This is a genomic window from bacterium, from assembly GCA_014360495.1.
Classification (GTDB): Bacteria; Armatimonadota; JACIXR01; order JACIXR01; family JACIXR01; genus JACIXR01.
Genome location: JACIXR010000001.1, coordinates 346,029 through 403,142 on the forward strand (window position 1 = coordinate 346,029; position 57,114 = coordinate 403,142).

General features: G+C 47.6%; 27 protein-coding genes and 2 tRNA genes (1 of these 29 cut by a window edge). 15 read left to right on the forward strand and 14 right to left on the reverse strand.

The window, feature by feature from the left end:
* The 6 genes in view from H5T88_01455 to H5T88_01480 are tightly spaced (at most 11 nt apart) and all read right to left on the reverse strand, a layout consistent with a single transcriptional unit that may run on beyond the window.
* Positions 1 to 5,352, reverse strand: the 5' portion of a protein-coding gene (locus tag H5T88_01455; protein MBC7329006.1) for a PQQ-binding-like beta-propeller repeat protein. The gene continues 2,235 nt to the left of window position 1, outside the view; the window shows 5,352 of its 7,587 coding nt (coding positions 1-5,352); the start codon lies at positions 5,350 to 5,352; its stop codon lies off the left edge, out of view.
* On the reverse strand, positions 5,352 to 9,380 hold the full coding sequence (locus H5T88_01460) for a PQQ-binding-like beta-propeller repeat protein (protein MBC7329007.1): 4,029 nt from the start codon (positions 9,378 to 9,380) through the stop codon (positions 5,352 to 5,354). The genes H5T88_01455 and H5T88_01460 overlap by 1 nt, the downstream gene beginning before the upstream one ends.
* 11 nt (positions 9,381 to 9,391) lie before the next feature.
* The gene (locus H5T88_01465) at positions 9,392 to 11,617 is read right to left on the reverse strand and encodes a hypothetical protein (protein ID MBC7329008.1); all 2,226 of its coding nucleotides are present in this window, start codon (positions 11,615 to 11,617) and stop codon (positions 9,392 to 9,394) included.
* Positions 11,618 to 11,619: 2 nt separating this feature from the next.
* On the reverse strand, positions 11,620 to 13,146 hold the full coding sequence (locus H5T88_01470; GenBank protein ID MBC7329009.1) for a prepilin-type N-terminal cleavage/methylation domain-containing protein: 1,527 nt from the start codon (positions 13,144 to 13,146) through the stop codon (positions 11,620 to 11,622).
* A gap of 4 nt (positions 13,147 to 13,150) precedes the next feature.
* A complete protein-coding gene (locus H5T88_01475) occupies positions 13,151 to 14,665 on the reverse strand; it encodes a type II secretion system protein (protein MBC7329010.1) in 1,515 nt (504 codons plus the stop codon).
* A complete protein-coding gene (locus tag H5T88_01480) occupies positions 14,662 to 15,411 on the reverse strand; it encodes a type II secretion system protein (protein ID MBC7329011.1) in 750 nt (249 codons plus the stop codon). Before H5T88_01480 ends, H5T88_01475 begins: the two co-directional genes overlap by 4 nt.
* A 131-nt stretch (positions 15,412 to 15,542) precedes the next feature.
* On the opposite strand from H5T88_01480, the gene H5T88_01485 reads away from it, so the two are divergent.
* The gene (locus H5T88_01485; protein ID MBC7329012.1) at positions 15,543 to 16,667 is read left to right on the forward strand and encodes a hypothetical protein; all 1,125 of its coding nucleotides are present in this window, start codon (positions 15,543 to 15,545) and stop codon (positions 16,665 to 16,667) included.
* 100 nt (positions 16,668 to 16,767) lie between these two features.
* Here H5T88_01485 and H5T88_01490 read toward each other — a convergent pair whose 3' ends face one another.
* The 4 genes from H5T88_01490 to H5T88_01505 form a co-directional block, all read right to left on the reverse strand.
* Positions 16,768 to 19,464, reverse strand: coding sequence for a calcium-transporting P-type ATPase, PMR1-type (locus H5T88_01490; protein ID MBC7329013.1), 2,697 nt, complete (start codon positions 19,462 to 19,464; stop codon positions 16,768 to 16,770).
* Positions 19,465 to 19,475: 11 nt separating this feature from the next.
* Positions 19,476 to 19,552: transfer RNA gene (locus H5T88_01495), tRNA-Lys, on the reverse strand.
* 8 nt (positions 19,553 to 19,560) lie between these two features.
* Positions 19,561 to 19,638, reverse strand: a tRNA-Arg gene (locus H5T88_01500).
* A 120-nt stretch (positions 19,639 to 19,758) separates the two neighbouring features.
* Positions 19,759 to 20,880: a radical SAM protein gene (locus H5T88_01505; protein ID MBC7329014.1), complete on the reverse strand. Its 1,122-nt coding sequence runs from the start codon at positions 20,878 to 20,880 to the stop codon at positions 19,759 to 19,761.
* A 204-nt stretch (positions 20,881 to 21,084) separates the two neighbouring features.
* Between H5T88_01505 and H5T88_01510 the strand changes: the two genes are divergently transcribed.
* The gene (locus H5T88_01510) at positions 21,085 to 22,680 is read left to right on the forward strand and encodes a DUF4038 domain-containing protein (protein MBC7329015.1); all 1,596 of its coding nucleotides are present in this window, start codon (positions 21,085 to 21,087) and stop codon (positions 22,678 to 22,680) included.
* Between the two features lie 8 nt (positions 22,681 to 22,688).
* Here the strand turns inward: H5T88_01510 and H5T88_01515 are convergent, their stop codons facing one another.
* The 4 genes from H5T88_01515 to H5T88_01530 form a co-directional block, all read right to left on the reverse strand.
* On the reverse strand, positions 22,689 to 24,179 hold the full coding sequence (locus H5T88_01515; GenBank protein MBC7329016.1) for a DUF4139 domain-containing protein: 1,491 nt from the start codon (positions 24,177 to 24,179) through the stop codon (positions 22,689 to 22,691).
* A gap of 218 nt (positions 24,180 to 24,397) precedes the next feature.
* Complete coding sequence (locus H5T88_01520; protein ID MBC7329017.1) at positions 24,398 to 24,637, reverse strand: hypothetical protein; 240 nt, start codon at positions 24,635 to 24,637, stop codon at positions 24,398 to 24,400.
* A gap of 28 nt (positions 24,638 to 24,665) precedes the next feature.
* Positions 24,666 to 25,508 carry a DUF1559 domain-containing protein gene (locus H5T88_01525; protein MBC7329018.1) on the reverse strand — a complete coding sequence of 281 codons (843 nt, stop codon included), beginning with the start codon at positions 25,506 to 25,508 and terminating at the stop codon, positions 24,666 to 24,668.
* A 502-nt stretch (positions 25,509 to 26,010) separates the two neighbouring features.
* Positions 26,011 to 26,250 (reverse strand): hypothetical protein, encoded by a 240-nt coding sequence (locus H5T88_01530; protein ID MBC7329019.1) that lies wholly within the window; start codon positions 26,248 to 26,250, stop codon positions 26,011 to 26,013.
* A gap of 203 nt (positions 26,251 to 26,453) precedes the next feature.
* Here H5T88_01530 and H5T88_01535 point away from each other — a divergent pair, with 203 nt between their 5' ends.
* From H5T88_01535 to H5T88_01595, 13 genes are all read left to right on the forward strand, one after another.
* Positions 26,454 to 27,290, forward strand: a complete 837-nt coding sequence (locus H5T88_01535) for a hypothetical protein (protein ID MBC7329020.1) — start codon at positions 26,454 to 26,456, stop codon at positions 27,288 to 27,290.
* Between the two features lies 1 nt (position 27,291).
* The gene (locus H5T88_01540) at positions 27,292 to 28,734 is read left to right on the forward strand and encodes a TldD/PmbA family protein (protein ID MBC7329021.1); all 1,443 of its coding nucleotides are present in this window, start codon (positions 27,292 to 27,294) and stop codon (positions 28,732 to 28,734) included.
* Positions 28,731 to 30,017, forward strand: coding sequence for a TldD/PmbA family protein (locus H5T88_01545; protein ID MBC7329022.1), 1,287 nt, complete (start codon positions 28,731 to 28,733; stop codon positions 30,015 to 30,017). Before H5T88_01540 ends, H5T88_01545 begins: the two co-directional genes overlap by 4 nt.
* Positions 30,018 to 30,022: 5 nt before the next feature.
* The gene (locus H5T88_01550; protein MBC7329023.1) at positions 30,023 to 33,919 is read left to right on the forward strand and encodes a beta-galactosidase; all 3,897 of its coding nucleotides are present in this window, start codon (positions 30,023 to 30,025) and stop codon (positions 33,917 to 33,919) included.
* Positions 33,920 to 34,151: 232 nt separating this feature from the next.
* Positions 34,152 to 37,928 (forward strand): hypothetical protein, encoded by a 3,777-nt coding sequence (locus H5T88_01555; GenBank protein ID MBC7329024.1) that lies wholly within the window; start codon positions 34,152 to 34,154, stop codon positions 37,926 to 37,928.
* Between the two features lie 248 nt (positions 37,929 to 38,176).
* Positions 38,177 to 38,686 (forward strand): hypothetical protein, encoded by a 510-nt coding sequence (locus H5T88_01560; GenBank protein MBC7329025.1) that lies wholly within the window; start codon positions 38,177 to 38,179, stop codon positions 38,684 to 38,686.
* Positions 38,683 to 38,865: a hypothetical protein gene (locus H5T88_01565; GenBank protein MBC7329026.1), complete on the forward strand. Its 183-nt coding sequence runs from the start codon at positions 38,683 to 38,685 to the stop codon at positions 38,863 to 38,865. The genes H5T88_01560 and H5T88_01565 overlap by 4 nt, the downstream gene beginning before the upstream one ends.
* 316 nt (positions 38,866 to 39,181) lie before the next feature.
* Positions 39,182 to 39,682, forward strand: a complete 501-nt coding sequence (locus H5T88_01570; protein ID MBC7329027.1) for a hypothetical protein — start codon at positions 39,182 to 39,184, stop codon at positions 39,680 to 39,682.
* 140 nt (positions 39,683 to 39,822) lie between these two features.
* Positions 39,823 to 48,105, forward strand: a complete 8,283-nt coding sequence (locus tag H5T88_01575) for a fibronectin type III domain-containing protein (protein ID MBC7329028.1) — start codon at positions 39,823 to 39,825, stop codon at positions 48,103 to 48,105.
* Positions 48,106 to 48,124: 19 nt separating this feature from the next.
* Positions 48,125 to 50,110 (forward strand): hypothetical protein, encoded by a 1,986-nt coding sequence (locus tag H5T88_01580; protein MBC7329029.1) that lies wholly within the window; start codon positions 48,125 to 48,127, stop codon positions 50,108 to 50,110.
* On the forward strand, positions 50,107 to 51,909 hold the full coding sequence (locus H5T88_01585; protein MBC7329030.1) for a hypothetical protein: 1,803 nt from the start codon (positions 50,107 to 50,109) through the stop codon (positions 51,907 to 51,909). Before H5T88_01580 ends, H5T88_01585 begins: the two co-directional genes overlap by 4 nt.
* 9 nt (positions 51,910 to 51,918) lie before the next feature.
* The gene (locus H5T88_01590) at positions 51,919 to 53,568 is read left to right on the forward strand and encodes a tetratricopeptide repeat protein (GenBank protein ID MBC7329031.1); all 1,650 of its coding nucleotides are present in this window, start codon (positions 51,919 to 51,921) and stop codon (positions 53,566 to 53,568) included.
* 611 nt (positions 53,569 to 54,179) lie between these two features.
* Positions 54,180 to 56,825, forward strand: a complete 2,646-nt coding sequence (locus H5T88_01595) for a carbohydrate binding domain-containing protein (protein MBC7329032.1) — start codon at positions 54,180 to 54,182, stop codon at positions 56,823 to 56,825.
* The last annotated feature ends 289 nt before the right edge of the window (positions 56,826 to 57,114 follow it).

Below are 57,114 nucleotides of genomic sequence, written 5' to 3' on the forward strand. Positions count from 1 at the left end.
GAAAGTTCCGTGAGGAAGCTTGCCGAAATCTATCACCGATTCATCAACTGTTAGGCTTGGGGTTGGAGGAACGACGACTCTCAGGACTAGATTCCTATAAGCTTCTTCTTGGAAGTTTACGGGTGTTCCTGAGTTGGGGTCCCACACATAGGGAGCTCCCCAATATGGGCTTGAGAAGCTGCAGACGCCTGTGTTCCTTTGACCGCGGTAATTATCCCAGAAAATTCTCAACATAAATGTTCTATCTATAAGACTGGCGTTTTCTTGATGGTCTCGGTTCCATGTGCGGTAGCCAAGGGGTGGGTTGGGATTGGGGACCCAAAATCCGTTTTGGGCGTCCCAGACATAGCCGTCAGCGGGAGGTTGATAAATCGGTATATGGACATAGATATCAATATCACGATATTGCCCAGCGGGAATGCTGATATCGCCCTGCGTGAGGTCAACTCCGTCTCCCGTTACCGCTCTCACCCTGCTTCCCGGGATATCCGGATAATCTGCGTCCGTCTCATCGGGAAGGGAATGTGGAATAATCGTTATATTCCCATTCATCCTCTTTATATCGGGCGATTCAACACGGATATGATTTAGCTCTATCTTGGAATCATTGTAGATGCGAACGGTGATGCGCGCGGATGTTTGATTATGCTGGACATCGCCGAAATCGCAGAAGAAGGCTGGTATCCAGTGGCTCGGATTAGCCATATCAGGATTCTGTGTATTATAAACCCAGTTGCCATTTCCGGATGGCAATTCGGAATTAACTGCTGGTGTTGTTCCTACAATTTCCACCCTTATAGGATTATTTATTATGAAGTGAGACCTTTGCCCCATAGCATTTTGAGAGTATATCAACATCCTGTTAGCGGCATTCCCTCCAATTGTAATTCTCGCTGTGGCTGACCAGAGAAATTCAAGCCTTGCTCTCCATCCTGTCCCTTCAGCGCCGAGCGGAGTTCCATAGGGGAAGAAAGGCGCCGCTGTGGGGGTATTACTCCTCGGTCTCAAATGTATATGCCCTGTTGCTCGCTTATAGCCGGGATGGTCTGGGTCGTCCTCTATGGTAAGCTGGTGAACAGCATTGAAGTAGCCAGCGGGGAGGCTATTTTGAAGGGAAAATTCAACGCCAGTTGTATCAGATGGAAGATAGATGACCTTCAAGAAAACCCTGTCTCCCCATTCATAGCGCTGATTAAGCAAATTCACCGTCTCGGTAGAGTTATCCACCTTATAAGCGGTTAAGGGGGAGGTGGGCAAAGGATTGAAGTTGGAATCCGTAATATATAGGGTCGGGCTTATTGGCATCATTACGACCTCAACCGCAGTCTGATTGCTCGGTATATCCCATAGATAGGCAGTGTTATAAATCCAAGTCCCTATTTGAGTTCCTGGAATGACCCTCACAGTTAAGGTAAGATAGAGGAATTGCCCTGGTTCTAAAACGGGGAGATACCAGAGAAGCGCATTGCCAGCAGTAGATACGGGGAGAGGTGTAACGCTTACATAGGTTGTGTGGGGGTCAATTGGGTCATAGACCCAAAGGTCGTAAAGGGGAATTGAGCCTTGATTGCCAACCACGATTGTATAAGTTATCGTCCCATTAGGCAAAACTTGGTTTCTATCGGCATATTTTTCTATAAGGGGAGCATAACCGCCAATCGTTGTTAATATGGCATATAGATAGTTATCTTTGGAACCAACATATACCGTCATATCTGAGCCTAGCGCTGGGGAGGAAATTACCTCGTTTTGAGGAGCGGTGAATGACCATTGCTGTGCTCCGCTCTGCACCCAATAGGCGTTGACTTTGTTGTCCTTCGTCCCCACATAGATTAAACCATTAGCACCTATCGCGGGTGAGGAGATTATCGGCGTTCCCGCTGAGACAGTTGCTTGCCAAAGGAGAGTCCCGTCGCTCTTTATCGCATACAGATTTCCGTTGTCGGCACCCACTATTATTATGCGGTCATCAGGAGAAGGAGGATTTTGGGGAGTTGACGAAGGATACCAAACTGCGGGCGAAGAATTTATAGGGCTTCCTATGGGATAAGCCCAATTCTGCGACCCATCTGGATTAAGCTCGTAGATATTTCCGTCCCGGGAAGCAACATAGATGAAGTAAGTTGCTGGGTCGGGAGCTTGGGAAGGATTGAGGACGCTTGGCCAGAAGATGGCGGGAGTTGTCGTGATTGGCAGAGGAGGAGTCTGAGCTGCACCTTGAGTAGCGAATATCCATTTCAGCGTCCCATCGGGATTGATGGCGTGGAGATTTCCATCGCCTGCTCCTATCAAAATCGTTCCATCGGGGGCGACAGCGGGAGATGGAAGTATCTCGGCATCTGGAGGGACCGCTACGCCGGTTGAATATTGCCAAGCGAGGCTACCATTTGGATAGAAGGCATAAACATTGCCGTTATCAGCTGAGACAACGACTACCCCCTTACCGAAAACTGGCGAAGACCATTGCACGGGAGCACCCAAGCTGTATTGCCAAGATAAAGTAGGAGGTTGAGGATTCATTGGGGTATAATTATCCTTCAAGCAGTAGAAGTTTCCATTTGAATCGCCGAAGTAAATGTTCCCTTGGTCGTCAACTGCGGGGCTGGAGACTATTTGAGAGGGGTTATTGGGGTCAGCTATCCATCTCCATCTCAAATTGCCATTCCAATCTAAAGAATAGAGATAGCCATCGTTTGAGCCAACATAAATGACATCCACCCAGGCGGTATATGTTTCTCCCGTCTCTTCATCGGTTGCCTCTATCTGCTGCCTTCTAATCGCTGGGGAGGAATTTACCTGTCCACCGGTTTGGTAAGACCATTTGAGGCTGGCGGAATCGGAGCCCTGATACCTGCTCCTTCCCGTCCTTGTTCCCTCGTAATGGAACATTGGCCAGACATCGCCAGGATTGATAATGCTTATCACCGCTTTAACGCTATCAACCTTCGTTGCATTATCTATATCTCGTGCATTCAAAATCACTTCATAAATTCCTGTTTGAACCCCGGTGGGGACACTGACCTGAAGGGTGTAATTCGCAGAACCTCCCCTTGGGATAGGAAACATAGGAGTCCAAGGCAAAGTATTGCCATCAAGGCTTACAATCCACCCAGTTGGCGCAGTGGCGGTGAATTGGAAGAAATCAAATGAAGGCCCCGGGAATTGAGGAATATCTTCGTTTTGCAAAACGATGTTGAATTGAAGAACTGCGCCTCCCTCAGCTCCTACAGTTTTGCTACCACCTTCCCCTGTTCCGAGCAATCCATAGATATTATCCCCATTGTCATCAATTATAAGGTCTGCATGGACTATTCCCGGAACATAGACCTGAGCGGTTATGCTATCTACCTTATAACTTTTTTGAGGGTCGGTTGATATAGCATCCAGGATGACATTGTAAACTCCTGCCGGTGTCCCCGCGGGAACGGAGACCTCTAGTGTATAATTAGCCGAACTTCCCGCAGGAACGGTTGGTGTTGTCCAAGGGAGTGTATGTGAATTTGCTCCGTCATTCAGTGTTATAGTCCAGCCAGGTGGAGCAGAGGCTAACGATATCTGGAAAGCTTCGTCCGTAGTATCCTCGTTCTGCAAAGTTATGGCGAAGGCAGCGGTTGTGCCCGGGTCAGCTTGTTTATTAGCCGTCCCTCCTGCTCCGGAACCGGCTGCCCCGTAAACATCTTCCCCATTACCCTCTATTATCAAATCAACACGGGGAACAACGATATTTGCCTTCACGCTATCAACTTTTATATCTGGTAGCCTCTGTGATTGGGCATCTATTATTATGCTCGTTGTTCCACCTTTCGCATCAGCGGGAATATCAACTTGCAGTGTATAAGTAGCTGAGCCATTGCCGGGTATTTGAGGTGTAGTATAGGGAGAGCTATTGCCGTCCAATCTCGCTGACCATCCGCTTGGCGTATTCCAAGTGATTTGGAATGTATCGGGCTCGTTATCCTCGTTTTGCAGTGTTATCTGGAACTGAAGGGAAGTCCCTGGCGCACCCTCCTTCGTTGCCTCACCGCCCGCTCCCGTTCCCAGCGCTCCATAAACATCCTCGCCGTTATTTTCAATCAGTAGGTCGCATTTAGCGGTTATGACATTTATTGTCGCTGTCACGCTATCGCCGTGTTGGGTGTCGTGAACAGGCTCTAATGAATTGGCAAGCAATTTGACACTATAAGTGCCAGCGGTTGCCGATGTCGGCACAAAGACTTTCAATGTATAGTCTGCTGAGCCGTTCGCGGGAATGGTTGGCGTAGTCCAGGTGCCAGTAGGAGGATAAAGCTGATGGTCTGTTCCATCATTTATATAGACTTGCCAATCAGTGCTGGGCGGGAAGCCGGAAAGTGAGAATTGGAAGTTCGCATCGGTTGATGACTCATTTTGCAGAGTTATGTTGAAAGAGACATAAACTCCCGGCGAGCCATTCCTCTGTGAAGAGCCTCCCTGCCCTCCACCACTGGGGTCATATATGTTATCTCCATCGTTGTCTATCACAAGGTCGGTTTGTATGTTTGTGACTTGGAAAGTTATTTTTATGCTATCTACTTTCTCCGTATTAGTTAGAGATTGGCAATCCATTATAACTTCATAGCTACCAACTGAGGCATCATTTGGAACTTCCACTTGTATGTAGTAATTTGCCGAGCCACCTGCGGGAACTTGAGGGGTGGGCTGCCAAGGGGAATCATTCCCCTCAACCGTAATATCCCAACCCTGGGGAGTGTTCCAGGAAATGCGGAAGGAATCAGCATTTGCATCCTCATTTTGCAGGACAAGACCGAGGGAAATCCTATCGCCCGGAGCGACCATCCTCGTTATGCTTCCACCGGCTCCTGAACCAAGAGAACCATAAATGTTATCCCCATCGCCTTCTATGATTAAATCCAAATGTGGCGCAACCGTGATATCCACCCGCACGCTATCCACTTTATCTGGTCTATTGATATTCTGCGATTGAGCGTCAATGATTATGCTCGTGGTTCCTTGCGAGGCGGTTAATGGTATACTAACCTCCAAAGTATAAGTTGCCGAACCATTTGGCGGGATAAACTCCGTTGAGAATGGTGAACTGTTTCCATTTATTGTAACAGTCCAGTCAGTTGGGGTATTCCAGCTGAGAGTGAACCTATCCCCCATAAAGTCCTCGTTTTGCAGAAGGATTGTGAACTGCAGCATGGAACCTGGACCAGCCTCCGCGCTTGCTTGTCCACCTGCTCCTGAACCAAGTGAACCATAGACATTGTCTCCGTCATTATTTATTATCAAATCCACATGATATTGTTGGGCTAATCCAGGTAAACTACAGAAGGCAATGAATAGGAATAATAAGATGTATTTTCTCATCATCACATCACCCCTCCTTTGAGGGTATCTATGAAGATTGGTTGGCGAAGCCGATAATATCTGCGAATAGCTTCAAATCCCGCTGTGCGCTGCTTCTCCTGCGGCTCAGCCATTTCAACCAGAGCCCAACGCATTGTGCGGTCTTCCCTGACCATTATCACCTCGCTTGCCGAGGGATGGGCAAGGGCGATTACATATTCTCCCGTCGCCAGCATCTTAGCATCTGTGGGGAGGAAGAAGCGTTCATCTATCGGAACGAAGCTCGTATGCCTCTGAGCTGGTGCCGTCAGCAGCCAATCTCCGGCGAGATAGCACCAGCGAAGCTCAAGGGGAGTATCGGGTGGAATGGGAGGTGAAGCGGGGTCAAATACAGCGTTTGGCAAAGCTAACTTGAAGACCCCAACAATGGGAGGAAGAGGTTCCTGCCCAGCTGGAGTTATCGGTATTAAAGTCCCAGTGACAAGGAGCTCTTCAGTCCCTATAAAAGGATGATAAGCTATTGTTAGAGAATTTATGGCGGAAAACTTGTAGAGTTTATTGGGCAAACTGGGAGTGGTTGGAAGGAGATTGAATGTGTCCTGGACTTTCGTGAAGGAGTAGACTATACCCATTGAGGAGGGATATGGCTCATTTTCGTAGGCTCTATTGAGCATAACGATTGAAGCTCCGGGCTCCTCCTTCACTATCTTATGCACTTGGCTAACCGGGTCGAACTCCACCTGTAGGGCGTGATTTGATAAGACAGCCCAAGCTCGCCAAATTGCTCCCGCCTGAGGATGGTTGGGGTCCTGTATAGTCTCTATTGGATATAGCTTCGTGAACCTGTATTTCTTTCCCTCCCTCTGCGTCCTCGTTGCCCAGACAATTGAGCGGTTTATCCACTGTCTGCTATTGGCATCCCATTCCTCTAATAGATTAATAATGCGGAAGTTATCGGGGTCAGCAACGAGGGTGAAGTAGCGAGTTATCGTTGTGTTAAGTGTCGTTATTACATATGTCCAGCGGTAGGCGTCGGAGACCAGCCCGAACTTACTGCTCTCCCAAGGCGCGAGCATATTATAGCTATCCTGGAAATTAGCCCATCCGAAATCCGCCACTTCCCAATCTACCCTTCCTCCTCTGCCCGTTATTATCAAGCGATTGTTCCCGCTATCACCTATGAGGAAGGAATTGGCTCCCAGCTGCCTTATGAACTGAGGGAAACTGAGAGGCTGTTTAGTTTCAATTCCCTGCTGGGTCGTCCAGACAACGGAATCAAGCGACCAATGGAGCTCACCGCTTGCCCTTCCCGCGGAATCAACCTTCCCGAAATCAACCTCCGTCTCAGCCACGCCTTTCCCATCCGCCACGAGGAAGAGGGGTTGTTGAAGGGCGAGGATGGCATTGTAGAAGGTTAAAAGAAGAACCCTGTTCGCCCCGCTGATGTTTGTGATAGTCCCTATCTGCTGGGAGGCGAGAATCCCTCCTGGGAAGGGTTTTTGAACATAAATAACGGGTGGGTTGGGCGGAGGAATTTGCAGTGCTTCCTCATCAAAGGCAAAGGAGTTGATTGTCTCATAGGTACTGCCATCCGCTATATCAGTCACGGGAATTCTGACTCCTATCCTCCCTATCCTTGAATCTGCTTGGAGGGCGTAGAGCTTGCTTGCCCCTCCAACATAAAGGGCTTCGCTGAAGAGAGTGGGAGCTGAATTATTAGTAAGAGGGGTAGCCCCATCCAGGTCCACTTTTCTCCACCAAACGAGATTGGAGGGAACGACGAAGCAGTTCGGCGAACCCGCATATCCATTCACCCATCCTCCTCCCGCCTGTATCGGATAGGTATCGCTTATCAGCCAATATTCGCTTATCCTGTTTCTATTTATATCGCTGTATTCTATTTTCAATAGGTAAGCCGTTCCCGTATCCTGGGCAATCATTGCTATATTGCTGTTGAAGAAGAGTTCACCTGTGCGGGCGTTGAAATCATAGCGAGGTGGGAAGGGAGTTGGAGGCAAGGCTATATTAATCCCGAGCCTGGTTGCGATTTGCTGAGCTCCGGAGTCCGTTATATCAACATATCTTGCGAAGGGGAGCGAGCCCTCCAATATCTGGTTATGAATCCGAGCTCGGAAAGTTGGATGGAGCGAGAAGGCGAAGACTGCATCGGGAACAGCCACATATACGAGGTCGTGTTCATAGGAAACGGCAGGGCTGAACTGTGATGGTAGAGGATTGCGTCCCGTGTTGTAGCGCCAGGAGGGGAAGGTTGAGCGCCAATATGTTGAGTAAACCCACCCTTCGCTCGTCGTGAATATAACCTGATTGTCGGGAGTGAAGATTATGGAGGAATTTGGGATTCCCTGCGTCAACATTTGTCCTCTTGACTCAAACTGTCCAGTTTGCCTATTCCAAACGAGATATTGGATGCTTCCCTGGTCCGATGGGCTCCTTGTCCCAACCACAATCCTTTCTTTATTGGGGTCCTCCGCAGCTGCTACGGTCACCGCAGTTGTTATTGATGTTACATTTGCAAGCTGTAAGGGAACACCTATATTGTTTCCCGTGCTTGGGTCCAGGCAATAAATCTCGGCACCGGCGGGAACGAATAGCAATCCTCTTGCCAGCGCGGGCGAGCCAGAAATAGGACTTGCAAGCGCCCTTGTCCAGATTGGCGTGGGATTATAGGGATTTGCTGGATAAAGAGGGAGGCAAAAGAGGCGATTTCCCATGGGCACTATGGCAACTTCTATCGTCTGCGCCCCATCCCAAATTGTTGTAATAAGGGGAGACTTTGGACCCACCATGGCGGGGATATTCGTTGAATATTGCCACAGCAAATCATAAGGAAGGATGGGATTGAAATTATTCTGCACTCCATCATCGTAATTGCCATCGTTATCAATATCCCTATATGGGTCAGCGTCAAAGGCATAAACGACTCCACCATCGGAAACCGCCACAACTATCCCATTCCAAATCACGGGAGAATAGACGGTAAAGTTATCCTGAGCGAACTCCCATTTCGCATCAAGGGGAGGATTTATCTCCTCATAGGAAATAGCGCCTCGCCTATTGTCCTTTCTAAATGAAGACCAGTTATTTGCCAATAGTATCATATTCCATACGAACTTTATGTCCTCTGAATGGGCATTCTGGATGTTCTCCCCCGCATAGGGACCGCTGTTCTGCCCTGAGGATGTTGACCTTCCACCGCAGGGGTCGTTTATATCGCATCCCGTATCGCCGGAGGTCGCGATTATCAATCCCGCACCAAACTGCCCCGCCGCAATATACGGCTTATCCATTCTTCCGCTCGCGTAATTCAGAACGACTGGCTGAAGGGTGCCAGGGTCATAAACGGAGATATAGTAATTACCCACATTCTTATCCCCCAAATGAGAGATTTCGTCATAAGTTAATTGGAAAGGATAGCTGAGCAAGGGATGATAGGGGTCAACGACGACAGCGGTTCCAGCTGGTCCATCGTTGGCGAACTGCAGAGGAGTGATGAAGTTATTATCCGCAATGCGGAAGCCGGAGCAATCATCTATCCATAGGCGTCCGCCAGAATCAACGAACCTCCTCAGCTTCTCCAAATCCTGCGGGGTGAAAGTCGTGAAGCGGTGGTTCGTTATGAAGACGAGGTCGAATTGGAGAAGGTCCTCAACGCTAACCTCTGATAACAGAACTTCCCAATAGCAAGCCATATTCTTTGTCACCGGCTGACCAACATAGTAGGGATTCAATGGGTCCCTTCTATCTCTATAATTCCATCTATAGGCTATCTCGGGGGAAACAGTCTTTGGAGCGAGAGGATTGATAAGCTCCCAGCCATAGGGCTTCAAATCCTCCCTTTGGTCCAAAACATAGAAAACATAGGGGTCGCTATTCTCAGGCGGGCTATTGGGGTCGTTGGGATTGTATTTAGCGGAATCAACGAGGAGATTACATACCTTGAATACCCTTTTTGTCGCGGAGTAAGTGAATTGCCCAGCTATTGCGGGAAGTAGAAAAGCGATAAGAGAAATAAGGATTGCTATTTTACGCATATTTCATCACCTCACCTTGGGACCTCGCCTGCGTAGAAATAAGAGGGACTGACGGGGAGGTGGGGGAGATTGGGAAGATTTTCCTCCCCTGGGCGTGGCGAATTCATAACAAGGGCGGGGTCCCAGCGGATTGTAACTATGCCCGGATTCATTTTGCTCGTCCACTCGGTTACATCGTAAGTCCCCGCTGGCCAGTTCTCCGCTATCGCTCCGTTTATCAAAATAGTCCAATTGAGTGGGGTTCCTGTCTCAAGCTTCCATTCCCCGGGAGGCGGTATGACGAAGAAGGGACCATTTTGGGCATAGAGGAGGGCGGAGATATTGAGTGTAAGGGGCTCTACCCAATTGCCGCCTATCCAAGCATCATAAGTAGATAAGGGATTGAGCTGAAGCCAGATTCCCCCGATTGCTGTGGGGAGATTGGGAGGAGCAGTCCAATAAAGGTTGTTAAGGCTTACAATCTCATAATTGGGTGCGACGGTGCGAGGGCTAAATGTGCCTGCGAATTGCCAATTCCTCATCTGAGTATTGTAAACCCAGACATCTACGAAGCAATAGCCCGGTATGCCCCCGGTAGCGGTGGTGATGCGAAGATAGATTGAATCGGGTGAAAAACCAGTCGTTGTTGGTGGATTATAGGATGTATAAATTCCCGAATAGAAGGAAGTGAGGAAGTATTCTCCGTGATGAAGATGCCAGTGGAAGGGTGGTTGACCATTGAGGTTATCAGATTCCACAGCAGCGGTCGTCGTCAAGGAGGGAAGACCAGCGGGAATCTGGCTTGTATTCACGCAAATTGCGTCCGCTGCGAGAAGCGCTATAGCGCTTCCATCATTAGCTCTCTCATCCCAAGGCGTGCCCAACATCCCCTCAATGTAAATCGTTCCATTTGAGACAACAGTCAATGCCTCGTTGGGGGCAAGCCTTCCTTTTATCCTTATATTCCCCTCCGCAAATATCACCGGCCTATAATCCCTTAACCAGTATATTCTCGTATAAGTGCCATCTGGGAAAGCCCTATCGTGGCGAACAACGGTTATGCAGGTCGTTATGGGATTCGCTTGATTATCCTGATAAGGGCGGGGCTCAAGGAATATCTCCACTCCCGGCGGCACATAGACGCTTCCCGCCCAAGAGGAAGGGCTCTGCCTCCTCAGCCAATCCAAACGAAGGTTCTCAATGTTATGCCTGTATTGGATATCAGAGAAGTTGTTTATATATATTCCACCCCCATCCCTCGTGAGAGACACATATCTCTGCCTATCTATTGAAGGTGCCTCCGCATAGGTGATAGCTCTCGGCAACCCATTCACATCCGGCCTATCAAATATTCCATCCCGATAAAAACCACCAAGAGTGGAGAAGTTGGGGTCATTGCTTGGAAGGACGAACTGGGGAGGTTGCGTTCCTATCTGCAATTGAACCTGCGCGGGAATTTCAGCAGGGCTTTCTTGATGGATTATCTCCCCAGCTATCTCCACCCTCTCAAGCTGATGCACAAAGCCATCCCATTTCTGCTGAAGCAAAGCTATATAGACATCAACAATGTTTGTGTCATCATCCCCTACCCAGCGGAGGTTTCCATTTATCCTCACACCTCCCTCTATATACATTCGCCAATTCGGAGCCCCCAAGCGGATATACTCTTCCCTCCTGCTCCTATTCGTCACGAAGCGAGCGTAATCGGTTATATATATTGGCTTATAGGCAATTAAAACCCTCTTATAAGGGGTATAGACGGCTGGGTCTATAGAGGTTGGGTCGAAATTAGGGTCCTCCCATCTTATCCCCTCCGCATTCCCCGGTCTCCCTATACTCTCTATCTTTATGAAGGAGGAAAGAGGGTCATCTGACCGATATTTATAGGTTACCCTAAGGAGAAATCGTCCGTCTCCCATATTGAAGCGAACGAAAGCCCCCTTCCCATCGGGACCGCCCAGTTTGAGATAATCAAAGTCGGGGTCGTATTGCTGATAAATTAGGTATCGCGGGTCGTTCGGGTCAAAGGGATAGGGAGGGGCGGAGCGAGGACGCCACCAAGAGCCTTCCTCGCTTTGGGTGAGCATCTTATTAGCATATTCTATTCCAGCTTGGGCGAGGGCATAAGCCTTCGCCGTGCTTTCCTCATACCTCGTTCTCATGAAGAGCCTGTTAATGATGCCTATATAGACGGCAGCGAACATCGTCAGAATGAAGAGAACGCCAATAGCTATTATCAAAGCTTGTCCTTTCCTCATCGCTATCGCCTCACATTCTCCACCTTGATTGTATGGACAATCCAGAAAGGATACTTCCTTTCAGGAGTGAAAGCCTTCTCGCTTCCTATCGCCACCATTATCTCCTGACAAGAGGGATAATGAACCCACACCAAATCTCCCCTCTGCAGAGTCGTCCAATAATAAGTTACCTCTATCACATCCCCTTGAAGAGGAGGGTTTTGAGGATTGAAAGTGATTATTGCTTTATCATAATCAATTGTATACTCATAAAGCCTATTCCCTGAAACATCAACATAAGTTTGCGGATTTACATCCACCCTCTTGCAGGTCACCCCATTTACTTTCACGACCTCGGAACGAAGGAGGAGATAAGCATTGGGAATGGGTTGATTGGAGACGGGGTCAGAGGGAGCGGGGATGGAATAGGTATAGCTTATTCCATCCGCTGGTATGGTCCTCTGCGCCCAGAAAGCGAAGTTCACCATTCCTCTGCGGGAATCCCAGGTGAGATATCTCTGCAGGACATCAGCCCAAGGAGAGGCGGGATTGGATGGGTCAGTTATCCAGGAATCGTAATCGTATATCCAGGTTCCGCTTCCTCCATCCCAATGCATAACAACTACATGAGGCCAATCTGAATAGGGATTGGGATAAATCTGCTTCAATAATTGCGTGTTGTCGTTTTGTATTCCCGCCCAAAGTCCGAGGCTGGCGATATAAGTATAGGAGCCTGAGGGAGCGGAGAGGACTTCTTGAACGAAGCGAGGGAGGAAGGATAGGAGGGGAGTGAAATGATAAACGCCGTTCGCATCCTGCCAGACATCAACCACATCCAAGTCGGGTGGAGTAAGGGAAACGGCGTTTTTCTTCCAATGATACATATATGTCTTCCCGTCGGGGGCAGTGTTTAAATCATAAAAGAAGTCCTGGTTTCTCCAATTAGCGAACCTCGGGTCATTGGGATTGAATTCTACCTTGTAGAGAGTGAAGAGATTGTAGGCTGAGCCAATCCGAAGCTCCACATTCTCATACGGTCTGACAGCTGTATAATCCTTTAGATTATCATCCCATACCCCCGGCTCTCTCAATCCGATGAAGAAGCGAGTAATCGTTGATTTCGAAGTGAGGGGACGATGGAGGCGGAGATGGAGAGTTGATTGGTCGCTGTTCCCGCAATTGGGACAGGTATAAGGAGGAGACGGCTCAAAAGTTGGATAAGGGGTAACGCTTCCACAAATTTCGCAATAAAGTTCTTTCATTGGTAAAACAAGGTCAAGCTTCGCATACGGTGCCCAGATGTAGTTCCCCTGTGGGTCTATGCCAATAACTATGGGGGAGGAAGGGTCAAAGGCATTGATAGCCGTGGGAACTTCCTTTTTAAATCTCTCTGCTAAATCCTTCGCCGCATCCTGCAGGGCAACGTACATATTTGCCTCTCTTATTGACCTCAAAGAAGATGATACGGGAATGAAGAGAATGCCCAAGAGCACGACGAAGATGGCAATCGCGGTTAGAAGCTCTATCAAGGTAAAGCCCTTCTTCCTCATCTTCTCACCTCCCCGATGTAAGGACCGTATCCAAATCTAGCTTTCGCCAGCGCTCCGCCGGCGTCTTCCAAGCCACCCGCACCTTCAAAGATGCCCCCACAACCTTTATAACGCTCAAAACCGGTTGTCCCTTCAATTCCACTATGTAATCGTAGGCAGGGTCTTGGTCATCTATCCCCGCCCCAGTTTCGGGAACCCTCGTTATCGTTCCCCACTCACCGACCACCTTTTGGGGATTATTGGGGTCGCCAAACCAGTAATCCACAAGGACTGTCTTCCCCTTCTCGCAGGGAGTGAAATATAAGCACCATCGTCCTGTTTGTGGGTTTAGGGTCAATTGATATTCCCGCCAACTTATAGAGAGATTGGGTGCCAATCTATAATTTGTTGCGGCTTTTTGGATGGAGAGAGGAAAATCCTTGCTTGGACGATAGAATATCTTCACCCTCTTGCCCGCATCGTTGGGATAATTGAAAGTTAGAACGCCATCCTTGCCAACCACAACTCTATCAGGAGGATTGCAAGGAGGATTCGCTCTCTCATCAAATATAACCTCACCAGTTGTCGCATCAAGGATAAGAATACCCGGGTAGGTTGGGTCTAATTCGTGGAGGTTGGCGAAAGTGAGGCGTGTATCCGCGGGAAGTGTGAAGGGCAACTGCCTCGTTTCCCTCAATATTCGCCAATCCATGACTTGATAGTCCACCCTTGCACTCCTAATGAACCTGCGAGAGAGGGGATTGAGTGCAACCAATCCCCTGTAAAAATCCAAAATCTTGAACTCATAGGGGTTATCGCTGAAGTTATTCGCTCCGATGTTCAACAATGTAATCGCCACCGTCTCGCTGAACCAATCAACGGGATGTCCAAGGAGGCATCCCTGGGGATGGTCAGTAGCGTAGGGAGAATTAGCGGGCACATAAAGGATTTCATCTACTACATCGTGAGCCTTTCCCTGAGCATCCCTATATGTGTAATCAACTTTAAACCAGCGGTCAAAGGGCTGAGGGGCGAAGGCGATCAAGCCTGTGTCGTAATCTATAAGATATTGATTAGCTTGAAGGTATGCTATGTCGTCGGGGAGGCTTGGGTCTCCCTCCGCCCTTTCCAAGGGGGTGGAATAGACAACGATTCCCCAGTTGGGGTCAGCGGGAGCGAAGCGAAGGAGGTAATAAGAAGCCCAGCCTGCCTCTCCACCCGTTGGAGCAGGAATGGAGAAAGGCTCACCGTAGATGAGGCGGAAAAGGTCTGGGTCGGCGTCGTCGGGATTGGCTGTAAGGAGAATTTCGCCGGGAACCTGGGGGTTGGTAGCCGCTATAGCGTCAGGCAGGTCTCCCGGATTGGCTATCAAGGAGGAAAGTTGGGTTTTAGCTAAGGAGGAAGCCAAAGTGACTTGCTCTCCGTATCTTATCCCCTTCATACCTCCGGGGAAGACTCGCAGGACATAGACCATCCCCACAACAAAAACCGCTATGGCAACGAGCATCTCAAGTAAGGTAACGCCCTTTCTTCTCATCATCTCCTCCTCGGTTCAATGAGCCAGGGGGCATATAGCCCCGTTGACTGGTCAACTATCATCAGCTCGCTCGTCTCCCTCACCTCGGTATGACCATCCAAGAAGAGAACGATATCCTTGCTTCCCGGGCGAGGCAATCCGTTGTCATCCAAATCCCTATGAGAATAACACCAAGTTATGACCGTGGAATTCAAAGGCTCCTTTGCGTAGAGCTGTTTGTTGAAGTTAGTGTCATTGGAATCTTGCGTCCGCACTCTCATATAAGTGGAAACGCCCAAAAGAGGGTCAATTGAGACATAATCAAAATAATAGGGGTCAAGGTAATAAGCCCCGTTGTTCTCAACGATGGGTTTATCGTGCTGGATATTCGCCGGGCAGTGAAACTCGCTTGCAAAGATTGGATATCTTCCCTTTCGCGAGATAATCCTTCTCGCCTCATCTGGGTCGTTTAAGGGTAATCCAGAATAACCGTAAGCAACCAAATTCACCAACTCGTCGCTGTGTAAAGCCAAGAGTCCCAAATCAACAACCTGACCACTCTGCAGAGTAATTTTAGCCTCGGGATATGTGCCAGTATCAAGATAAAACATCCTCAAGGCATGGTAAATCTTTTGCAGATTCGCCACGCATTGTTGTTTATACACGGATTCCCTAAGCCCTTTAAAAACGGGCAGAAGAATGGCGCTGAGCAAGGCGATTATGCCCAGCACAACAAGCATCTCAACGAGAGTAAACCCTCTCTTTTTCATCTTCGTTCCTCCATATATTTTGACATAATTATCCCTCAAAATGTTCCCAAACGCAATATCTTGCTACTTCTTTTTTATTTTACATTGCCTAACTTTACATTCTCTTTAAAAATTTTATAGGAGGTGTTCTTATGAACGCAAGAGAAAGATTTTTGAGGACTATAGCCTTCCAACCAGTCGACCGCTATCCTTATTTTGAGCTGGGCATCTGGGGACAGACCTATGAGAGATGGCTTCAAGAGGGCTTGAAGGAGGAGGAATTGGCTGGTGATTGGTTCAGGGGTGAGCCCAAGTTCGCTATGCTTGATAAAAGGGACTTCATTCCTTTGGATATGGGTCCTATCCCCGGCTTCGACCAAATCATTGAAGAAGATGAAAGATATATAATCTTCATTGATAGATGGGGACAGAAGCATAGAGCTTTGAAGGAGGGAACGGTTAGAGGAACTCGCCTCTGTATGGATACCTATATGGATTTCTTCGTGAAAAAGAGGGAAGATTTCCTGGAATTCAAAAAGCGTTTCAACCCCAAGGACCCCAACCGCTACCCAAGGAATTGGGAGGAATTGAAGAGGAAATGGCAAAATAGGGACTATCCCCTATATCTCACCGAGAATTGCGGATTCGCTGGGCTTTATTGGAATTTGCGCCAGATGATGGGAACGGAAAATCTTTCCTATGCCTTTTATGACCAGCCCAATCTAATCCACGAAATTCTTGATTGGATGGTTGAGTTCTTCATCCAAACAACGGAGAAGGCGTTGACCGAATTGGAGATAGATGCCTTCACCTTCAACGAAGACTTCGCCTTCAAAAACGGACCCCTGATTTCCCCAAGGATTTACAAGGAGTTCTTCCTTCCCCGACATAAAGCAATATCCGAATATCTGAGGAAACATGGTGTTAAAGTGATCGAGTTGGACAGCGATGGGAACACTGAGCCCCTGATTCCCCTTTTGATAGAGGCGGGGATAAATTGTCATTGGCCTTTGGAGTCAGCTGCTGGTATGGACCCAGTGAAATTGAGGAAGGAATATGGGAAGGATTTAGCCTTTATGGGAGGAATTGATAAGAGGGAATTGGCAAAGGATAAAAGGGCTATAGAAGAAGAGCTGAGGAGGAAGGTGTTGCCCATTTTAGAAAGCGGAGGCTATGTACCGACGGTTGACCACACTGTTCCTCCAGAGGTTCCCTTGGAGAATTTTCTCTATTATCTTGAGCTGAAGAGAAGGATAGCCGAGAAGGGAGCGATTTAGAAAAACTAATAGGTCGCAATGACAGAGATGGCTTCGTCCCTTTGCTCCTCTCTGTGCCAAAAGGCTTCGCTTTTCGCATTAAAAAGCTTATATCTGTCTTCTAAACTTGCCTTCTCTTCTCCCTAATCCTTCCTATTAACTTATCAAGCTCTATCAAGAAGAAAATAGTGGAGGAAACAACTACGCATAGGAGAAGTTGATTTAAATCAAGTGGAAGGGTTTTGAAGAATTTCTGCAATATGGGAATATAAATTACGCTGAGTTGTAAAATCACTGTTGATAAAACAGCGAGTATCAATGAAGGATTGGAGAAAAAGCCGATTGTGAAAACGGAATGTTTTTCCGACCTTATAGCCAAGACATTTGCCATCTGGAAAAATGCGAGTGTGGTGAAGGCAATCGTTCTCGCAAGCTCAAGGCTTTCCCTTGAGAAATAATGGAATAGAAGAAGCGTGCAGACGCTCATCCACAATCCACCAAGGAATATATGGCGTGCCATTCCACCGGAGAAGATGCTCTCCTTCGGGTCTCTTGGCGGGCGCTTCATCACCTCGGGCTCGGGCGGCTCAACCCCCAATGCTATCGCCGGCAAGCCATCAGTTAGGAGGTTTATCCAAAGGATTTGGATTGGCAAAACGGGAAGTGGGAAATTCAATATAATGGAGAAAAAGAGGGTGAGGACTTCTCCGAAATTGGTGGTTAAGATATAGCGAATGAACTTCCTTATGTTATCATAAATCATCCTTCCTTCCTTTACAGCGGACACTATTGTTGCGAAGTTATCGTCCAATAAAATCATATCCGCTGTTTCCTTTGCAACATCTGTTCCCGTTATCCCCATCGCCACCCCTATATCAGCCTCCTTTAAAGCAGGAGCATCGTTCACGCCGTCGCCAGTTGTTGCGGTTATATAGCCATCTTCCTTCAAAAGCCTCACTATCCTCAGCTTCTCCTCGGGGGAAACTCTCGCGAAGACCTTCGTTGAGAGGAGCCGTTCCTTCAGTTCCTCATCGCTCATCTTCTCCAAATCTCTGCCGGTTAACACATCGGAGCCGTTTTGTTGCAAGCCTATCCCCTTAGCTATTGCCGAAGCGGTTGCTGGCTGGTCTCCCGTTATCATTATCGGCTCTATACCCGCTTCTCTGCAAATCCTTATCGCCTCGGGTGCCTCGGGACGAGCTGGGTCAACTATCCCCACAAAGCCCAAATATATCAGCTCTTTCTCTATCTCCTCAGCGCTAAATGAGGGAAGCTCGCCTTCTTTTATCTCCTTGTAGGCAACGCCCAAAATCCTTATTCCCTTACTTGCGAATTCCTCGCTTAACTTCAGTATCTCCTGCCTTTTCTCCTCGTTAAGCTCAACAATCTTTCCCTGCTCATAAATCCTGTTAGAAATGGAGAGTATCCCTTCCAAAGCTCCCTTGACGAAAACTATATAGCCCTCGGGTGTCTTATGGATTGTGCTCATCCTTTTACGCCGTGAATCAAAGGAGATTTCCCCTATTCTGGGAAGCTGTTTCTCCAAATCCTCCTTCAAAAACCCTCCCTTCCCAGAAGCGGAAAGCAACGCTCCCTCAGTTGGGTCGCCTATCACCCGCCACCCATCTTTATTCTTCACTAAATGGGCATCGTTGCAGAGAGCGATTGCCTTCAAAAGAAGCTGTAGATGCTCATCGGAAGAAGGGGAGATTTCCTCGCCATTTAGAAGAAACTTTCCTTCAGGGGCATATCCGGTTCCGGTCACCTTAACTATCTTATCATTAATATGGATGATCTCAAGGAACATTTTGTTTTGGGTAAGAGTGCCAGTTTTATCCGAGCAGATGTGGGTGACGCAACCGAGGGTTTCTACAGCGCTCAATTTTCTCACAAGTGCATTTCTCCTCGCCATCCTCCTCGCGCCCAGGGCAAGGGAGATTGTTATAACTATAGGCAATCCCTCTGGAATAGCGGCAACTGCGAGGCTAACAGCGGTGAGAAACATAAGGCGAGGTGGTTTTCCCTCCAAGACGCCCAAGATGAGGATGAGGGCACAGATAGAGAGAGCTCCGATAGCGAGCCATTTCCCCACTTGCTCCATTTTCTCCTGAAGGGGTGTTTTCCTCTCCTCGCTCTCTTGGATAAGCTTGGTTATCTTCCCCATTTCGGTCTGCATTCCTGTATTGAAAACCACCGCCTTCCCATGCCCCGATGTGATTATCGTTCCGCTGAAAACTAGGTTGGAGCGTTCGGTTAGGGGAACACTTTCATCTGGAATCGGCTCGGCGTTTTTCTCAACTGGCAGGGATTCACCTGAGAGGGAGGATTCGTCAACTTGGAGATTGATTGCTTCTATCAATCTAGCATCTGCGGGAACTATCATTCCTGTTTCAAGGAGGATGATGTCGCCGGGGACGATTTGTGTTGAAGGGATTTCCTTTATTTGTCCATCCCTGAGCACCCTCGCAAAGGGAGTAGCCATTCTCTTTAAGGCTTGGACGGCTTTCTCCGCCCTATACTCTTGGATGAAGCCCATCAGGGCGTTGAGGATGAGGACAGCCATTATGACGGTGAAATCGGTTATTTCACCTGTCGCGAGGGAGATTACAGCGGCGGCGAGGAGGACTATAATGAGCAGGTCGGCGAATTGGCGGAGGAAAATCAAAAGGGGATGGCGATGTCTCTCCTCCTTTAGCTCATTTGGACCATAAAGGAGGAGTCTTCTTTGCGCTTCCCCCTCCGTTAGCCCCGCCTCTTCGTCAGTTTGCAATAGATTGAGGACTTCCTCTTTTGAGAGTTGATAAATCTCTTTTTGCATTTGGGATTAGGTGGTGGGCCGAGCAGGATTCGAACCCGCGACCAAGGGATTAAGAGTCCCCTGCTCTACCGGACTGAGCTATCGGCCCGAACCGAATGGCGCGCCCAGCAGGATTCGAACCCGCAACCCGCTGCTTAGAAGGCAGCCGCTCTATCCTGGTTGAGCTATGGGCGCTTCCGCTAAACTTATTATAACTTTCCTTCCTCTAATAGTCAACCAAAGTTGTATAATTCCCTGACATTTTAGCTCCTTGTAAGACTTCCCATATTGATTGACTACCAACTCGGTCGGGAATTATTTATAATCCAATGGAGATAAAATATGGATATTACCTACTCGGACATTAGTCAAGCCCGTTGCCCTTGCTTTTTCCAAACATCTCTCAGCGTGCTGGCGGGAAGTTGTGGGAAGGTCCCTCATCTGAAAACAGGGATAGAAAGCGAGAAGGGCGAAGGGTATGTTTCTATCCAATGAAGCGATAAATCTCGCTATGCCCTCAACCTCCTCCTCATCCACATATCCCGGAACGAGAAGAGTGCTGGCAACGAGGAAGGGAGGGTCGGGACGCCTCTTGATATATCTTGCAAGAAAGGCGAAATTCTCAAATACCCTATCCCTCGCCTGTGTGCCGGTTAGGGCGAAATAGACTTCATCTGTCCAAGCCTTTATATCTATCTTTATACATCCTCCGCTCATTAGTGATAGCTCTGCCATCTCCTCCAGCTTTTCTTTTGACATACTCCCGTTCGTCTCCCAACAGATTCTCAAGATTTTCCCCTTCCTTTCCCTCAACGCTAATTCCGAGGATTTTATCGCGAATTCAAGCTGGGGTGTGGGGTCACCACCGAAGAAGCAAATGCAGGATACCCTTTCCTTTACATCCTCAACGAGTTCCTCAGCGCGTCTCTTTCTATCAAGTGTTCTATAATGCCAATTTTGGCAGAAAAGACAATTGAAACTACAGGCGCCGAAGAATACAGCGAGATTGTAGTAGCCAATCTCCGCCTTCGGCGAATAAGAATAGCGAGGATAGCCGCTTCCACTACATCCGGGACAAACCCAATCCGCAACGCAATTTGTGGGAAGAGGGTCCTTATACCACTCAACGATTGCTTCATCGCCAGCCAAAGGAACGACCTTTTCATCTCTTGCTATTCTCGCTCCGCAAACTCCCATTTCTCCTTCCTTTAAATAACATTTATTCGCACACAATCCGCAAGCGATATTGCCTTCTTTCCGAGGAAAAGGTGGGATTTTGAAAAGGGAGCGAATATCGTTATGTCTCTTTAAAATTTGGTTTCGGAGTTCGGGATATGAGAGAAGGCAATCACGACAAGCTCCTATAGCCTCAGAGAAGATTTTCTCCTTTCCACAAACAGGGCAGATGGAAGTTCTAAATGACTTATTTCTCTTCATTATAAAATATTTTACTTTGATTCTCGCTTCAATTAAAGAGCCCGATTGAAACGAGGCGAGGTGTTAATTCCCTCCGCATTAAGGACCCAGAGAAGGCAGTAGTGGCAATCTCATAAGAATCGTTTCGTTCCTCGCAAGCAATTAAAAAATCATTTCTACTAAACCCTACAGGGTTTATAATAAAACCATAAGGAGGCGATTGCTATGTTATTTGGGAGGCAAAATTGCCCAATTGAGATTACTTTTGAGTCAGCCCATTCCTATCCTGACCCCTTCAATGATGTTGAACTGGATGTCGTATTCACCGACCCAGATGGAGAAGAGCAAAAAGTTCCTGCCTTCTGGGCGGGAGAAAATTGCTGGAAAGTTCGCTATTCCTCACCCAAACTCGGTCCTCATAAGTGGCGTTCAATTTGCTCCGACCAAACCAATACGGATTTACATAATCGACAAGGCTCCCTTGAAATTCTCCCTTATGATGGCGAAAACCCTCTCCTCAAGCATGGGCGTCTGCAAAGAAGCCCTAACAATAAATTCCTCCAACATCTTGATGGGACCCCCTTCTTCTGGCTCGCTGACACCTGGTGGATGGGGCTCTGCAAGAGGCTTAGCTTTCCCTCCGATTTCTCCCTTTTAGTTGCGGACAGAGTTAAAAAAGGGTTTACCGTCATCCAAATAGTCGCCGGACTATATCCCGATATGCCCGCCTTTGATGAGAGAGGGGCTAACGAAGCGGGTTTCCCCTGGGAGCAAGGGTTCAGCCGTATCAATCCCCACTATTTTGATATGGCTGACCTCCGCATCAATTATCTTGTTAAGAAGGGACTAGTTCCCTGCATTGTTGGTTGCTGGGGCTATTATCTCCCCTGGCTTGGGATTGAGAAAATGAAGAACCACTGGCGAAATCTCGTTGCCCGCTATGGCGCCTATCCCGTGGTTTGGTGTTTGGCGGGAGAGGGGATAATGCCCTATTATCTCTCAACGGAACCGCAGAAGGAAAGCGAATTTCAGAAAAAGGGCTGGACAGAATTAGCTCGCTATTTAAGGGAGATAGACCCTTACCATCATCCTATAACAATCCATCCAACCGATTCCGCTCGCAATCAATTGGAAGACCCTTCACTTCTGGATATTGATATGCTTCAAACGGGACATAGTGATAGATGGAGCATTCCGAATACTATCCGTCTCTTAACCACATCCTATAATTCAAGCCCGAAACTTCCCTTGATAAATGGTGAGGTATGTTATGAGGGAATTGGTGAAGCTTGCCGGCAAGAAGTGCAGAGATTTATGTTCTGGGTTTCGTTCCTCTCGGGCGCCTGTGGACATACTTATGGGGCAAATGGGATATGGCAAGTGAACACGAAAGAGAAGCCCTTCGGTCCCTCTCCTCATGGGATGAATTGGGGAAACACGCCTTGGGAAGTCGCTTATCAGCTTCCGGGCTCTTATCAACTGGGATTGGCTAAATCTTTTCTTATGAGATACGAATGGTGGAGATTTGAGCCTCACCAGGATTGGGTTGAACCAGCGGGAACGGCAGAAAATTGGAACGCAGCTTATGCCGGTGGAATTGAAGGTGAAGTGAGGATAATCTTCTTGCCGAGCGGGGTGTGGGGGATAAAGGTGAAGAAATTGGAAAAGGATAGAAAATATCGCGCTTTCCTCTTCAATCCCACGAATGGAGAGGAGCTGGCAATAGGGGAAGCTAAAGGCGACGAAAATGGAGAATGGCGTGTTCCTGGTCCCACTCCAATCTTCCAGGATTGGGTATTGGTTTTAGAGAGAGTGAAATAGAGAAACCTTTATTCTTCTTTTTCAAAACCTATTCCGGGACCAAGCGGGACTACGGGAGGAAGACCCTTAGTCGCTTGGACGGAAAGATATTTATACACGAGCTCTATCTTGCCCTCCGCTGGCACTTTAACCGTCCAGAAGAGCTTGTTTGTGGGGTTGAGGGCATCCGAGGAAATAAGCGTCACCTTCGCTTGAGGCGTGGTGGAAAGAACCTCTCCGACAACCGTCCTGCTCACTTCAACTTCCGCTTCCTTTTTGGAGAAATTCTTAAGCTCCAATTTACCTCTTATCTCCCTTTTAACATAGGTCATTTCCTGTTTCTGGTCCTTAATTATCTCTCTGCCCAACTCCGTTTCCTCCACCTTCCCTTCCAACTCGCCAGCCAAGCCGAGATTGATCCTTCCCTCCCCACCTGCGGGAATGAGTGTTAGGCGGTCCTGCCCTAAGGGATTGCCCTGTTCAACTACCAAAATGCTTCCCGGAACGAGAGGAACCCCGCTCTTATTAGTGAAAGATAGGATGCGGGATATTCGCCCTGCATCCGCATCCCAGCTGAAGATATGCTTATAGGGGATAGATGTGTAGAAGATGGTAACCGCCCCCGCCTCCCCTTTCTTTAATGAGAAACCCTCCTTCTTATATAAATAAAGAGTGGACAGTTCCTCACCTTCAAGGGAGATGGGCGGTGGCGCAGCGCCATATCCTCCGTATCCAGCCGCTTTTTCCTCTGCCTTAACCCCAGCGGGCATCTGCATTGCCCTCATCCCACCATCAGTGAAAACCATCAAGCTTCGTGTTATAAGGGGGTCTATCATACCTCTCCATGGGAAATTGGGCATACCAACAGCGAAATAGCAGGTGATGTTCTCCCAATCCTCCGTGTTGTTAACAACCGTGGCTCGTAGGGAGAGCATAGCCTCCTTCTCGTTAGTTATATAAATTAAGTAGTTTGGCTCCCAGGCGAGACCTGATTGAAGATAGCTTAAGGCAATGCCAACCTTTTCATTTTCCTCTATTCCGCCCACCTTTAGCTTTAGAGGATAGCCGACCAAAATGACTTTCTTCACCTTATCGGGTTTAATAGCGAATATCTGCCCCTTCTCTCCTTCAAGTAGTATCAGGTCGGGTAGGATATGGCTTAATTTCCCCTCGGAGACCACCCCCTCGGTAGTTTCAATCTTCAATCTTTCCCCTATTTTCCCCTTCAATGAAGCGAGAAGCTGGGATGTGTCCTTGAAATCAATTGTGTTTTCCTGGGGATTGATAATTGTATCGGGGTAGGCGTTTTTCTGTTTAAGGTAAATCCAGAGGGAGCCCGCGCTCGCTTGAGGGAGATAGTCAATGGATATATAGCCGTTTTCCAGCTGCCCTTCGCCCTCCCGAACAGCGTAAGCGAAACCGTTGCTGTAGATGATTAAGGAAGTCAGTTTCGTCTTCATAACACCAATCTGGGCTAATGAAATTAAGCCAAGGAACAAAAAAGGGAAAAACCTCTTCATTCAATATCACCTCAGAAGTTAGACGAGTTGAAAAGGAGAAAAGTTTCCCTCAAGAAAGATACCTTGCCCTTTTGGGCAATTTCCAAAAAACCTCCTCTCCCTACAAGGGAATTTAAAAACAAAATTCTTCCTGGGGAGGGAAGAATACGATTCTTCCCTCCCCTTGAATTCGAGCTTTTTGAACGCTATTTACCGCTTGTTTTGGAGCCTAGCTGCGTCTATTGTCCCGCTGGTTGAGCCGGCGTTTGGGGTCCCGCTGGACCCTTCATCATTCCGCCAGGCATCCCCTTTGCCCCTCCAGGCATATTCCCCATATACTTTTGCATCATCTGCCCAGGGGGAGGGACCTTGGGGGCGGGCTTGTGGGTGGTTCTCCAGTAGACGAAGAATATAATAGCCAGCACCACGATGATAACTATCACCGTGACCGCTGGGCTCACCTGTTTTTTCGCGGCCATTAACTTTACCTCCTTTCTTTAAAAAATTTCACTTATATGTTCTCCACAGATAGAAGGGGTCGCCAGGTTTGTAGTTATATGTTGTCCTAAGCCACTTCACATGACCGTCAACGAATAAGACTACGCCTCCGTCGCTATGGCGCCTAAACCCCTTGAGGGACTGGTTTCCAGCGGGATATACGCAACCGCACCAGCCCACACCGGAATCCTCGGGGTCAAAGCATTGTCCAACAGTCGGCTCCGTTGAGGCGGGGTTAGGCCAGCAGGGTAGTCTTCCCACGACAACACAGTTGCTGTCCATGACGGCGATTGTCTCAGCGGGGGCGGTTATAGCGGCAAGGGATGTGCCCATTCCGAGCTCTCCTCTATCGCCTGGTCCAAAGCAGCCCCTCGTTCCTCCGGCGTTCTGAGAGGAGAAAGCCGTCCAGTTCATTCCATAACCACCCCAGAACCGATGATAGGAGTCGCCGAGATTGGCGCACATAGCGAAAGGTCCCTCACCGGAGTTTGGGTCACCAAATACAGCTGTTCCTCGCCAGGCAGCGGGATTGCTTGGGCATTTGAAGATCGCCAGGTTCTTCACATAAGGGTGTATTAGCCACATCCACCAGTCCCTAGCTTGCTGGCCTTGGTACCAAGTTTGAATGGACATCGGCACCCATTTCTCGTCCCAGTCTTGGGCATACATCTGCATAGCGGTTCCTATCTGCTTTAGATTGGATACACAAGCTGCCTTTCTTGCCGCTTCCCTTGCTCTTGAGAAAACGGGGAAGAGAATCGCAGCCAGAATGGCTATGATAGCTATGACCACTAACAATTCAATCAAGGTAAAACCTCTTCCCCTCTTTGACATACTTTTAAGCACCTCCATTTTATGGTTTAATTTTGCCCCTATCTTTGTTTTCCGGGTTTTCCGGCGAGGGAGAAGAGGGGCTCGCTTCTCCCTCCTTTCTAAACACTTGCTTGGCACCACCTCTTCTCGTCTTTATTCATAAAAGAAGGAGCTCCAAACCTTTGTGTGGCTTGGAGCTCCCTTAAGTCCTTGTGGAAAAACAGGAAGATTTTAGTAGAAGAGAGGAATAATTTTTCCTCTTTCAGAAAAAGCAATTTAATTAGAGGACTCAGAAGGTGCATAAGCATTTTGGGGCACCCGCTATTTTATTCTTTTTATAGTTTAATACAATAAAGCCAATTCAGTCAATAGTTTTTTAATTTTCTGTGTCCGATTTTCACTTCTATTTCGTCCCGATATCACCCCGCTTCCTTGAACCTCTCTAAAACAGAGAAGGTAGGAGGGGTTGTTCAGCATAAACCCCTCCTACCTTCCGCTACTTTTTCACTCGCTAACGGAGTAACTTGAAACTATCCTACAACTATTGTCCCGCTGGTTGAGCCGGCGTTTGGGGTCCCGCTGGACCCTTCATCATTCCGCCAGGCATCCCCTTCATACCGCCTGGCATATTCATACCTCCCTTTCCCGGCATCATAGGCGTGGGAGGACGGGATGCAGCGGGCTTGTGGGTCGTCCACCAGTAGACGGCGAAGATGATAGCCAGGACGATGATGATGACTATCACCGCCACCGCAGGACTCACAGACTTTTGCGTTGCCATATGCCTGCCTCCTTTCTAAAAGTTTGTTTAATGATAAGCTGAGCGGGGAAATAAGTCAATACTAATTTAAAAATAGGACCATAGGGTGCATTGCTTCGCTATCTCTCTCCATAACAAAGGGTCTCTTCGTTTTTACCGAGGATAAAAACGATTTTCAAACTTCTCAGTATGATATAAAATTTTCTTGAAAAGGAGGTGATATTTTGCCCGCTGATATACCAGTTCTGACCGCCAGGGGCAGGACGCTTCCCGAAGCCTGGGAAAACTCTATCCTTGCCGTCTGGAATGAGGGTATAAGGATAAAAACGGAATACGATAAGCCCGATGACCCCCCTAGCCGAGATTGCACTATGGTAATCATCATTGAGCAACCACTTGCTGAGCCACGCATCCACCGCTGTTTCCCCGGTGGTTTGGAGGACTTAGAGATATATAGGCTTGAGGTCGTTGAAGGCGTCCACGATTACTGGATTGACCCTGAGGAGGGGAAATGGACCTACACCTACCACGAACGTCTCTTTTCCTATTCAGTGGGCGAGGAGAAGATAGACCAAATCGCCTATATTATAGATAAGCTCTCCAAAGTTCCCTATTCCCGCAGAGCCCAAGCAATCACATGGAAACCCCACCTTGACCCCAAAACAGATGACCCTCCCTGCCTGCAGAGAATCTGGTGCAGATTAGCTGAAGAAGATGGCAAACTCTACCTCAATATGAATACCCACTGGCGCAGCAGAGACGCGTTCAAAGCAGCCTTTATGAACATCTTCGCCCTAACTGACCTGCAAAGATTGATTGCGGAAAAAATCGGAGAGAGGATAGGGAAGAAAGTGTTTGTGGGAAGATATGTGGATATATCCGATTCCTACCATATCTACGGTTCATATTTCAAGGAAATAGAGGGTTTCCTCAAGACTTTGGAGCAGAGAACATTTGAGGAACGAACCTGGACAACGGATTTTGCTCAACCTTTCTTTGAGCTGGGGAGGAGGAGGATTGAGGAGGAGAGGAAAACCGGGATAAAAGGGAGGTTTGTTTGATATGAAGGAAATATTGATGAAAGCAATTGAAAGGGCTCTTGAGGAAGGTGCCTCCTTCGCCGATGGCAGAATAGTGAGGAGGAAATCGGAGGAAATCTATGTTAAAAACGGCAGACCAGAGAGAATAGAGATTCAGGAAGAAGTGGGATTGGGGTTGAGGGTTATTTGGAAGGGGGCGCTTGGCTTTGCCTCAACCAACGAACTTAACCCCGAGTCCGCAAGGGAGACAGCCGATATGGCGATTCAAATGGCGAAGGGAGCCCATAATGCGGGGCATATGGATGTTAATCTATCGGAGGAGGAGCCGGGAAAAGGAAGCTTCAAGTTCCCCTATGAGAAAGACCCATTTGATATCCCTCTCCCCGATAAAGTTGACTTTCTCTTGGAATGCGACCGCCTGATGAATGTCTCCGATAAAATAAAGGTGCGGGAGAGCATTCTCCACTCGTTGAAAGAGGAGAAGCTCTTTGCCTCAAGCGAAGGAGGGGATATTGAGCAGATAATCACCCTCTGTGGAGGTGGAATCTCCGCAACGGCGGTGGAGGGGAATGAAAGCCAGCAGCGTTCCTATCCCGCTTTAGGTGGGAATTACGCTCAGACGGGATGGGAATTCGTTGATAGCCTCGACCTCCCAGCGAATGCAGAGAGAATAGCGAAGGAGGCTGAGGAACTCCTCAATGCTCCTCCCTGCCCATCGGAGGAAAGGGCGTTAATCATCGGAAAATCAATGCTTGGGCTCCAAATTCACGAATCCTGTGGTCATCCCTCGGAAGCCGATAGGGTCTTCGGCTATGAAACATCCTTCGCTGGCGACACTTTCCTAACGAGGGATAAGTTGGGGAATTTCAGATACGGTAGCCCTCTCGTCAACATAGTCGCTGATGCGACATTGGAGAAAGCCCTCGGTCATTTTGAATATGATGACGAGGGTGTTAGGGCGCAGAGGATAGAGCTCGTCAAAGAGGGTATCTTCCAGAACTACCTCACATCAAGAGAGACAGCTTATAAACTGGGGATAAAATCGGGTGGCTGCGCGAGGGCTGATGGATACCGCAATCTCCCGATAATAAGGATGACAAATATAAATTTGGAGCCGGGCGATTTCTCCCTTGATGAGCTCATCCAGGAGACGAAGAAGGGATTGTTGATTGAGGAGTATTCCTCTTGGTCAATAGATGATAAGAGGCTTAATTTCCAATTCGCTGGCGAGATTGGTTGGCTCATAGAGGATGGAGAGGTGAAATGGATGGTGAAAAATCCCACCTATACGGGGATAACTCCCCAATTCTGGAATTCACTTGATGCATTAACGAACAAATCAACTCTATTTCTTCTTGGCGTTCCTAACTGCGGGAAGGGGGAGCCGATGCAAGCAATGTATGTAGGGCATCAAGTTCCCTACGCCCGCTTCCAAAATGTGAAAATTGGAGTGATGAAGAGATGAGGGCGAAAGAGATAGCCAAGTTCGTCTTGCATAATACGAAGGGAGAAGCACAGGTAAATGTGCTGGATTACTCCCATTATCTCATAAGATTCACGAGAAATAGCGTTCACCAGTCCATTCAGGAGAGGGGTTTCTACGCAAGCGTAAAAGTTGTAATGGATAAAAGAGTTGGTGAAGCCTCCTCTAACTTAGTCGATGAATCTTCATTGAAGGAGATGATTCAAAGAGCGGAGATTATAGCTTCCCTTTCCCCTCCCAATCTTGAGTTCGTCTCCCTCCCCAAGCCATCCCCTCTTCGTTTTTCCTCAATCTTCGTTGAGCCTCCTTCGCCAATTGAGGCAAGCGAGATAGTTAAATCTGCGATAGCAGTAGCGAAGAAGAAGAGTGTGGAGCTTTCCGGCTCTCTTTTCTGCAGGCAGGGAGATGTGTGCGTCCTGAATTCGCTTGGCATAGATTCTTCCGCCCCTACGAGCGAATACGCTTTTCGCCTCGTAGCGACTAAGGAAGATGGAAGTGGTTTCGCTTCCATCCAAACCTACGATTGGAGAATGATAAATCCAGAGGAGCTGGCTTTGGAGGCGGTTGAAAGAGCTTTAATGACGATAAATCCCAGGGAAATAGAGCCAGGCGAATACGATGTCGTCCTCCTTCCCTATGCAGTGGATGAGATAATGTCCTTCTTCGGTTGGTTTGGCTTCAACGCCCAAGCTATGCAGGAGGGAAGGAGCTTTTTGGAGGGGAAAATAGGCGAGAAGATATTTGATGAAAGCGTAACGCTCATAGACGACGCCGAAAACGCCCAGCTGCCTTTCCCCTTTGACTGGGAGGGCGTGCCCAAGCAGAAAGTGGTTTTGGTTGATAAGGGAATAGCTAAGGGGGTGGTTTACGATTCCTTCACCGCTCATAAGGAGGGTAAGGAATCAACCGGTCATTCAATGCGTGGAGTTCCCTTCCCCTCCGATATGATTCTCTATCCCGGGGACTATTCTCTTGAGGAATTGATAGGGAGCTTGGATAAGGGCATCCTCGTGACTCGTTTCCATTATACCAACATCGTCCATCCAAAGCTCCTCATCTTCACGGGAATGACCAGGGATGGAACGTTCTTCGTGGAAAAAGGAAAAATCAAATATCCCCTGAGAAATCTCCGCTTCACTCAGAACCTCGTAAACGCCTTCTCTGATAAAGTGCTTATTGGCAAGGAGGCAAAAAGAGGAGACCATTCCCTTGTCCCTCCCATTAGGCTAAATAGATTCAATTTCACAGGGATTTCCAGGGAGTGATATTGATGGGTAGATTCTTACTAACGCTCCTTCTTTTATCTTCCTTTTGTCTTTTCGCCTCTCAATGGAATACGATTGAGGGGAAATTCAATCAAAGGGATGGAGAGTTATATAGCGATGGGAAGATGAACTCTATCGCTATCCCAACTGAATCGCCGTTTTACGGTGAAGGGAAGTTTCAGGCTATATTGAGGGTAAATTCCCGCACTATTGAGGGTGGCTGGGCATTAGCGGGAATAATGCTTTACTTATCTCCTTCCAATTTTTGGCAATTGACCCTCGTTGAGGGACCAGAGGGAGAGCGATACGGGGAGCTGGCGGAGATGAGGAGCGGAATATGGCGGGCGGAGATAGAGGATAAATTGCCGGTCAAAAGAGGGGAAAAGCCCTTCACTTGGGATTATGCAAAGGATTATTTATTGAAAATGGAATTCAATCCACAGGGGATAAGGGGGGAGATAAGCGAGCTCGGGGAAAACAAGGCGGTTTATCAAATTGAGTTCCATTATCCTCCCTCCACCCAGGCTGTGAAAGGAGGAAAGATCGCCTTGAGGGCAGCTGGCTTGGATGTTGTCTTCTCAAAAATTAGCTTTGAGGGAACACCTATGGGATTAACTGGTGGTAGAGGGCAAAGGATAGCAATTTTCCGAAGCGATGAGGAGGGTTATCCTCGCGATTTAGGAGAGAAATTGGCGAGGGAGCTCGGAAAATTGGGGAAAGAGGTGGAGCTTTTGGATGAGCAATCCATCAAAAGCCAATCTTTCAATAGGGAAAATTATTTTCTTTTAATCCTTCCCGATGCAAGCTTCTTCCCGCTTTCAGCGAAGGGAAATCTCCTATCCTTCCTTGAGGCGGGCGGAAATCTCCTCTGCCTCGGTGGTCCCATCTTCACGAAATCCCAAAAAATGGAAATGGAGAGATGGGAAAGGCTCCAAGAGGAGATAGCGAAGACGCCAGCGGAAAGGATAATCATTGATTTCGGGAAAGAGGATTTGAGCCAATGGAAAAGGGCTTCCAACGATTTGTCCTCTCCAGCTAAATTCAGCGTCGTCCCTGAGGGACCGAAAGAGGGAATGTATTCTTTGAAGTTTGAGGTCTCAAATCTAACTGGCTGGGATACACTGGCTTCCCCTCCCTTGAAGGAGCCATTCCCAGAAGGGCAAAACCTCACCTGCTTCTGGGCTAAGGGAGATGAGAACACGAAGGCTATGCTATTTGAGTGGCGGGAAAAGGACGGCTCTCGCTGGATTGCCACCGTTCCCCTCTCCACCTCTTGGCAATACTATGCTCTCATTCCCGAGAAGTTTCCCTATTGGCCAGATAATCCCAGCAAGGGGAGGGGTGGTCCGGGTGACCGCTTCAACCCTCAGAACGCTGAATCATTTTCCATCGGCGTGGCGCTCGGACATAACACAAATCTCTCACCCGGTCCCCATACCATCTGGATAGCGGAGATAGGTTCAGCGAAAGCAGAGTATCCACCCCAACCCGACACCTCCCTTCCAACAATTGAGACCCTCTCCCCTTGGTATAAATACTACGAGCTTGACGACATGGCTTATATCAAAGCTTTCTCCACACAGGCTTTCCTTTCGGAAGATAGCAAGTTGGAGGGAGGATTTTCCCTTGTTTCTCCTGTCCTTCGGATGCGTGGGCTTGGCTTCAAGGGGCAGAGGTCGGGGCGCTTCATTCCCATCTTAGAGGCTTATGACAAAGACAATAATCCCCGCGGCTTCGCCCTTTCCCTCTATGTCAACTTTGTTCCTCCATATCTCGGCTCCATCTTCGCCCAAATGGGGATAAAGGACGCCAATTTCATAGAGAGGAACTGGGATTTCTTCTTCTCTTTAATTAGAAAAACAATAGAAAGAATGGAGGATGGACTCTTCCTCGTCAAGGCGGGTGCGGAATACTTCTCCTATTTCCTGGGAGACAGGGGAAAGCTGGGAGGGGAAATTAGTAACCTTTCCCAAAGCGAGAAAAATGCGGAATTTAGGATGAGGATTTTCCGAGGCAAGGAGGAGATATGGAGCGAAAGCAAACCCCTCACCATTCCCCCTATGGGAAGCGCTCTCGTCTCCTGGGAGCTAACCGCTGATGAGGTAGGTTCGTTTACAGTCAGGGGAGAGCTCTGGGAAGAAGGGAAATTGGTTGATGTTATTGAGCAGGAGGTAAGCGTTCAGGAGACGCCAAACGACCCCAAGGAAGAGTTCGTCTACATAAAGAATGGCGATTTCTATCTCAAAGGCAAGAAATGGTATCCCCACGGTATGAACTACTGGCCATCCTACATCGCCGGACAGGAGAGAACGGAGTATTGGCTACATTGGTTAAGCCCAGGCTTTTATGACCCATTGATTATAGAGAGGAACCTCGCCCTCCTTGAGAAGCTGGGAGCGAATATGGTGAGCATTCAGCTCAGCAACCGTGAGCAGGTTCCCCAAGTTAACGATTTCCTCTTGCGAGCTAAGAAGCACGGCTTGAAGGTAAATTTGTTCATAGCTGGAGCACATCCTCTTTACAAGGACGAAGCTTTGTTCACTGATTTCATAAAGAACGGCAGATTCAAAGGAAACAGCACCATTTTCGCCTATGACATCGCATGGGAAACTCACTGGGGAGGATACAATGAGAGGAAGAGGTGGGATAGGGATTGGGAGAAATGGGTGATTGATAGATATGGAAGCATTGAGAACGCTGAGAAGGATTGGGGCTATCCCATTCCAAGGGATGAGAGGGGAAATGTAACTGGTCCATCCGACCAGCAATTGCGTCAGGATGGTCCCTGGCTGAGGATGGCTTGCGCCTACAGCAGGTTCTTGGATGATTTCGTTAGCAAGGCTTATGGGAAAGTGGTGAGGAAGATAAGGGAGCTTGACCCGAATCATCTGATAAGCAATCGCGCCGCCTCCCAACCCTCATGGTCTGGTTGGTTCGCCTACGATATGATTGGGCAAGCGAAGCATCTGGATTTTCTCTCGCCCGAGGGGTATGGATTGAAGCCAGAGGAGGCGGGATTCACGACCGCTTATGCCCGCTACATCAGCGAGGGGAAGCCTGTCTTCTGGGCTGAATTCGGCTTCAACATCCATCCCGATATAACTCCCGAGAATATGAAAAAACAGGCGGATTATTACGCCAGCTTTTACGATATGATTCTGGATTCCCAGGCTAACGGCTCAGCCTGCTGGTGGTTTCCCGGAGGATACAGAGTTGATGAGCGAAGCGACTTCGGAATCATCAATCCGGACAACACACCACGCCCCGCCGCCCTCGTGTTCCAAAGATACTCTCGCTTAATTGAAGCTCCCAGGGAAATAGGAAAGCCACAATTGTGGATAACGATTGACAGGGATTTGCACGCAACGAACTACGAGGGAGTTTATAACGATAATAAGGCGAAATATGTGGAGGCAAGGAAGGAAGGGAAAGTAGTTGGGGTTAGGACGGCGGGAAGTGGAACGAATTCCCTCAATACTCCCCTCATCGCCGTCGGAAATGTTCCCTATAACGGTTCAAATCCTCATAAATACTTGAACGCGGAGTTCAATTGGGTCAGGATAAAGGATAGGGAGGGGAAATGGGTTGAGTTGTCCGAGGATGGGACTGTGGAAGTGAAGAAGGGGAAGAGGATAGAGATGCGGGTTTCTGTGGGGAATACGGGAATGGCGGAATGGGTAGCACCCAAGAATGCAGGAGGAAAGAAGGGTGGGGTTTACTTGCTGGTAGAGGGGGTAAATGCCAAGCATCCCATTCCCCAAAATTGCCCTCGCTTGAAGGATGTAGAGCTTTCCTTCTCATTACCACCAATTGATAGAGAGGTGCAGATAAAGTTATATATGGAGGCAGAAGGGAGAGCTCGTTTCGGGGAGATATTGAGGATAAAATTGATTCCGAAATAAAGTGCCAGCCGAAGGCTGGCACTTCTTTGCCATTGCATCCTTGCGTAGGAGAGCAGCTCTATGTCATTGCGAGCCTCCCGAAAGGAAGGCTCGCAATATCGGTTTCAAACCCTATCGGGTTTGAAAGCAAGTTGGCGAAGCCAATCTCGCTTCCTCTTAATCAAAAATCCTCCTTTACTACATCGCTTTAATAATTTATCATTTAATCAGTACATCAAAGAGGTGATGAGCGATGAAAATCAGGACGATTCTTTTCCTTCTTTCAATCCTCCTTGCCTTATCCTCAATGGCGCAACAGCTCAGCAATGGGGGTTTTGAGGAAATCCAAAATTCCTTTCCCACGGGATGGATTGGCTATATCGCCGGAAAGGGAAACGCCGAAGTCAAGCTGACAACAGAATCCCACTCCGGAAAATATGCCATACTCCTTAAAGCCAAGAAGGACTCCGTCGCCGGTCTTAATCGCACTTATCCAACGGGCAAGAAGGGAGAGGAAATGCCTCTCGGAGACCTCTTCCCACGCCTTAAGGGCGTCTTCACCTTCTGGTTCAAGGTCAAAAAGGCGGGAAAGGACAATGTGCGCTTTTATGTCATTCCTATGGGAAAGGATAACCTTGAAATCGGTCCCGCTCGCACTACTTTTATAATCCCTTCATCCTTCGCCGGCGATGGCAAATGGCACTTCGGCGCCATCGCCTACGACTACACTGGTATGAAGGATGTTCGTTCGGTTCAAGTTGCTCCTCGCATCAACGAAGGTGGAAACGATGATGGTGAGGTCATCATAGATGATATAAGTTATGTGGATTCAGTGGGACCTTTTATCGTTCCTCAGAGGATAGAGCTGCAGGGGAGTTCCTTCGTTTGTTCCTTCAAGAACGTTGGGGATAAGGAAGCGCGGGGGCTAAAAGCTCAGCTCAATCCACCAAGCGGAATCCAAGTTGATTCCTCCGAGAAAAACCTTGAATTGAAGCAAGGGGAGGAAAAGGAGATAGAGTGGAAGCTGTCCGGAGAAAGCAAGGGAAAGGTCGCTTTTCAACTGAGTTGGAATGCAAGTCCCCAAGTGGAGGATACCCTCTCCTATACCGTGGTTTATGAGCCCTCGTTGAAAATCAAGCAGTTCTCCACCGCCAGAGCAGTCCTCTTCAGAGACGATAGCTACGAGCTTCGTCTCCTCCTCTCAAATGAAGGCTTGGCAACGGCGAAGAAGCTCACGATTTCCCTTTCCCCCAATCCTTTCCTCAAAATAAAGGAGAAAGTGAAAGCACTTGAGAGCATACCTCCATCCTCCGAAAGCGAGATAGTTTGGGAATTGAAGCCCATGAGAGAGGGAATCCATAAGTTGAAGCTGCAGGTCAATTATGAGGGAGGGAAAGAGGAAAAGGAGGTTTTGTTGGTTGTGAGCAAGCATTTCCCATCTTATGTCCTTTGGGAAAGGGGCATAAAATTGATTGATAAAAATGGAGATTTGATACTCCAAAACGATAATCTCCGCCTAATCTTCCCCAAGAATCCCTTCGGCTACGGCGTTTTCGCCTTAGATGTAAAGGATACGAGGGCAGGTTATATGAGAATGGCTCTTTCTCCCTATCTCGCCAATCTCATTTATAGAAGAAGGAATGGGAAGGAAGCGGAGATTCAGCTTTACGCTCAGCGATACGAGAAAAAGGAATCAGGAGACGAAATCCAATTGATTTTCCCCGTTGCCTTCAAGGATGATGACGGCGTTAATTGGAAAATGAACATTCGCTTCACCGCCAAGAAAAACGATAAAAACATAGGAGTTGATTGGGACTTATCCGCGGAGGATAGCGTTCATCTCCTCGCCATTCATTGCCCTCGCTTCTATGTTGGGGAGGGAGAGTTCGGCTCGGATAAGGATTATGCCCTCTTCCCCGGGCTATTCTATATGCTGAAAGGGGAAAGTTCCATATCCACTGAATTCGCCGACCCACCCTTCAACGACCAGCACGCTCCTCATCCCTATAAGATAACCGTTCCCCTTATGACTTTGGTGAAGGACAAACATCTCGTGGGAATTATGTGGGACCCCTTGCAGAAATGGGATGGGGTGAATGTTTGTCCCTCCGCTCTCTTCGCCTCTCCCAATTGGCTTGAGGGGGAGGAAAACCATCTTTTCGGTCTTTTCCTTCCATCCATTCCCCGCTGGGTCAAAGAAAACGAGGAAAAAGCGAGCGAGCCCTATCTTCTCAATCCCCAGGTCAAGCTCTCCCTTCGTTGCTGGTTCATAGGAGGCTATCCTCTTGATATAACCGATTCGGTTGACTTCTATTTTGAGAAATTCGGCGTTCCTCCCTTGCCCTTAAAGGTTCGCAGTTATGAAGAGGAGCTTCAATTATGTGGCTGGAGCGATATACCGCCTCGCTATCAGCGACTTTTAGGTGAGGTCAATTCCCTTGCCCAGAGATGTGCAATTGATATGGCTACGCAGAGGGAGGATGGCAGTTGGGGATTCAAGATGGACCCCCGAAACACGGAGATGCTGAGGAGGTTCAATCCCAAGCGACCAAATTTAGGTGCTGAAGGCGACACGACTATCGGCACCTGCACATTCTTAAATGGCAGGGCAACAGCCCTACTTCGCTACACTCGCTTCACAAACAATCAACTCACTTGGGAGGCAGGTTTGAAGGCTCTCAACTACATAACCGACAATTTCACCCGTCCCGAGGGAGCGCAAACTTGGGAGATTCCCCTCCACGCCCCAGATATACTTGGTTCCGCTAATGGAGTTCACCTCTATCTTGAGGCTTATAAGATAACGGGAGATAAGGAATATCTAAAGAGAGCGGTCTTCTGGGCGAAGACTGGACTTCCCTTCGTCTATATGTGGAACGCTCCCGACCGCCCGACCATGATGCGTTATGCCACTATACCAATATTCGGGGTGAGCTTCTACAACGCCGCTCCCTGGTTCGGCACACCGGTTCAATGGTGCGGACTTGATTACGCCTATTCCCTTTTGAAATTGGCCGAATACGACGATAGCTATCCCTGGCGACATATCGCGGAGGGAATTACTCTTTGTGCTATGCAGATGCAGACGACGGAGGGAGAGCATAAGGGCGGTTATCCCGATTCCGTCAATCTTATGACCTATACCAAGAGCGACCCGGGGATGCTCAATCCGGCAGGGATTGCGAGGAATGTATATACGATTCGCAATCCCGGGGAAGACCCACAGGGAAATTCCTTCTTCTTTGTTGTCCAAGGCGATAAGAAGATTATGGTCAATTCCGAGGCTCCCTCAATCTCAGGCACTCTTCTATCTGACAATCTACTTCTATCCTTGAAGGCGCCTCGTTCGGTCCCAGGCAAACCCATCTCTACCTACACACTCATAGCGCCCGTTGAGCGTCCTTCCGCTGTTTTGAAAGAAGGGAGGGAATTATCAACGAATATGGAGGCGGATGAATGGTGGAGATATGAGGAGAGAAACGGCGGGCTTTTGGTAATTAAGATAAAACACGACAAGGGCACGATAAATTTGAAAATAAAGGGAATAAAAGCGAGGGAAAATAGGGCTCCCCTGTTAACAGCGAAGCCTGATTGGCAATTCAATGTAGATAACGATTCGGAAGGCTGGTCTGAGTCTCACGATCTCGCTCCCTTTGTTGTTTCGGAAGGCACTTTGAAGGGGAGGTCAACCGGCGGAGACCCCTATATGACATCTCCCTTCTTCCGGGTATCAGCTAAGGATTATCCCTTTGTCTCATTGAGGATTAAATTCTATCCCCTACCCGCTGGTGCGGTTCCTGATGCCCAGATATTCTGGGCAAGGGAAGACGAGACGGGGATGACGGAGAGCAAGAGTATGCATTTCCCCATCATCCCAGATGGGGAGTGGCATATCTACAATGTGAGGGTTGCGGATTCTCCCGAGTGGAAAGGGACAATTGTTCAGATAAGGTTAGACCCCGGAAGCGGAGGCGAGGGAATACAATTCGAGATAGACTGGATAAAGCTATCGCCTAAGGAAGAAGGCTGAGGCTGTCCAAAAACAGGGAAGAGCAATTTTTAAGAATGCGAGCCTCCTGTAGGGAGGTGTAGCAATCTCTCTTCTAAGAAAACTTTTTCAATATATTCCCGTAAGTAAATTTTTAGATTTACTTGACAAAGTAAATATTGGTGAATAATTTTTAAATAACTTTGTTTCCAAATCCTCGTTTAAGAACTTAAGGAGTAAGAGAAAAGTTTTTTAGCGAGGGTTGGGGATTGGGAAGGAGGCTATAGAGAATGCGTGTTTTTATGAGAACTTGTGCTTTGACTTTAGGGGTCTTGCTGTTCAGTTCGTTCTGTGCAAGTTCCCTCTATGGGGCGGCGAAGAAATCAACCCCAAAAGCCCAGGCGACGAAGAAAACCCAAGCGACTAACAAAACCCAGGCGACTAATACAACCCAAGCGACGAATAGCTCGCCGGGAAAGCGCCCCATCGCTTTAATGACTTCCGATGAGGATTTGGCTATCTCCCTTTTAGCGAGGACATTTGAGAGGATGGGCGAGAAGGACTTAGCTAAGCGACTCATAACAGATTACACGCAAACAAAAAGAGCGGTATTCAAAGACCTTGGCGATGTCAATGCGGAGAAGGGGAGAAACTGGAAAGGCGTAAATGTAATAACGCTTAATATAAGTATGGCAAACCAACTCCCGAGTCTGAAGAGATTATGGGATAAGGAGCCTTTTCGTATACCCTTGGGCCTTGTGGGTCGGGCGCTTATAGTCTTCACGAATACATACACATGAACCAGGATAATCCTAAATGGGAACCAAAATACGAAGACCCGGCTTGGCAAGCCACGGATAAAGCGATTACCAGATGGTATAACCACTTAGAGAAAGAATACGAAGACCTCAAAAACGAGCCCTCAAATCAAGAGAGGTTGGCGAAATTAAAGGAGTATCCCAGCTACACCAGCAAATAGCCGAGCAAAAAGTGCCTATGGAGGAAGGCATAGCGAGTAATGTAAAGGATAAAGCTTTATCGCCCAATCTCACTTGGGAATATCCCAATACTTGCACGAAAAGCAGCTCTGCTTGCACAGAAAATCAAAGAGGAAATAAAAATTTGGAGAACAAACTAAACCCTCAACAACAAACTACGCCAACCAAAAATGTTTGGAAATTGGTTCAGATAATGGTATATAGTGAGGTTCTGCCCGAGGGCTTTAGAGAATTGCAAATTCTACAAAGATAACTAACAAGCTATATGGAAAAAGGAGGGTAATAAATGGGAGATTAATGGACTTGTTATATGGTATCTCCCAAGCTACGGTAAGCGATGGGACCTGCACCTATAAGGAAATATTATCAACCGCTTCTCCTGATTCAAAGGGGTTCTATGATGATAAAAACATCGTTTTCCAAGTCACCGCGGATTTAAAATGGACACAGCTTCCCACTTATTTGAAGCCTGGCGAAGAGGCAAAGCTTAAATGCTCCTTCCAGGTGAAGGAGGAGAAGGCAAACCGAGAAGTGGCATTTCAATTTGAAGTGAGGACCTATTATTGGGAAAAGTTGATAACAAGTGTCGAATTTATTAATAACGCTGATTTTTACTATTTATATGACCCCCTAAAAGGGGGACCTTCAACCGGAAGTGTGGAAAAGGAAATCGTTTTCAAAGTCCCTCCACGAAAAAATCCCAATCCCGACTACGGCTTGCGAATTGACATCCTTCCAGGCGCCAATTTAGATTTGGGGAAACTGAAGATTATATATATTCACAAATTCGTTGAATAAAAAATTAAAAAAGTTTAAAAATGGTGTAGACAAAATAGCAAACTTGTTTTATAATTTAGTTGTTTATTAATTTATAGAGAAGTAGCGGTCCTGCGGTCTGGGGGTTCGTTACGGCTCTGGAGATGAGGAGGAAAGAAAAGATGAGAAAAGAGGCAAACGGAAATATTGCAAGCAGGACGAAAGAAAAACGAGGGAATAGTAAGTATGTCTATTTGCTCTTTTTCTTTCTCCCCCTCTTCTTCGTTGTCAACTGCTGGGGGCAGGCTGCTCCTATCCCTGCGCCAGCTTATGTCTATGATGGTCTAACCCCTCCCGATTTAGACTTCACCAATTCAACCACCAGCCTTTCAGCCAACTGGGCACCTATTACTGAATCTAAAGCAGATTACTATGTGGATGGTTACGAATGCGCCATCGGAACATCACCAGGTGCAACTGATGTAGTGGATTGGACAAATGTGGGAAATGTAACTTCCACCACTCTCTCTACACCAACATTAAATCACGGAACGACCTATTACTTCTCCGTTCGGGGTTGGCGGAGCGTGGATAAAGGGGAAGTCGCGACCTCGGACGGAATTACAGTGGATACTAAACCACCTTCATCACAAGTAGAGCAACTCCCTCAAATTACCGATTCGCTATCCTTTACAGTTACCTGGAGCGGCACGGATGACGGAGGGGTAATCATAGTCCCAACTGTAGAGGTGGTTAACAAAGCAGACGCGGCTGTGGCCCAAGTGGGCGGTCCCTCTGGCATCCTCAACTATGATGTTCAGTATAGGGATGGAGATACTGGGGCTTGGACTGACTGGCAGATGGAGACTACCGCTACATCGGCTACATTTACAGGAGAGAACGGTCATACATACTATTTCCGCTGTAGGGCAAGGGACAGCGCTGGCAATGTAGAGGATTGGCCTGTAGAGCCTTCCTATGATACCTTTACGACTATCCAGGTAGCAGGTCCTCCCGCTCCAGACTATGTCAATGACGGACTAACTCCTCTGGATATTGATTTCACCAACTCTACCGACCAGCTATCAGCGAATTGGGCATCCGTGAGCGAAGCGTATGGCTATGAGGTTGCAATAGGGACTTCTCCCACCACAACCGATATCCTCAACTGGACAGATGTGAGCGGTGTGACCTCTACCACAAGGACGGGCTTATCGCTCACCCACGGAACCACTTACTACTTCTTAGTAAGAGCTTACGATGCTAACCATATCGCAGGTGGTTCAACTTCCTCGGATGGCGTAACAGTTGATACACAACCGCCATCATCTCAAGTTAATCCTTTGCCATCAACTACCCCATCACTCTCCTTCACGGTTTCTTGGACGGGAACGGATTCACCAGCGGGCATCCTCAACTATGATGTTCAGTATAGGGACGGAGATACTGGGGCTTGGACTGACTGGCAGATGGAGACTACCGCTACATCGGCTACATTTACAGGAGAGAACGGTCATACATACTATTTCCGCTGTAGGGCAAGGGACAGCGCTGGCAATGTAGAGGATTGGCCTTCTACTCCCGACACTCAAACAGCTATCAACATCGGTGCTGTTTCCCTAACTGTTGTTGCCACTCCTTCTGCTCTTTCTTACAGCGCAGGAGAAAATAGCAAAAGCGTAACATTTGGGGTGACGGCGACCGGTCCACAGGGAGTAAATCTCACGACCCTGACTTATAGGCGTGAATACAGCGATGGGACATCGGAGGAGATACCGGAGGTAATTTCCCAGAGGATAGAAGCTGGGGCAAGGGTTGACATAACAAGAGACATCACTATTGATGATGCAACTCGCACGAGGGTTCTTGCCGGCAGAACAACCGGCACATTCAATCTCGTAGCTACATTCAGCGGAAACGATGATAGCGGGAACGCTGTAAGTGGTTCAGCAACAATAAGTGTTGAAGTTCGCTCGGGAGCGCCCGAAGTCTTTACGGTTAGCAACTTAAGAATACAATTCACCGCCAGAAGCCCCTTTGCAATTGGGCAAGAGGTTAGGGGAAAGATTTTGCTGGATGCTTCAGGAACGGTGCCTGGGGATGTGAGGGGAGTAATCTATCTTGATGGAAACAGATGGAGAAGCTTTGGCGTCAGAATAAGGGAGACAGGGGAGAACGAATTTGATAGCGACCCTCTTCCTACTGCTGAAAGCGATGTTGGGAGACACACGATAAGAGTTGAGATAGTTGACCCAACCGCTTTGAGCGCTGAGGCGAACTACGAAGTCAGTAGAGAGGCGGAGATTCCCGCTTTCAGCTTAAGCGAGCTAATCCTAATCGCTGATGCTGCTAAGCTATCTGATTTCCACTTCTCCTCGACCGAAAGGGAGGGTAACACAAATCGTTATACCCTCAATGGGACGGCGAAGCTTACAATCATCTCCCTGGATAACCAGCAAGTAGAAGATGTTAATATAGAGAATTTGAAGATAGCTTATAATGATAGTGACCCCAAGAATTCAGAGATTCGCTCGGGTAGGGTTATAAAAGAAGTTGACGAGACAGCGGAACCGTTGTTCAAGAAGTGGAAGGATTGTCTTGCGATAAGAAAGGTTGAATACAACTATCCTGAGGGAAGCCCGACGAGACCCGACTTCCTCTCCCTCAGTGGTATGCTACATATACCTTACCTGGACCAAGACCTCTACCAGATAAACGACCTTCATTTGAATAAGGACGGAATCGTGGGGAAGGATTTCCATACTAACCACGAGTGGAATGTATTCGGCTTTATTTTCTCAATAAAGGACATAGGAAGTGCTCCCTCAATCTCCGTGGGGAAGGATAGTTCTGGCTATTACATTTCCATTTCAGGCGACCTTTCGGTCAATATGCGGGGAGGTTCTCCTCACAAGATAGCCGATTACAGCAACTTCAAGTTTGCCTATAATAGAAGCACTGATGATTTCACCATCGCAGGCACATTCAATATAACCGACCCGTTCGGCTTCATACCGGGGAACAACTATCTTGAACTAAATCGTCTCCAATTTGCAAAGGAAACCGAGACCTGGTTCATCAAGGCTTCTTGCAGGTTCCATAAGGAAAATCTTCCGGACGGTGTGAAAGATTTGCTCCAAAAGATACCTGCATTGCCGGAGACTGTTGAATTCAAGTTCAGCAAGGGAGGGAACATAGTGGGGAAGATAGCATTGTTGAACGAGTTGGGGAGCAGTGGTCCAGGACACCATCTAAATTATGATTTCGCGAATTCAAGGACATCCTCCGTCGACCCCACCGAATACCGCATACCGAAAATAGACTATGTACTTGACCCTACCTATATCGGGATAAATCTCAAGTGGGAGAACGGAGAGTTCGTAAAGGACCAAAGCAGCATAGAGTTTGCGCTTGACCTTTATCTTTCTAAATTTAAGGACGATAGCGGAAACTGGGTTGAGGACGAGAATCGCAGGAGAGTGCAGGTGGGAGATGTAAATGCGAGTGGTGAGTTCACACCTGGCGTGAGGATATTAATGGACGGAGGGGTGGAATGGAATGCCCCAATGATTACAGTGGTTAGAGGATTGAGGTATTCCTTCTGCGATGATAAAATCCTCCTCAGGCTGAATGAGCTGGCTTTTCAGGTTTATCCGTTCGTAATAAGTATAAATGGCTCAATTGGGGTTGATTTCTCAATGATAGAGGGTGGGATAGACTTAGGGTTGAATATAGACTTGGATGGGAATGTTGATTGGAGGTTAGGAGGCGGTGGACGCTTTGATATCGTGAATGTCGTTCATATAGGCGTTGATAATTTGGATTTCTGGGGTGGTCCTGAGCCAAGAGAGATAACCCTCAATTTTGACACGACCACTGGCGAGGGAAGCGGAAGGAATTTCTCGCAGAGCGGAGACCAAACAATCCAGGTAAAAAGATACTTTAAGTTTGAAAATGCCACAATAGACCTCGGGAGAGAAGGAAGTTGGTTTCATGGGAGTGTAGAACAGTTCCTAATTTATACAACAACTGAGGGAAATACCAAGGTCTCCATAAGACACGCAGATGTTAGCATAGCTGGTATTTCGCTTCTAAGCGATTACGATTATCATAACCCTATGTTGAGGGTGGCGGGAAAGGCGACTATACCCAGCGGTCAGGAGATAATAATAGTTGGGAAACTGGGATGGGGAGCAGATATAGGAGATATGACATTTGGTCTATTCGGAGCTGTTGGAGGGTTAACGATTCAGATAGGCCCTGTAACCTTAACTGATGTAGGAGGCGGATTCTTCTACAACCCCGTTGCCGAGGATTTGGAAACAGTGAGACATATGTGTGGATTCAACAGACCCGAGATGGACGAGAGGATACAATCAAGGAGACCAGGAGGTGCGGATAATCCCGGTAAATTCGCCGTTCTTCTCTATGCAGGGGCGGTTATCGCCTCCGATGACTTGGTGAAGGGTAAAGCTCTCATATCCCTAACGGAGAACTACTTCAACCTGGATGCAGAGGTTGATGTCCTGCCAAGCGCGAACCTCGCTAAGGGGGTGGTTTATCTTGGGGTTGGCTGGAGCCCCTTCTACGCGGAGGGCTCAATTGACATAGAAGTTAACGCGGTGGATATCATAACAGGAAAAGGGCATCTTGACTTTTATGTATATAGTAGCGATGCTTGGGGTATAATGGGGAATGCCAATTTGAAGGTGATAAGAATAATAGATGTCACAGCTGAGCTTTTCGTTGGTAATCCCGGTTTTATGTTTGATGGGAAGGTGGGAGCAGGGATTGACCTTTATATCGTGAGTGGAGGATTTGAGCTTGAGACGATGTTCTGGTATAAGAGGTCGCCTCCCTCTTCCTGGGGCGCCTACGCTAAGGGAAAAGCTTGGGGCGATGTACTTGGCGGACTGATAGGTGCAAAGGTATCCCTTGAGGGAGCGCTTATCCATACCTCGCCAGCCTTCATCATCTACACTGTTGGAGGGTTGAAGATCGAAATATGCTGGGTAACAGTATTTGATGGCAGTGTTTGGTTAGCACTGAGCACCGAAGACGGATTAGATGGTGGAACGGGAAGGAACTCCCGCTATGACGAGCTGATAGATGAAGCGAGACATATGGCGGATGAGATGGAGGAGGAGAAGAACAGGGTAAAGCAGGAGATGGATGAAGCGAAGAGGGCTTTCGACCAATTATCGGCGGAGCAGAGAAGGATAGCGGGTAGCACAGTGATACAGCCGGATGTGGAAAAAGCCAGAATTGTTAACGAGGTCTACACTTCCGAAATGAGCTGGTGGGACTATTATTCAGGGGAGTCATCAGCAACCGCGACAATATCAACTATAAGAAGTATCTGGGAAAATGTGATTGATGGCACGGAGGCACAAAGTTTAGCCAATAGAAGAACTGAGTTATTGAATAGCCAAAACGAGATAGACCAGATGAATCAGCAGATGATTGAGAAATACAACGCAGTGGTTGAAAAGATAAACCAATATTCTGCTCTTCTTGAGGCGGAACTTCCAAGCATAAGGGAATTGGGGGAGATGGGAACTCCGTTCCTGGGTTACAACGAGCAAACTATAACGGCGAGCGATGGTTCAACCAGGACCATAAGGGTGGGCTTCAATATGGACTGGACTAAAGCTGACCAGCAGGCGAATGCTTTACAAGAGGTTAAGGAACAATCAGCCGCCTACGAGCAAAGGCTCCTCCAGTTGGTCGGTCAATTTGAGGAGAACATCCAGAGATTGGATGGTCTCCTCCACTGGGAGGACCCAGCTGTTGCACCTCTCGCCGGTGATTACTACCGGAGATTTCAAAAAATAAACCATCATTATAGAACTTACCTTAATTATCTAAAAGATAACTTTGAGAGTTGCTGGAGGAGACTTAATACCCTAAATAGCACTACCACGGAAGCCGCACTTTCTTCCTCTTTTTCCAACCTCGCCCAAAGAACAAATGTACTTCCCCTTGGCGATGCTTCCTTAAAACAATGGACCAACCAGCGCATAGATAATATAAATCGCCTGCTGGGTAAAACGAGAGGGGAGGAAGGGTCTTATAATCCAATTTTGTCGGATTCCGACCCTATAGAAAGATGGAGGGAAGTCTGGAGGGACTCGGGGTTGGAGCTTTGGTATAGGGTGCCTATGGCAGGGTTGGAAGATTTCGTTATGCGTTCCTACAACTCTAAATTGCTTGAGGCTGAGAACAGTTTCAAAAACATCATCAACACTTTCTGTCTTCCCTGGAAGAATTACACGGATTCCTTGGATAATATCTATAGAAGAAAGGCCAGGCTATACGAGATACTTTACGACCTTTATGACCAATTGGCTCTCTGCGATGGAGAATTTATCCGCATAACATCAATAGAGGGTACTTCACCCGACCTACCGGGAATGCAATTACGAAATTACCAGTCAATTGAAAGGCTAGAAGGAATTTTGAGAGAAGGACAGGGAATAAGACAAATAGAGGAAATGGGTGGGCCTGTTGTGGGACCGAGGCCGCTTCCCGCGGGTGGTTCGGTCTTAGTAAGCGAGAATGTAATGGGCTTTATGACGAAACGACTATATTTCACACTAAAGAAAGAGGAAGTAGCCTTGTATCTCGTCGTTCCAGAGATAGTTTCCTTTACTGGTGAAGCTATTACCAGCGATAGAGGATATGTAGACCTGAACCTATCCTGGAGTGCGAACCATCCTTACAGAGATAATAGATATCCTGAAAGGAGCGGAGTTGTTGAATATAGCTGGGCTATAAAATACCCAGCTTTTGACCCTGCTTTGACCTGGGTTTATGGCGTTCCTTCTCCACCGACAAGTCTTGCTCGGTATTCGGTGGGCAAAGCTACCTCTATATCACTGCCTTTGTTCTCGTGGGCACTATATACCCAAAGAGAGACCTATGAAGTTTACCTGCGGGCGAGAGGAGCCGGAGGCTACACGATAGAAAGAAGAGGAACAATTCTCATAGACTTACAACCCCAACACGCTGGTATGAGGAACAGTCTTAATACAAGCGACGGCACTCCACCAACTAAGCCGTATGTTGAAGTAAAGGGACCGTTCACGGCGAGCTCGGGAGAGATGTGGGGAAGATGGCGCTCTGCTGACCCAGAATCAGGGATACAAGAATATCAATACAAGATCGTTAGATTAGCAGGTAGAACAAGCTCTCTTCCCAATTCCACCTCTCGGGTTTATGCCGATAAATCTGAACCTCTGCCCCTCATAGTTGGAGAGACAGTTGGAGGTGTAAGAACCACTAATAGGGTTGCCGGTAGTAAGGCACATATAGAAGGGGAATCGGAATTTGGCGGTATCATTCAAACTTTCTTTGATGTAATCCCCTGGACATCGGCAATGGGGATGACTGAGATGAATATAAGGGGGTTGTCCTTAGAGCATAACACGAGCTACAAGCTTTTGGTGAGGGCGAAAAATGGGGCTGGATTGTGGAGCGAAGTGGGAGAATCAATGCCCGTTAAAGTCGACCTAACACCTCCTGACCCACCCTATAGCGCAACCATCAGAATTGAAAACCTCTTCGGATATCCCACAACATCCTCTTCAAATTCCACCTTAAGTCCAAGGGATAAGATAATGGCTTTGCCTGTGAGTGGAGGCGTGCAAATGGAGGGGAGTGGTATAAGCGGTTTAAGGAATTCTGTAATCCAGACAATCATCGAGGGAAGTGCCCTCCAGCTTCAAGGAACGACAGCTCCCCAAATTCTTCAACAGGCTGAGGAAAAGCCATTTGTGCTTCGCCTCAGCTGGGAATGGGATATCTATAATGATAGGGAATCGGGAATCTCAGGGCATCGCTATGCGATAGGAACAGCTCCCGATAATACGGAAATCCTCAACTGGACGGATTTGCCCATCCCCTCAACAACAGCAGAGACTTTGCCCCAGGTAGAAAGAACAACAACATCCATCTCAATAGTTGAATTTCCCGCCCGAAGCGGCGTGACTTATTACCTTAGGGTTAGGTCAATTAATGGCGCCGGTGTTGCTGGGGAGGAGAGGGTTGTAAGTGTAACCTGCCAATTGGACGATTCCACACCGCCTACTTCACCCGGTGTAGCAGTTCTAAGGGAACTTCCTCCATTAACTGTACATCCTTCAACAATTCCTGAGGAGACTCTCCGTCCGCTGAGAATAATATGGACACAAGCAAGAGATAGGGAATCGGGAATCGTTGAATACAAGTGTGCAGTGGGTAGAAGCGCCGGGGCGGATGATGTGGTTCCCTGGACCTCAGTGGGAAGACAGCATGAATTCATCCTTCCCGATTCACTTCCCTATGGAACATTGTTCTACTCCGTGAAAGCAATTAATGGAGCAGGATTGGAAACTGTTTCAACTGTTAGTCTCCCATATTCTCCAACAACTCAAATTCAACCCGTTGAGACCGGGACAATAATACAGGCACCTTCAGGAAGATAAGAAAGAGGTGATTTTGGGTATGAAAACTAAAATAGGAAAAATTCTCGTTCCACTTCTTTTCATCGTCAATATCTGGGCACAGGAAATCAAAGCTCCCCTCTTCTTTGCGCTTCCAGATAAAAATAAGGTTTATATTATCCTGGGGCAGACGCCGAGAACTTTTATGGGCTTCAATCTTTATAGAAAGGAAGGAACAGGCGAGTACCAGAAATTAAACGATGTCCCCATAACAGGAACATTAGACCCATTTTATATGAGGGATTTGCTCGGCGAGGAATATGAGTGGGTCGCCAACGCGCTAAGAGCTGATAGTGAAACGGAGTGCCTTTTCAAACTGCGCCAGCCGGAAAACGGCATCCCTCTCTCCCTCATCAGCAGAAAAGTGGCAACCGTTTTGGGGAGGATATATATTGACGATAAAGTTAAAGAGGGAGCTAAATATACCTATAAAGTCGCCCTCATAGACCTCAGCGAAAAGGAGTTCACCTCAGCTGAACAAACCATAATCGTCTCTCCTCATACGCCTCCCTCTCAACCTCCCAAGAACTTAAAGGCTGAAGCTAAGGATGGGGAGGTTTTCCTCACTTGGGAGTATCCACCCTATAAGGGGGGAAATGACATAGTTGTGGGTTTCAATATTTACTCCAAAGGGGAAAAGGACAACAAGTTCTACAAGATAACCCCCGTTCCCCTTCTCCGCTGGGAGGGAACTTTGTCCTATAGGGATTTGGATGTAGATAACGGCTACACTTATGAGTATTACATCACGAGTGTTGATATGATAGGGGCGGAAAGCGTCCCCTCCAATACCGTTTCTGCTAAGCCCGTTGATAAGACCCCTCCAGCGATACCAAGTGGATTGGAGACAGCTGGCGACGAAGGGAAGATCAACATTAAATGGAGCTTAAATTTTGAATTGGATATAGCTGGATATAATATATTCAAGGCTACTTCAATTAACGGCGATTACACTAAATTGAATAAAGAGCTGATTGACCCCGATTCCCCCTTCTATACCGATGAGGATGTTGAATCGGGAAAGCTTTATTTTTATAGGGTATCCGCTGTTGATAAGGCAGGAAATGAAAGCAAAAGAAGCAACGCGATATCCGGGACGGCGCGGGATACAACTCCTCCCCAACCTCCCAAAAATCTTCAAGCAGAGGTGAAGGAGCATAAAGTCCTCCTCAAATGGGAGGCGCCACCAGATAAGGACCTGAAGGGTTATTATGTTTATAGAGGGGCAACGGAAAAGGACATCTTGAGCATAACCCCCAATCCCCTCCCAAAGGAAACTCTTGAATATCTTGACGAGGGATTTAGAAAGGAAGGATTGGTGCCCGGTGAATCCTATATATTGGGGGTTTCCGCTATTGACAACTCCTATAACGAGAGCAAACCCTCCCTCATAAAAGTTGAGATTCCCGACGATGAACCACCCTCGCTCCCCGTTTCCTTCTCCGCTCGTACAACTGAGGATGGGAAGGTCAGGGTAAGTTGGCAAACGAGCCTGTCAAGGGATGTAAAGGGATATCGGATATACAGAGCGGAGGAGGGGAAGGAGCCAGTGATGATAGGGGAAGTTGGTAAGGATGTATTTGTGTTTATTGATGATAAGGCGGAAAAGGGAAAGAAATATCTCTATCAAATGAGCGCATTTGATTTAAGGGGAAACGAGAGCGAGAAAACCAAACCGATAGAGGTAATCCCCTCGGATGTAGAGAGACCGCCAACGCCCCAAAACATAAAAGTAGTTCTCACTGATAGAGGTGTGGTGATTATTTGGGAAGCAGTAAAAGCGGATGACCTGTTAGGCTACAATGTCTATCGGGCGGATTATCCCAGTGGTGTCTTTAAGAAGCTTAACCAGCAGCCGATAAAAGATTTATCTTTCCTGGATGGGGAAGGAAAAGCTACTCATTATTATAAAGTGACCGCAATAGATACATCCCAGAACGAGAGCATTCCTCCCCAGCCGATAAAACCTAAAAAGGAGGGAAAATGAGGCTAACATTTCTCTTTGTCCTTCTTTTTGTCAGCTCGCTCGCATTTTGCGCTGCGAAAGCGGAGGTATTATATATGGAGCCAGCTCCGCCTGCCCCGCCAGCTCCCCCCAAGAAAGCCCCTGAATGGAAGATAAACCAAATTGGTGAGGCAAGCATAGCCTATCAAACCGTTAAGGACTCAAGAGGGGAAAGCAAAGACAGTGTAATAGGGAAAGTTGTATATAGCGTTAATGGACAGAAGGAGCAGGAAAAGATGAGCGGCGCTCTTCAATTCAATAGGCAGTTTATGACGACTGGAGACATAAAGAATATCATCCTGAAGGGAGAATGGAAGGGGAAGAATAGTGAATTCAGCTTGTCCCACAACCTCTCGGATACGGGAAATATAGTTGCGAGGATATATAATCTCGCTCAGTTAAGGGACACGAAGCTAAATTTTATGAGGAGAGAGGGTGAATATTCATTTATTGTCAATCTTTCCCAAACAACTAACGAAAATAGGAGCGCTGGAACATTACAGCAGAGAACGGAAGCAAAGGAAAGGAAGCTATCAATAATTAAAAAGGGGGAGAAAAGCGAGACAAGGCTCGTATGGAGCAATGTAGAGAACACCCTTCCCGTCACGGGAGCTCATTCCTCTGTGAAAAACCTTTCCCTCAAGATAACACAGAATCTCAAAAGCAATGTTCAGCTCTTCTTGGGATTGGAGAGCAGAGATTCTGATTCGCGAGGTGGAAGGGCTCAACCCCTGGTTTCCTCCTCCAATAAGAAATATAGCGCCGGTCTCACAATCCCAATGGGAGAGAAATGGAAGCTGAAATTAAGCTATGATTCTCTGAAGAACAGCTACACATCCGCTGGGAGAAGCGTTAGCACGAGCACAAATATATTAGATTACACAATCTCCTACCAACTTTTACCCCCTCTCGCTTGGGAGACATCCTATAACATTTATAAGACGAGTGGACAGAGCGAGACGAGAAGAATTTACAGCAGGCTTAGCTTAACGGGGGCTCCTCGCGGTTATTTCAGGTTAGGAGCCGCAAATCTTCTCTATCAGCTATTAAGCGTCAAGGACAGGACGGGAAGGACTGTCTCGGAAAATGACCAGTTTCAATTAAATGTGCCAATTAATTTAGGCACAAAAATCAACATAATGGGGATATTTACCGTGGGTAAGCAGGATAGCGCTGGTCCAGTGGGCAGGACAACGGATATAAAAAATTATAATATCACTTGGAATTATCGCGCCTCTGCTAACTCCCGCTACTATCTTCAATACAACACAAATGAGACATCAACCCGAGGATTGCCCTCAAATTCCGTGGATAACTATAGGGGAGGTGTGGAATGGACGGCAAAAGCTAACGGCAAGGATATGCCCCTCTCGCTTAAGAGGACATCATCTACCTCCAGTTATGGAACACAAGGAGCTGATGTTACGGAGACCGCTTTAACAATCAGCTTTCCCTCTTCTTCCCCCCGAACGAGGATTAAATATACATTCGCTTTAACGAGCGCTGAGACAAGGCAAGTGGGAAGGACTTTGAGCAGAGATGCCAAAAAGCATTCCCTTAACCTATCGCTTGCTAATAAAAAAGGGGATACTCGTTTGGAGAGCTTTATATCTTACATTGATACCGATGAGGACCTCTTCAACATATCCTTCGCCCTCGTCCAGCAAAAAGGAAAGGATTATAAGGTTTCCCTCAGGCTATTCAAGAACAGGGAATGCTTCTATCCCGCAACTCCCTACGATACCTCCAATATCTTCCTTGAAATCCTTTACGGCTTTTAGCTTCAGATTATGAAAACATCAGCTTTCCGCTTCTATCCTTTTCTAATATTATCACTTTTAATCCCTTTTACGCTTCTCGGAGCGGGAGGGAAAACTTCCCCATCCGCTGAGGATTATATCCGCAAAGGCGAATATGAAAAGGCAATATCTATTTTAGAAGATGCTCTCAAAAAATCTCCTTCAGATGTAAAGCTGAAGCAAGCACTTTTCCTCTGCTACTTTCAGGTTGGGGTGAAGAAATATGAGGGAAGCGAGTTCGCCTCAGCAGGAGAATACTTCGCAAAAGCCCTGAAACTTGACCCATCTTCTTTACAAGCAAGGCAAAACTTGGCTCTATCTCTCTTCAAGCTGGGAAACCTTGAGGAAGCCAAGAGGGTGGTGGAGGAGGGATTGAAAACGGCAAAACCGGATAGGAATCTCCTCCTCATCCTTGCCCAGATTTATCAGAAGGAAGGAAACGAAGAGAAGGTCATAGCGACTTTGGAGGAAATCCACAAGAATTATCCAAAGGATAAAGAAACGGGTCTGATTCTCGCTAGGCTTTACTATTCTCAGCTTAAATTAGATAAGGCGAGACAAGTTTATCTGAAGCTTGCTGAACATTATCCCAAGGATTTAGACATTCTATCAAGCATAGCGAAGACATATGAGGATGAAGGAAGGTGGAGGGAGGCAATAGCTGAATACGAAAAAATTCTCCAAATTGACCCCAAGAATATTTTCATATATCGCAGAATGGGACGAATCTACGAAAAGGAAGGAAAATTAGAGGAGGCGATAGCCTTATATAATAGGGCTGTGGAATCGCTGAAGAACATCCCTCAATTTTATCTCTGGTTGGGAGAGCTTTTGGAAAAGAAAGGCGATGAGGATTCCGCCTTAAAAAACTTTAAAAAAGCGAGAGATTTATCAATAGAACATCCACTTCCTTACTTCAAGTTAGCTATGGCGGAAAAAGACAGCCGGGAAAGAGAGACGCTTTTGAAACAGGCGGTAAATAAAGGAGTAAGGGCATTGGAGGAAGCGGAAAAATCTCTTCTCGTTCGGATTGGAGAGGAGACGAGCTTGGAGAGCTTAAGGGGTTCACTTGAATTAGCAGAGGAGATAGAGAATATAGAGAAGACCCTACGTTTATCTTTAGATGTGTATCTTTTCCCAGAGGGTGAGAAAAGCAGTGAGAGAGCGGAGAGGGAACTGCAGAACTTGCTAAAGAGGTATCCCCGAAGCAGGATACTACTTGAATATACGGGTTTGATTTTGGAGAGCAAGGGAGAATGGGGTAAGGCTTTGGAGGTTTGGAGGAAGATTCTCCAGAGGAACCCAAGAGTGGAGAGGGCTCATTTGGGTATGGGGAAGGCTTTGGAAGCAATGGGGAAATGGGAAGAAGCAGGACGAGCTTATAAATTGGCAGTAGAGCTCAAAGAGGATGACGAGGAAGCTTTTGAAGGAATGGTAAGGATGTATGAAAAAACTGGGAAAATCGGTGTCCTTGTGGAGGAATGGGAGAGGAAAGCTAAATTCCCCTCTTATAGATATAATCTCCTTTTCTTGAATAGATTTGAAAAGCTTTTGCTGAAAGTGGGGAGGGAAAAGGAAGCGGAGGAAGTGAGGAGGAAAATAGAAGAGGTAAAGAAGATGAAGGAGGAAGGGAAGTTATAGAAAGCCTGATTTTCATTGCGAGTCTTCTTCAGAGCAGGAAGGTGTTGCAATCTCTTATAGAAAGAAACCAGAAATACGAGATTGCTTCGCTACTGCTCGCAATGACAGAGAGGTCCAGGTCCCCAAACAAATGACTGTCATTGCTGGCATGGGTAAAGGTTTTTGAAAAGTAGGGTGGATTTAAAATAACGAAAAACAAAATGTCTCATATAAAAATCTATTTCCAAAGGCGCGAGTCCGACAAAGGAGGACCTGACAATTTCATGCCTTCTCTATTATTAAATACGAGGTTGCTACGCCTTCTGCTTCGCAGAAGGCTCGCAATGAAAGTGGGGTTCTTACCCCGCTACGGAAGGAATTGTCGCTAAAACCTGTACCCATAGATGCGAGCCTCCCGTGAGGGAGGCGTGGCAATCTCATAAAGACCTTGCGAAAAGATTGCTTCGCTGATGCTCGCGGCTATGAGTGTTCAATTGTTATTTATTCCCTTTATGGAAGATAAGAAGCTCCCATCCACGAGTACGGTTATCAAGAGATTAATCTATATTCACAAACCTATTTTTATTCTGTAAAATTAATATCGTTAAAAATCCTTGAGGAGGCGATGTAAAGTGAGATTTCTTCTATCTGGTCTTCTGTTGGGCAGCTTCCTCGTCCCTTCCTGCGCGAAGCAAAACGTCCTTTTCCCCTTTGTTCTACCCTGGGATGATTCCTCCCCCAGCTTCACCAACATCAGCGATTGGCACCACAAACCAGCTGGCAAATATGGGCATATCAAGGTAAAAGCCGATGGGCACCTATATGCGGGAAACGAGAGGATGCGCTTCTTCGGGGTCAATCTCTGCTTCGGCGGCGCTTTTCCCCAAAAAGAAGATGCGGAGAAAATCGCTGCCAGAATGGCTAAATTTGGGATAAACATCGTCCGCTTCCATCACATGGACAGCAGAACCTTCCCTGATGGCATCCGCGCCCGAGGTAGAGCCGATACTCGTGGCTTAGACCCTGAATCCCTTGACCGCCTTGATTACCTCATCTATCAGCTCAAGAAGAACGGAATATATGTAAACCTCAATCTTCTCGTCTCCCGCCCCTTCAACTCCGCCGATGGGCTTCCAAAGGAAATTGAGACGCTAGATTGGAAGCTTCGCCATAGCGTTGGCTTCTTCTATGAACCACTTCTCAATCTCCAAAAGGAATATGCTAGGGAGCTTTTAACCCATAGGAATCCCTACACCCAAACAACCTATGCTGAGGAGCCCTGCGTGGCATTCGTAGAGATACAGAACGAGAACGGCTTAATTCATACTTGGCTGGGAGGTGGAATTGATAGGCTTCCCGCTGTTTTCCTTCAGGACCTCCAGCGCCAATGGAACGATTATCTGAAGAAGAAATACAGGACAACCGCTAGCTTGAAGAAAGCTTGGAAGGTCAAGGAGGAGCCTTTGGGAAAGGAAATTCTTAAGAACAGCAATTTCTCCCAAGGGCTGGAGAATTGGGTCTTGGAACAACACGGAGGAACAAGAGCGATTCCAGAGATTACAAATGAAGTTCCTCCTTCCTTTTCCGGCAAGTCCCTCAGCATAAAAGTTGAGAAGGGAAGCGATGTCCGATGGTATGTGCAGTTTCATCAGCCCAATCTAAAAGTTGAGGCTAATAGACCGTATACGGTGAGCTTTTGGGCTAAAGCGGATAGAAAAAGAGAGATAACCCTCGTCGTTTCCCAAGCTCACGAACCTTGGGAGAATCTCGGATTCTCCGTTTCCTTGGGTCTTGATGAAAATTGGAAGCAGTTCACCTTCACATTCCAATTGAGGCAGGGAGACGAAAATGCCCGTCTTTGCTTCACGAGTTTATCTCAGGAGGGTGCCACTTTCTGGCTCGCCGGCATCTCCCTCCGTCCAGGAGGCGTTGTTGGTTTGAGGGAAAACGAGAAGATAGAGGATGGAAGCGTTCCCATTTTCCTCCGCTCCCGATTCGGTGAAAGGACACCTGAGGCGCAAAACGACTGGCTTAACTTCCTTTGGGAGAAAGAGGATAACTATTGGCAGACTATGTATAAATACCTCAAAAACGAACTCGGCGTCAAAGCCATAATCATCGGGACGATAGTTGGCTGCAGTACTCCCAACATGATGGCGAGATTGGATTGCGTTGATACGCACAGCTATTGGCAACATCCCATTTTCCCTTCCAGACCATGGGACCCTGAGGATTGGCTCGTCCCCAACCGCACGATGGTGAATGAAAGGGGTGGAACGCTTCCCGGCTTGGCTTTGAAACGAGTTTTGGGGAAGCCCCATAGCGTAACCGAATATAACCATCCAGCCCCCAATACCTATTCAAGCGAGAGTTTCCTTCTACTTTCCGCCTATGCTGGTCTACAGGATTGGGACGCCATCTACGCCTTCTCCTATTGCCATAGGAGGGATGATTGGGATAGAAGGATGATACCCAATTTCTTTGACATAGACCAGCATCCCACGAAGATGGTAACCCTGATCCCCAGCGTTGCTATGTTTGTGCGCGGCGATGTGAAGCCGGCTAATAAACTCGTCGTTGTCGAGATAGATAAGAAAAAGGAAATAGAGGTATTGAAGAGAAGCTGGGCTTGGGCTTTGGTAGATGCGGGATTCGTGGGCGTGCCAAGGGAGGCTATGCTTCTCCATAGAGTGGCGATAGCCACGGGTGGGAAGAAGATTCCCGCTGGAGCGCTTTCCCCCGATAAACTTAAGATAGAGGGCAATCGCTTTGTTTCCGATACGGGAGAGCTCGTTTGGGATTTGAGCGAGGCTAATAGGGGTTTGGTGACGGTTAATACTCCAAGGAGCAAGGCGGTGATAGGATATGCAGGTGGGAAGAGGATAGAGCTTGGCAATGTCGTTATTGAATCCCGAGAGAGCCTGCAAAACGGTTGGTGCGCGATAACGATTACTGCGATGAAAGGGGAAATCGGTGGGAAAGGGACGGCGGATTTGCTCATAACTGCGACGGGCTATGCGGAGAACACGGATATGGGGTGGAAGAATCCCGAGAAATCAAGCTGTGGGAGGAATTGGGGCAAGCCGCCCTCACTTGTAGAGGGGATACCTGCAAGGATAACCCTTCCCTATCCAGCGCAGAGGGTGGAGGCTTGGGCTTTGGATGAGAGGGGGAATAGGAAGGAGAGGATTGAGGTTGGGAAAGACGAAAGGGGAAATGCGGTAATAGAGATAGGGGAGCGCTGGCAGACATTGTGGTATGAGGTAGCGGTGAAATAGTTTTTCTATTTCTAAGTGTGGGGGCTCCCCTGGGGAGCCCCCACACTCTTTTGAGATTACTTTGTCGCTTCGCCCCTCGCAATCTCGTATTTAATCATGGCCAAGGCATGAAATTGTCAGGTCCTCCTCTTTGTCGGACTCGCGTCTTTGGAAATAGATTTTTATATGAGACATTTTGTTTTTCGTTATTTTAAATCCACCCTTACTTTTCAAAAACCTTTGTCCATGCCAGCAATGACAGAAAGGGCGAGGTCGCTAGGAACGACGCGACCTCGCCCTTTTGTGGGAA

Bases quoted from the DNA above. Each gene is read 5' to 3' on its own strand.
- H5T88_01565 (MBC7329026.1), top strand. From the start codon at position 38,683: ATGAACCAGGATAATCCTAAATGGGAACCAAAATACGAAGACCCGGCT.
- H5T88_01580 (MBC7329029.1), top strand. From the start codon at position 48,125: ATGAAAACTAAAATAGGAAAAATTCTCGTTCCACTTCTTTTCATCGTC.
- H5T88_01520 (MBC7329017.1), bottom strand. From the start codon at position 24,637: ATGGCCGCGAAAAAACAGGTGAGCCCAGCGGTCACGGTGATAGTTATC.
- H5T88_01480 (MBC7329011.1), bottom strand. From the start codon at position 15,411: ATGAAAAAGAGAGGGTTTACTCTCGTTGAGATGCTTGTTGTGCTGGGC.
- H5T88_01475 (MBC7329010.1), bottom strand. From the start codon at position 14,665: ATGATGAGAAGAAAGGGCGTTACCTTACTTGAGATGCTCGTTGCCATA.
- H5T88_01555 (MBC7329024.1), top strand. From the start codon at position 34,152: ATGAAAATCAGGACGATTCTTTTCCTTCTTTCAATCCTCCTTGCCTTA.
- H5T88_01545 (MBC7329022.1), top strand. From the start codon at position 28,731: ATGAGGGCGAAAGAGATAGCCAAGTTCGTCTTGCATAATACGAAGGGA.
- H5T88_01485 (MBC7329012.1), top strand. From the start codon at position 15,543: ATGAACGCAAGAGAAAGATTTTTGAGGACTATAGCCTTCCAACCAGTC.
- H5T88_01510 (MBC7329015.1), top strand. From the start codon at position 21,085: ATGTTATTTGGGAGGCAAAATTGCCCAATTGAGATTACTTTTGAGTCA.
- H5T88_01515 (MBC7329016.1), bottom strand. From the start codon at position 24,179: ATGAAGAGGTTTTTCCCTTTTTTGTTCCTTGGCTTAATTTCATTAGCC.
- H5T88_01570 (MBC7329027.1), top strand. From the start codon at position 39,182: ATGGACTTGTTATATGGTATCTCCCAAGCTACGGTAAGCGATGGGACC.
- H5T88_01575 (MBC7329028.1), top strand. From the start codon at position 39,823: ATGAGAAAAGAGGCAAACGGAAATATTGCAAGCAGGACGAAAGAAAAA.
- H5T88_01505 (MBC7329014.1), bottom strand. From the start codon at position 20,880: ATGAAGAGAAATAAGTCATTTAGAACTTCCATCTGCCCTGTTTGTGGA.
- H5T88_01490 (MBC7329013.1), bottom strand. From the start codon at position 19,464: ATGCAAAAAGAGATTTATCAACTCTCAAAAGAGGAAGTCCTCAATCTA.
- H5T88_01465 (MBC7329008.1), bottom strand. From the start codon at position 11,617: ATGAGGAAAGGACAAGCTTTGATAATAGCTATTGGCGTTCTCTTCATT.
- H5T88_01590 (MBC7329031.1), top strand. From the start codon at position 51,919: ATGAAAACATCAGCTTTCCGCTTCTATCCTTTTCTAATATTATCACTT.
- H5T88_01585 (MBC7329030.1), top strand. From the start codon at position 50,107: ATGAGGCTAACATTTCTCTTTGTCCTTCTTTTTGTCAGCTCGCTCGCA.
- H5T88_01470 (MBC7329009.1), bottom strand. From the start codon at position 13,146: ATGAGGAAGAAGGGCTTTACCTTGATAGAGCTTCTAACCGCGATTGCC.
- H5T88_01525 (MBC7329018.1), bottom strand. From the start codon at position 25,508: ATGGAGGTGCTTAAAAGTATGTCAAAGAGGGGAAGAGGTTTTACCTTG.
- H5T88_01540 (MBC7329021.1), top strand. From the start codon at position 27,292: ATGAAGGAAATATTGATGAAAGCAATTGAAAGGGCTCTTGAGGAAGGT.
- H5T88_01560 (MBC7329025.1), top strand. From the start codon at position 38,177: ATGCGTGTTTTTATGAGAACTTGTGCTTTGACTTTAGGGGTCTTGCTG.
- H5T88_01550 (MBC7329023.1), top strand. From the start codon at position 30,023: ATGGGTAGATTCTTACTAACGCTCCTTCTTTTATCTTCCTTTTGTCTT.
- H5T88_01530 (MBC7329019.1), bottom strand. From the start codon at position 26,250: ATGGCAACGCAAAAGTCTGTGAGTCCTGCGGTGGCGGTGATAGTCATC.
- H5T88_01460 (MBC7329007.1), bottom strand. From the start codon at position 9,380: ATGCGTAAAATAGCAATCCTTATTTCTCTTATCGCTTTTCTACTTCCC.